General features: G+C 59.3%; 42 protein-coding genes and 2 pseudogenes (1 of these 44 running past the window's edge). 28 read left to right on the forward strand and 16 right to left on the reverse strand.

The window, feature by feature from the left end:
* Positions 1-1,064, forward strand: partial view of a glycoside hydrolase family 38 C-terminal domain-containing protein gene (locus OZX73_RS02765; RefSeq protein WP_277150453.1) — the 3' end only. 1,957 nt of this gene lie to the left of the window's left edge; only the last 1,064 of its 3,021 coding nucleotides appear in the window; its start codon lies beyond the left edge, outside the window; it ends in the stop codon at positions 1,062-1,064.
* Positions 1,065-1,257: 193 nt separating this feature from the next.
* On the opposite strand, the gene OZX73_RS02770 is transcribed toward OZX73_RS02765, so the two are convergent.
* The 6 genes from OZX73_RS02770 to OZX73_RS02795 all read right to left on the reverse strand — a co-directional run bounded on the left by OZX73_RS02770 (position 1,258) and on the right by OZX73_RS02795 (position 8,877).
* Positions 1,258-2,529: an ROK family transcriptional regulator gene (locus OZX73_RS02770; protein WP_277150455.1), complete on the reverse strand. Its 1,272-nt coding sequence runs from the start codon at positions 2,527-2,529 to the stop codon at positions 1,258-1,260.
* Between the two features lie 252 nt (positions 2,530-2,781).
* A complete protein-coding gene (locus OZX73_RS02775; protein ID WP_277150457.1) occupies positions 2,782-4,017 on the reverse strand; it encodes an AGE family epimerase/isomerase in 1,236 nt (411 codons plus the stop codon).
* A 162-nt stretch (positions 4,018-4,179) separates the two neighbouring features.
* Entirely contained in the window at positions 4,180-5,076 is an 897-nt protein-coding gene (locus OZX73_RS02780) for a carbohydrate kinase (protein WP_277150459.1), read from the reverse strand.
* 111 nt (positions 5,077-5,187) lie between these two features.
* Positions 5,188-6,531, reverse strand: a complete 1,344-nt coding sequence (locus OZX73_RS02785; protein WP_277150460.1) for an ROK family transcriptional regulator — start codon at positions 6,529-6,531, stop codon at positions 5,188-5,190.
* A gap of 216 nt (positions 6,532-6,747) precedes the next feature.
* Entirely contained in the window at positions 6,748-7,269 is a 522-nt protein-coding gene (locus OZX73_RS02790) for an NUDIX domain-containing protein (protein ID WP_277150462.1), read from the reverse strand.
* A gap of 9 nt (positions 7,270-7,278) precedes the next feature.
* Positions 7,279-8,877, reverse strand: a complete 1,599-nt coding sequence (locus OZX73_RS02795; protein WP_277150464.1) for an aminopeptidase P family protein — start codon at positions 8,875-8,877, stop codon at positions 7,279-7,281.
* A 251-nt stretch (positions 8,878-9,128) separates the two neighbouring features.
* Between OZX73_RS02795 and OZX73_RS02800 the strand changes: the two genes are divergently transcribed.
* Both OZX73_RS02800 and OZX73_RS02805 read left to right on the forward strand, forming a co-directional pair.
* On the forward strand, positions 9,129-10,763 hold the full coding sequence (locus OZX73_RS02800; protein WP_277150467.1) for a folylpolyglutamate synthase/dihydrofolate synthase family protein: 1,635 nt from the start codon (positions 9,129-9,131) through the stop codon (positions 10,761-10,763).
* A gap of 260 nt (positions 10,764-11,023) precedes the next feature.
* A complete protein-coding gene (locus OZX73_RS02805; protein ID WP_277150469.1) occupies positions 11,024-14,836 on the forward strand; it encodes an AAA family ATPase in 3,813 nt (1,270 codons plus the stop codon).
* 193 nt (positions 14,837-15,029) lie between these two features.
* Here the strand turns inward: OZX73_RS02805 and OZX73_RS02810 are convergent, their stop codons facing one another.
* From OZX73_RS02810 to OZX73_RS02820, 3 genes are all read right to left on the reverse strand, one after another.
* Positions 15,030-16,250 carry an ATP-grasp domain-containing protein gene (locus OZX73_RS02810; protein WP_277150471.1) on the reverse strand — a complete coding sequence of 407 codons (1,221 nt, stop codon included), beginning with the start codon at positions 16,248-16,250 and terminating at the stop codon, positions 15,030-15,032.
* Between the two features lie 99 nt (positions 16,251-16,349).
* Positions 16,350-18,047: a UDP-N-acetylmuramoyl-L-alanyl-D-glutamate--2,6-diaminopimelate ligase gene (locus tag OZX73_RS02815; RefSeq protein ID WP_277150473.1), complete on the reverse strand. Its 1,698-nt coding sequence runs from the start codon at positions 18,045-18,047 to the stop codon at positions 16,350-16,352.
* A gap of 286 nt (positions 18,048-18,333) precedes the next feature.
* Entirely contained in the window at positions 18,334-19,095 is a 762-nt protein-coding gene (locus OZX73_RS02820; protein ID WP_277150475.1) for an exonuclease domain-containing protein, read from the reverse strand.
* A 354-nt stretch (positions 19,096-19,449) separates the two neighbouring features.
* Here OZX73_RS02820 and OZX73_RS02825 point away from each other — a divergent pair, with 354 nt between their 5' ends.
* The 3 genes from OZX73_RS02825 (at position 19,450) to OZX73_RS02835 (ending at position 21,878) form a co-directional block, all read left to right on the forward strand.
* On the forward strand, positions 19,450-20,775 hold the full coding sequence (locus OZX73_RS02825) for a hypothetical protein (RefSeq protein WP_277150477.1): 1,326 nt from the start codon (positions 19,450-19,452) through the stop codon (positions 20,773-20,775).
* 172 nt (positions 20,776-20,947) lie between these two features.
* Positions 20,948-21,601: a sigma-70 family RNA polymerase sigma factor gene (locus tag OZX73_RS02830; RefSeq protein WP_277150902.1), complete on the forward strand. Its 654-nt coding sequence runs from the start codon at positions 20,948-20,950 to the stop codon at positions 21,599-21,601.
* Positions 21,585-21,878 (forward strand): hypothetical protein, encoded by a 294-nt coding sequence (locus OZX73_RS02835; protein WP_277150479.1) that lies wholly within the window; start codon positions 21,585-21,587, stop codon positions 21,876-21,878. The genes OZX73_RS02830 and OZX73_RS02835 overlap by 17 nt, the downstream gene beginning before the upstream one ends.
* A 355-nt stretch (positions 21,879-22,233) precedes the next feature.
* Here the strand turns inward: OZX73_RS02835 and OZX73_RS02840 are convergent, their stop codons facing one another.
* The 5 genes from OZX73_RS02840 to OZX73_RS02860 all read right to left on the reverse strand — a co-directional run bounded on the left by OZX73_RS02840 (position 22,234) and on the right by OZX73_RS02860 (position 26,290).
* Positions 22,234-23,181 (reverse strand): aldose 1-epimerase family protein, encoded by a 948-nt coding sequence (locus OZX73_RS02840; RefSeq protein ID WP_277150481.1) that lies wholly within the window; start codon positions 23,179-23,181, stop codon positions 22,234-22,236.
* Between the two features lie 59 nt (positions 23,182-23,240).
* A complete protein-coding gene (gene ybaK, locus OZX73_RS02845) occupies positions 23,241-23,750 on the reverse strand; it encodes a Cys-tRNA(Pro) deacylase (protein ID WP_277150483.1) in 510 nt (169 codons plus the stop codon).
* Between the two features lie 138 nt (positions 23,751-23,888).
* Positions 23,889-24,944, reverse strand: coding sequence for a type I glyceraldehyde-3-phosphate dehydrogenase (gene gap, locus OZX73_RS02850; protein ID WP_277150485.1), 1,056 nt, complete (start codon positions 24,942-24,944; stop codon positions 23,889-23,891).
* A 71-nt stretch (positions 24,945-25,015) separates the two neighbouring features.
* Complete coding sequence (locus tag OZX73_RS02855; RefSeq protein ID WP_348519469.1) at positions 25,016-25,387, reverse strand: arsenate reductase family protein; 372 nt, start codon at positions 25,385-25,387, stop codon at positions 25,016-25,018.
* A 159-nt stretch (positions 25,388-25,546) separates the two neighbouring features.
* Positions 25,547-26,290 (reverse strand): thiamine diphosphokinase, encoded by a 744-nt coding sequence (locus OZX73_RS02860; RefSeq protein ID WP_277150490.1) that lies wholly within the window; start codon positions 26,288-26,290, stop codon positions 25,547-25,549.
* 332 nt (positions 26,291-26,622) lie between these two features.
* Here OZX73_RS02860 and infC point away from each other — a divergent pair.
* The 17 genes and pseudogenes from infC to OZX73_RS02945 all read left to right on the forward strand — a co-directional run.
* Positions 26,623-27,282: pseudogene (gene infC, locus OZX73_RS02865) on the forward strand (translation initiation factor IF-3); the annotation flags it as partial.
* Between the two features lie 289 nt (positions 27,283-27,571).
* A complete protein-coding gene (gene rpmI / locus OZX73_RS02870; protein WP_277150492.1) occupies positions 27,572-27,766 on the forward strand; it encodes a 50S ribosomal protein L35 in 195 nt (64 codons plus the stop codon).
* Between the two features lie 54 nt (positions 27,767-27,820).
* A complete protein-coding gene (gene rplT / locus OZX73_RS02875; protein WP_277150494.1) occupies positions 27,821-28,204 on the forward strand; it encodes a 50S ribosomal protein L20 in 384 nt (127 codons plus the stop codon).
* 196 nt (positions 28,205-28,400) lie between these two features.
* Positions 28,401-29,369 carry a class C sortase gene (locus tag OZX73_RS02880; RefSeq protein WP_277150496.1) on the forward strand — a complete coding sequence of 323 codons (969 nt, stop codon included), beginning with the start codon at positions 28,401-28,403 and terminating at the stop codon, positions 29,367-29,369.
* 341 nt (positions 29,370-29,710) lie between these two features.
* Positions 29,711-32,329, forward strand: coding sequence for a hypothetical protein (locus OZX73_RS02885; protein WP_277150499.1), 2,619 nt, complete (start codon positions 29,711-29,713; stop codon positions 32,327-32,329).
* 149 nt (positions 32,330-32,478) lie between these two features.
* Complete coding sequence (locus tag OZX73_RS02890) at positions 32,479-34,368, forward strand: isopeptide-forming domain-containing fimbrial protein (RefSeq protein ID WP_277150501.1); 1,890 nt, start codon at positions 32,479-32,481, stop codon at positions 34,366-34,368.
* A gap of 231 nt (positions 34,369-34,599) precedes the next feature.
* The gene (gene xerD / locus OZX73_RS02895) at positions 34,600-35,520 is read left to right on the forward strand and encodes a site-specific tyrosine recombinase XerD (RefSeq protein WP_277150503.1); all 921 of its coding nucleotides are present in this window, start codon (positions 34,600-34,602) and stop codon (positions 35,518-35,520) included.
* A 174-nt stretch (positions 35,521-35,694) separates the two neighbouring features.
* The gene (locus OZX73_RS02900) at positions 35,695-36,534 is read left to right on the forward strand and encodes an AAA family ATPase (RefSeq protein WP_277150903.1); all 840 of its coding nucleotides are present in this window, start codon (positions 35,695-35,697) and stop codon (positions 36,532-36,534) included.
* Positions 36,535-36,597: 63 nt separating this feature from the next.
* Positions 36,598-37,485, forward strand: a complete 888-nt coding sequence (locus OZX73_RS02905) for a segregation/condensation protein A (protein WP_277150505.1) — start codon at positions 36,598-36,600, stop codon at positions 37,483-37,485.
* A gap of 287 nt (positions 37,486-37,772) precedes the next feature.
* The gene (gene scpB, locus OZX73_RS02910) at positions 37,773-38,399 is read left to right on the forward strand and encodes an SMC-Scp complex subunit ScpB (protein WP_277150904.1); all 627 of its coding nucleotides are present in this window, start codon (positions 37,773-37,775) and stop codon (positions 38,397-38,399) included.
* 284 nt (positions 38,400-38,683) lie between these two features.
* Positions 38,684-40,048, forward strand: a complete 1,365-nt coding sequence (locus OZX73_RS02915; RefSeq protein ID WP_277150507.1) for an MFS transporter — start codon at positions 38,684-38,686, stop codon at positions 40,046-40,048.
* 162 nt (positions 40,049-40,210) lie between these two features.
* Complete coding sequence (locus OZX73_RS02920; protein ID WP_277150509.1) at positions 40,211-41,026, forward strand: NUDIX domain-containing protein; 816 nt, start codon at positions 40,211-40,213, stop codon at positions 41,024-41,026.
* Positions 41,027-41,169: 143 nt separating this feature from the next.
* Positions 41,170-43,098 (forward strand): translational GTPase TypA, encoded by a 1,929-nt coding sequence (gene typA, locus OZX73_RS02925; protein WP_277150511.1) that lies wholly within the window; start codon positions 41,170-41,172, stop codon positions 43,096-43,098.
* A 179-nt stretch (positions 43,099-43,277) separates the two neighbouring features.
* Entirely contained in the window at positions 43,278-44,072 is a 795-nt protein-coding gene (locus OZX73_RS02930) for a hypothetical protein (protein WP_277150513.1), read from the forward strand.
* Between the two features lie 8 nt (positions 44,073-44,080).
* Positions 44,081-45,172 carry a prephenate dehydratase domain-containing protein gene (locus tag OZX73_RS02935; protein ID WP_277150516.1) on the forward strand — a complete coding sequence of 364 codons (1,092 nt, stop codon included), beginning with the start codon at positions 44,081-44,083 and terminating at the stop codon, positions 45,170-45,172.
* The gene (locus tag OZX73_RS02940; protein WP_277150518.1) at positions 45,166-46,245 is read left to right on the forward strand and encodes a prephenate dehydrogenase/arogenate dehydrogenase family protein; all 1,080 of its coding nucleotides are present in this window, start codon (positions 45,166-45,168) and stop codon (positions 46,243-46,245) included. Before OZX73_RS02935 ends, OZX73_RS02940 begins: the two co-directional genes overlap by 7 nt.
* Before the next feature lie 523 nt (positions 46,246-46,768).
* Positions 46,769-46,921 (forward strand): hypothetical protein, encoded by a 153-nt coding sequence (locus tag OZX73_RS02945; RefSeq protein WP_277150520.1) that lies wholly within the window; start codon positions 46,769-46,771, stop codon positions 46,919-46,921.
* A gap of 610 nt (positions 46,922-47,531) precedes the next feature.
* Here OZX73_RS02945 and OZX73_RS02950 read toward each other — a convergent pair.
* Entirely contained in the window at positions 47,532-50,504 is a 2,973-nt protein-coding gene (locus OZX73_RS02950) for a BspA family leucine-rich repeat surface protein (RefSeq protein ID WP_277150522.1), read from the reverse strand.
* A 744-nt stretch (positions 50,505-51,248) separates the two neighbouring features.
* The gene (locus OZX73_RS02955; RefSeq protein WP_277150524.1) at positions 51,249-51,521 is read right to left on the reverse strand and encodes a DUF6725 family protein; all 273 of its coding nucleotides are present in this window, start codon (positions 51,519-51,521) and stop codon (positions 51,249-51,251) included.
* A gap of 242 nt (positions 51,522-51,763) precedes the next feature.
* Between OZX73_RS02955 and OZX73_RS02960 the strand changes: the two genes are divergently transcribed.
* The 5 genes and pseudogenes from OZX73_RS02960 (at position 51,764) to OZX73_RS02980 (ending at position 57,546) form a co-directional block, all read left to right on the forward strand.
* Entirely contained in the window at positions 51,764-52,876 is a 1,113-nt protein-coding gene (locus OZX73_RS02960) for a tyrosine recombinase XerC (RefSeq protein ID WP_277150526.1), read from the forward strand.
* A gap of 103 nt (positions 52,877-52,979) precedes the next feature.
* Positions 52,980-53,846, forward strand: coding sequence for an exodeoxyribonuclease III (locus OZX73_RS02965; protein WP_277150528.1), 867 nt, complete (start codon positions 52,980-52,982; stop codon positions 53,844-53,846).
* Between the two features lie 214 nt (positions 53,847-54,060).
* A complete protein-coding gene (locus OZX73_RS02970) occupies positions 54,061-55,038 on the forward strand; it encodes a DUF3710 domain-containing protein (RefSeq protein ID WP_277150530.1) in 978 nt (325 codons plus the stop codon).
* A gap of 139 nt (positions 55,039-55,177) precedes the next feature.
* Positions 55,178-55,837: pseudogene (locus OZX73_RS02975) on the forward strand (DUF3159 domain-containing protein); the annotation flags it as partial.
* 410 nt (positions 55,838-56,247) lie between these two features.
* The gene (locus OZX73_RS02980) at positions 56,248-57,546 is read left to right on the forward strand and encodes a TRAM domain-containing protein (protein ID WP_277150532.1); all 1,299 of its coding nucleotides are present in this window, start codon (positions 56,248-56,250) and stop codon (positions 57,544-57,546) included.
* Positions 57,547-57,671: the final 125 nt, after the last annotated feature.

A 57,671-nucleotide genomic window follows, 5' to 3' on the forward strand; every position in this document is an offset into this window, starting at 1 on the left:
TTCATGGGGAGATTAATGGCATCGTTTTGGAAAATGACGCTGTTTCCTACACGCTTGACGAGCAGGGACGCATCATCTCGGCGTTCGATAAGCGTGCTGGCCGAGAAACCATAGATAGTGAGCTGCCAGGCAACGATCTGCAGCTTTTCGGCGATGCCCCATCACATTACGATGCATGGGACATCGAGAAGTCCTACCAGCGTATGCGTGTTGAGCGGGCCAGAAAGGTATCCTCCTGTCGCATTGTGGAGCAAAGCGTTGAAGTGAGCGGAACAATCGGTTCTTCCGGCTATTCGCAGAAGCTCGCATTGGACAACGACACCAATATGCTGCGTATTCACACTCATGTTGATTGGCGGGAAAGCGATAAGCTGCTCAAGCAAGCATTCCCGGTGAATCTTTATGCCAAACAGGCCTCCTGCGAGATTCAGTATGGCCATCTTGACAGGCCTATCATCAAAAACACTTCATGGGACGAAGCGAAATTCGAAAGCTCCGCGCAACGTTGGGTCCATGTGGCTGATGGTGATTTCGGTGTCAGCGTGGCCAATGCATCCAGCTATGCCTATGATTTCGAGCAGGTGCGTCTGTCTAATGGACGTCCGGGCACATTGATCAGGGCTTCATTGCTGCGCGCGACCCACTATCCGACTCCTAGGGCCGATGTGGGCGAGCACGACTTCGACATCGCTTTCGGCATCGGCACCACGCTTGGTGACGCCATTCGCGCCGGATATCGGATGAACGTGCCCGCGAGACTTGTCAAAGTGGATCACGGAGTTCCGCCGTTCCTTTCATTGGACAATTCGAATGTTCTTCTTGAAGCTGTGAAGATGGCCGAAGACCAATCTGGAGATGTGGTGGTCAGACTCTATGAAGCATCCGGCACTTCTTCGCATGCGCATCTGTCCACAGGTTTCCCTTATCAGGAAGTCCGTGAGGTCGGCCTTCTCGAAAGTGAATGCGATGCGGTGCAAAACGCTGTGACTGAGCAGGACGGTTCGGTGATTGGCCTGAGTCTGCATCCTTTCCAGATCGTAACCTTGCGTTTCTGCAGGAAGTAAGGTGATGACATGATTTGAGGGTCGGTTTCGGACGTGGAAGATGAGTTCGAAACCGACCCTCAGATTTTTAACTTTATGATGCCATCGGGATTTTGAACTTGGCGGCTTCAGTGTTTTCGGATGTTTGGTCCTTGCTCTGTGTTTGTAGAACCCATGTTTGCATTGCAAACTGTGCATTGGTCAAACGAACGGTTTATTGAATTTTAGGAATGACCAAGGAGTTGGTGTTCGGCGAAAGGTCTCGATCCAGCACCGTGCTGGCGGCCCCATACGCTGCGATGTCCTCGTCGCGTTCAGCCGATCTGACCATCGGTGTGTGTTCCTGGCGCATGACAGCTTTCTCGCGTACGGTATTGAGGATGTCATCGATGGCGAAGTCCTTGATTTTGTTCCAATACGGGCCGCCCAGCACGATGTTGTTCATGTCGAGCACGTCACAGAACGTTGTGGCGGCACGCCCGAGATGGATGCCGGCCTGGTGCATGAGTTTGAGACAGGCGTCCTCCCCGTTTCTGGCGCGTTCGCACAGCTCGTCAAAGTAATGTTCAAGTTGCACGATGTCATCGGAGGTGTTGAATTCCTGGGGTTTGTGAACGTGTGTGGGCTCTTTGAAAAGACCGAGCGCCTCGGCTTCCTTCACGATAGCGCGTGGGTCGGTGGTCACCGTCAGACAGCCTCGTTGGCCGCACCAGCATTCCGGACCATCGACCTCTACTACAAGGTGCCCAGCGTCGCCTTCATTGCCGGTGCCTCCGTGGAAGACTTCGCCGTGGTGGGTGAAGCCGAAAGCGACACCAATGCCCATGTAGATGAATAGAAAATCCTCGTTCGTCGCCGGATCGGTGTTCCAGGCCTCACCTTGGCATGCGGCGGTGACGTCCTTGCCTAGAGCCACGGGCAGACGCACGAGTTTTTTCAGTTCGTCGACGATGGGGAAATTCCACCAGCCCGAAAGGTTCGGCGGGTTGACGATGATTTGGTTCTTGGCGTCAAGAGGGCCAGGCGAGGCGATGCCGACGCCGCTGATACGTTCAATGGGTATGTGATAATTTTCGATGGCTTTGAGAATGGTGTCCGCGATGATTTTTATCGAGCTGGCCGCGTCCTTTTGCAACTGAGGATGGTAACGGGCGACAGTCTCACCGGCGAAATTCATCAGTACGATGCCGGTGTGCTCAGGCTCGAGATGCACTCCGAAAGCGTAACGGCCTTCCGGGTTGAGCGTCAGTGAAGTCGGTGGCTTGCCGCGTTCCCCGGTGACGGTGCTTCCTTCTTTGATGAGGTTTTCCTTGAGCAAGGAACGGACGATGTTGGAAACCGTCTGTGGGGTGAGCCCGGTCTGCCGGCTGATGTCGATGCGGCTGATACCCGATTCTTTTCTGATTGTCTCAAGGACCACACTGTGGTTGTAGCTGCCTAGGGCGGGCAGATTCGTGCCGCGTATTAACGGTTTGGTAGCGGTCATGCCAGCAAAGGTCCTTTCGGAAATATCATGTATTCTGTCGTACAACATCAATAATTCAAAACATTAGAAATACTACTTGATGTCGTGGATGAAGTTATCTCGTGACAGATATGAAACGTTTTGGTTTGAAGGAAAAGTGCCGGCGTCAATGCCAGGTGGGGATATGGTTAACCCGTTATCGCGAGAATATTGTGGTTGTCGGATTGTGGCGATAACGGGTTAAGTGTCACGGTTCATCTAAACTGCCTGGGGCTAGTCGATGGTGTTCCTTACGGCGGTGGCGATGCTGACGGAAGGCTCCAGATAGGGGATAAGCGTGGATTGGAAGGCGTGGTAGACATCGGACTTGCCGGGCCATACCGTGTCGAGGACATTGTTGTCTTGGTCCAACTGGTGGAACCAGCTGCCTTTTTCATGGTCGATCAGATGCGCGTCGATGTATTCGAGGAATCCGGCGTAGCGTTCCTTGTATTCAGGCTTGCCCGTCACGCGGTAAAGCGTGGAGGAGGTATTGATTGACTCGGCCAAGGTCCAATGCATGCAGTCGGTGACCACGGGATTTCCGTTCCAGTCAACGGTATAGGCCATGCCGGAGTGACCATTGCGATTCCAGCCATCGGCGACGGCTTGGTGGAACAGGTGTTCGGCCGCGTCGATGTATGGCTTGGCCAACTCCGTGTTCTTGAAGGTGCTCAGCGCCCACTGTGTGATAAGCCTCGCCCATTCGATGCCGTGGCCGGGGGTTGAACCGTATGGTTTGAATTGATCGGCCTTGTTGTCGGCGTTGTACTCGAGATTGGGTTCCCAATCGCGGCTGAAGTGCTCGGGGATTCGCCAGGAGTTCGCCTTGGCCCAGTTGACGACATGATTGACGATGCGACCGGCGCGTTGGCGGTATGTCTCGTCTCCTGTGGCATCGGCGACGGCCAGGAATGCCTCGGTGGTGTGCATGTTGGCGTTGATGCCACGGTAGTCATCCAGTTTTGTAAAGGTGGAATCCCAGGTGTCTACGGCCAGTCCGGCTTCGTCGTCCCAGAAGTACTTGTCGTAAATCCCAAGCGCTTCATCAAGAAGTTCCCGAGCGCCAGGCCGCCCAGCGAGCAACGCGCTGGACGCCGCAAGAATTACGAACGCGTGAGGATAGCAGGTTTTCCCAGATTCCGGGGTCCCGTCCTCACCGATGGAGGGATACCAGCCACCGTTCTCATTGTCGTGCAGAATGCCGGTGAACCCTTTGAGGCCTGCGTCCACAAGCGTTTCAGCGCCTTTGAGACCCAGGAGCGTAGCTATGGAGTAGACGTGAATCATTCGTCCGGTGATCCACGTCTGTATGCCATGGGAGGGGTCGATTGTTCCGTCGTTGTCCAACCAGCCGGAGCCACCTTGAGGTGCTGGGAATCCTTTACCGAAATCAAGCAAATCGTATGATTGCGAAGCCATGAACAGGCGATTGCCTTCAGTGTCTAATTGATATTTGACGAACATCATATTGTTCCTCCTTGAAACATTTTATTATTTCAAAACGTTTTCCTAATTATACATCAATAATGCCATAACTGGCAATTTAATATGTTTTCACATGGGAGCGGACTGGTGCTGCATGCAAAATCGGTGTCCTTTCGTTGGAAAGGACACCGATTTGCGTTTGCGTTATTTCTGTGCTTCGCCGAGATAGTCCGGGATGTTCTCCGGATACTCGGGCCAGGCGCCGGATTGGGTGCAGACGAAAGCGGCGGTGTTGACGGCGGCGCGATGCGCCTCCTGCAATGACGAGCCGGTGAGCACCTTGGCGGTGAACGTGCCGGAGAACGAGTCGCCGGCGCCTACGGTGTCGGCGACTTCGACGCGCGGGGTGTCCAGCGTCGAGGATTCGCCGTCCTTGGCGATGATGGTGCTGAAGGTCGAGCCGCCGGTGAGGATGACGTAGTTCAGGTCGTACTTCTCCATGAACCAGTTGCAGGCTTCCTCATCCGAGGTGCCGCGGATGTCGAACATGTCGCGCAACAGCAGCAATTCCGCGTCGTTGATCTTGAAGACGGTGGCATAGCCCAGCAGCTCGTTGATCAGGTCCTTGGAATAGTGGTCGCCGCGGATGTTGATGTCGAAGAACTTCATCGCCGTGGGCTTGGCGTGCTTCAGGAGCTCCACGATGGTGTCATGGGATTCCTGCGAACGAAGGGCGAGCGTGCCGTAGCAGATCGCGTCGGCCTTCTGCACCAAGTTGATGAGCTCGCGGGTGTAGAGGATGTGGTCCCAGGCGACGTTCTTGATGATGGTGAACTCCGGGATGCCGTTTTTGAGGGCGACTTCGGCGGTGGAGGTCGGCCATGCGTTGCGCTGCACGATCGATTCGACGCCGGACTGCTTGATGGCCTCGACGAGCTCATCGCCCAGCGGATCCTCGCCCACGGCGCTGATGGCGTGGCCTTCAGCACCGTTCATCGCGGCGTGATAGGCGAAATTGACGGGGGCGCCGCCCGCGCGCTTGCCGGTGGGGAGCATATCCCAGAGCAGTTCTCCTAGGGAGACAACGATTGGCTTGGTCATGATGTGATCCTTTCTTACAACTGTTTAAAAAATCTTAAGTTATGGGTTTACAAAAATCTTGGCTTTATTATCCGTTTGGACTAAGAGATTGGTGGGTAGTTTTGCTTCGGCTCATCCGGTATTTTCCGTAGGCCTTGCGGCGAGGAAATAGGAGGGATGATCCAAAAACTGGGTGATGGCCGTGGCGGCGGCGCCAAGCACGGCCGCGTCGGTGGGCAGCCCGGAAAGGGTGATTTCGGTGGATTGCACGATTTCGGGGATGACCCGTTCGTTGACCACGGCCTGTGCGGCTTTGAGCAGCTGCTGGCCGCCGAGCGCGCCGATGTCGCCCAAGACGATGCGACGCGGATTGAAGGCGTTGCAGATGGTGACGCATCCGTAGCCGACATAGCGGCCGATGTCGGCGACAAGCGTCCGGGCGTCGGTGATTCGCCGGGCGTCTGTCGCCTTGTCGCTTTGTCGCACGGCCAAAGCGAACAGCGCCTGGCACGCCTTGATATGCGTCATGTCAGCGGAGCCTTCGACGATGCCGAGCTGGTCGATCTGCTTATGGATCGCGCCGGCGGAACAGTAGCATTCCAGGCATCCGACATTGCCGCATTCGCACTTCCTGCCGTCGATGGCGTCGATGGAGACATGGCCGAGTTCCGTGGACGCTCCAAGGCTGCCGTAGACAAGTCTGCCGTTTTCGATGACTCCGAGGCCGACGCCTTCGCCAAGCAGGAAATAGGCCAGGCTTCCGGCGTCGGCGAGCCCGCCGAAAAGCCGTTGCGCCAACGCGCCGGCACGTGCGTCCTGTTCGATGAACAAGGGGACCGGGCAGTCCTGTCCGAATTCCTTTTGGAAGTTGATATTACGCCAGTGCGGCATGCTCGAGACGAGCGCTGTGTGGCCGGTGGAGTGCAGGTATGGGCCGGGCACGGCCATGCCGATGGCGACGATGTCGGGGTCGGTCGCGAGCAGGGAATCGATGGCCTTGTGGGTCGCGGCGATGGCCGCGTCGATGGTGTCGTCGCTGACCTTTGGCATGTCCTCAAGGCTCAGCCGCGTGCCTTTGAGGTCGAAGACGCCGATCTGCACCAGGCTGCGCGCGAATTTGACGCCGATGAAATGGAACCTTGAGGTATCGATTTTCAGTCCGATGGAACGGCGGGATTTGCTGCCTTTGATGTCACCGGTTTCGGCGGCGATGCCCGCATCGATAAGCCGTGCGGTGATTTTGGTGATGGCGGCCGGCGTGAGCCCCAAGGACTTGGCGATCTGCGCTCGCGAGGTGACGCCATGGTGGTAGAGGTGCCACAGCGTCCGTGAACGATTGCGTTCGGAGACGACGGATTGCGGTGCTGTGGCGTGCGTGGGGTCGTCGGGAAAGTCCGGTGTCGAGGGGGCCAGATGGTCGATGGAGATTGCCGGCGATGTTCGCTTCTGTGCTCGCTTTTCGTTTCGTTTTTCCATTCGACACCTCCTCGGGTCAGAGTCATATCCTCAACCGTGCTGCTGACGATTTCGTATTGATGAACTGACTTCATATATTAACGAGGTTAACGAAAAACTGCAAATCGAATCGTGAAGAAAAGCGAATTGCAATAGGTTATCGCTCGCCGAAGCTTGGATGCGGCGTTATTGACATGGTGCTTCGGGCCATTTTGGCTAAGGCACCATGGTTTCGAGTCAGTGAAGCTGATCGTCAACGACGAACAGGGCATGGCTGTCGCCGTTGGCCTTGTTGCGCCGGTACTCATCGAAAATCTTGAGGCGTTCGACGGTGCTTTTGGCCAGCGGCTGGGGTAGGGCATCGCGCGAGAACCAGCCGACCTTGAGGCTTTCGTCGTCGCCGACGAACGGGTTGGCGTTGCCGCCAGGCTTGAGCCGGCATAGGAACGAATGATCCATGTATTGCGTGCGGTCGCCGTTGGCATAGGTGATGATGTCCGACGACGAGATGACGGCCACCAAGTCGGTGACTTCGGCGTCAACGCCGGTCTCCTCTTTGATCTCGCGCACTACGGTGTCGGCCGGTTGCTCGCCGGGTTCGTTGACCCCATACACCATCGCCCATTCGCCGATGTCGGCCCGTTGCCCGAGCAGAATCCGCCCCTGCGAATCCTCCACAAGCCCGGTGACCCCATTGAGCCACAGCAAATCATGTCCGATTTTCCTGCGTAGCTCGATAATGAACGATGGTGTAGTCATGAAAACCTCTTACTCGTTGACCGCCGCGCGCTGAGCCATCCATGCTTCCACGTCGTCGATCTGCTTCGGGATGGCCTTGGAGATCCATTCCGGGCCGTTCTCGGTCATCAGGACGTCGTCTTCGATGCGCACGCCGATGCCACGCATCTCCGGCGGAATCAGTAAATCGTTCTTGGCGAAGTAGAGGCCAGGCTCGATGGTGAAGATCATGCCCGGCGTGATCTTCGCGCCCTGATAGGACTCGTAGCGGGCCTGCGCGCAGTCGTGCACGTCGAGACCGAGGTGGTGCGCCACGCCGCAGGCGATCCAACGGCGGTGCTGCTGGCCGTCGGGGGAGAGCGATTCCTCCACATCGACCTTCAGGATGCCCCATTCGTGCAGGCGCTCGGCGATGACGCGCATGCAGGCGTGGTGGATGTCGGAATAGGTGGCGCCTGGCTTGGCTGCCTCGAAACCGGCCTGCTGCGAGTCGAGTACCGCCTGGTAGATCTTCTTCTGCAACGGTGTGAACTTGCCGTCCACCGGGAAGGTGCGGGTGATGTCGGCGGTGTAGAGGCTTTCCACTTCGATGCCGGCGTCGATCAGCACGAGCTCGCCGTGGCCGACGACGCCGGTGTTGCGCATCCAGTGCAGGATCGGCGCGTGCTCGCCGGAGGCCACGATGGTGCTGTAGCCGACGCTGTTGCCTTCCTCGCGTGAGACCGAGGTGAACGCGCCTTCCAGCATGCGCTCGCTGCGCGGCTTGCCCACGGCCTGTGGGATGCGCGAGAGGATGCGGTCAAAGCCGTCCTTGGTGGCGGCCACGGCCTTGCGTACCTCGCCGATCTCGTAAGAGTCCTTGATCATTCGCGCGGTCGAGGCGAACTCCTGCAGTTCGTCATCGGCCTTTTCATTGGCGTCCGGGTCGGGGAAGCCATTGGCCTCGCGCACGCTTTCGACCTCGGCGGTCATCTGCGGGTCAGCCTGGCGCACCACGCGCATGCGAACGGCCCCGGCTTCGGCTCCGACGTCCTTGCCCAAGGCGTCGGGAAGCTGGGCGATGTCGTGTGTAGGGATGCCGGTCATCGCGGCCAGCTCCTTGACACCGGCGCGCGGCCCGACCCAATACTCGCCATATTGGGCGTTGGCGTAATAATCGACCGTGCTGTTGTCGGCGCGCGGGGTGACGAACAACTCGGGAGCGTGGGTCTTGCCGGCCTTGGCTTCGTCGGAATCAGGGTCGAGCGGGTTCAATACCAGCACCGCGCCCGCCTCGTAATCATGCCCAAGCCCGGTGTAATACGAAAACTCGGTGTTCGGACGGAAGGCGTAATCGTCGTCGTTGTTGCGGTTCTTGTAGTTGCCGGCGGGGATGACGATGCGCTCGCCGGGGAAGCGCCTGCCCAGCGCCTTAAGCCGCGCGGGCGTGAACTTGCTGGATTCCAGCGGCTCGATGTCCGGCTCCTGGTTGTCCCAGCCCGTCTTCATGAAGCTCTGGAACGCCTTGGACATGTTCGGACGCAACGTGCGGTTGTTGGTCCGGTCCTCCATGGGCTGCTCGGCTCCCGGTGCCTCGGCCAGCTCCTGGGCCTCGTACTTCTTGTCGTTGTCTGTGATGACGTCTGTCATTGCTGCTCCCATTTGACGAAATTCGTTGTCTTCCATCCTAATAATCCAGTGTGACTCTTCCGTTCGTATAAGAATTTCGTAATACAGTTAGTAGGTGATTCGTGCATTCATGAACATGGAATCGCTCCGCGGAATCTCCTTGCGGCGGTTGAGGAACATCCTGCCATTCGCCGTTCGGCTTAGCGCTTTCGAGGCCGTTTCATACAATGGTTACAGCTATTTTCAAGGGTTTCACACCAAAACGAGGTCTTATGTCATTCGAGCATCCGAAAATCAACGGGGTCACCATTCGTCAGGTCGAGCGCGAGATCATGGGCAGGCGCACCACGCACGAGGAACTGGGCCACGACCTCGAGGTGATGAACCTGATGCTTGATCTTTTGGGACATCCGGAAGACACGTTCCGCATCATCCACATCACCGGCACCAACGGCAAGGGCTCCACCGCCCGCATGGCCGAGGCCATCTGCCGCGCCTACGGCATGCGTACTGGCCTTTACACTTCGCCGCACCTCCAGAAGATTAACGAGCGCATCGCCGTGGATGGCCAGCAGCTTTCCGACGACGATTTCATCGACACGTGGATGCAGATCAAGGATTTCGTCGCGCTGGTCGACAAGAAGATGGAGGCCGACGGCAAAGCTCCGATGAGCTATTTCGAGATCCTTACGGTGATGGCCGTCTGGAAATTCGCCGACGCGCCCGTTGACGTCGCCATTTTCGAAGTCGGCATGGGCGGCAAATGGGACGCAACCAACGCGCTTAACGGCGACGCGGCAGTCATTGGACCGGTCGACATGGATCACATGCAATGGCTGGGGGACACGGTCGAAAAAATCGCCACCGAGAAGGCCGGCATCATCAAGCACGAATCCACCGCCATCATCGGCGCGCAGCCGCACGAGGCCGAAGTCATGCCCATCCTTGAGGCTGCGGCCGTTAAGGAACACGCCACGCTTATCCGCGACGGCGAGGAGATGGAAGTCGTCTCGCGCCAGCCTGCGGTCGGCGGCCAGCTGGTCACGTTCCGCACGCCGAACGGTACCTACGAGGACATTCCGGTCGCCAAGTTCGGTGAACATCAGGCGCATAATGCTTTGGCGGCGCTCGCGGCGGCCGAAACCGTGATTCCCGTGGCCGGGCAGCTTACTCAGGATGTGGTGGCTGAGGCGTTGGGTGGGGTCAAGATTCCCGGCCGCATCGAGCAGGTACGCACCTCGCCGACCATCATCGTCGACGGCGGGCACAACGTCAACGCCGCCGAGTCGCTGCGCGCGGCCATCGAGGAGAATTACAGCTTCGAGCAGCTGGTCGGCGTGGTCGCGATGATGAAAGACAAGCAGGTCGAGGAATACCTCGGCACGCTGGAGCCGATCCTGAGCCACATCATCGTTACCGAGAACTCGTGGCGCGACCGCGTGATGCCTGCCGAGGAACTTGAGAAGATCGCCGTCGGCGTGTTCGGACGCGACCGTGTCACCCGCATCGACAACCTCCCCGACGCCATTCAGGAGGCCGTCAACATGGTCGATGCCGATGACGAGCTGGGTGTCGGCTACGGTCACGGCGTGCTTATCTGTGGCAGCTTCGTCACCGCCGGCGATGCCCGCACGCTGCTCGCGGAAAAGAAGAACCCCGAACTGGCGTTGCCCAAAGCCCAGCGCGTGTCCGGCAAGCCAAAGGACGGCAAAGCCGATTCCGAAACTGCAAACACCAAAGACGAGGACGAGGACATCGTCTCGGAGGTTTTCGGTGACGCATTCGGCGATTTCGGAGTCAAGCAGGTTCCGTTCGAAGGTGAGCCCGAGCCCGGCAACACCGCCGAGCAGCTTCGTCATCATGCCAATGGCACCGGCAATGGCGGCAAAGGCGGCAGTCAAGCATAACCCCGCGGGAGAAGCGCTTTCTTCGGCTCAAGTGGCGTTTCCCGCTGATTGACGAATCAACTGCGACGAAAAGCACTAAAATCAGACCAAAATAGTGCTTTACGTCGCAGTTGCGGCATAGATCGATGTGGATGAGCCATCCGTTCCCTTGATATTGCACAATGCGGTTAGGTGTGCTGGCCGGTATGATAGCAAGTGATAACAGGACGCGCCCGATCTTGCGGGGCGGTAAGCGGGAGAACAGAGGAAGTCAATAATCCATGTATCTGAAGGAACTGACGCTCAAGGGATTCAAGTCCTTCGCTTCCGCGACCACGCTGCGCTTTGAACCGGGCATCACGGCCGTGGTGGGCCCGAACGGTTCCGGAAAATCCAATATCGTCGACGCGCTGACGTGGGTGATGGGGGAGCAGGGTGCCAAGAACCTGCGCGGCACCTCGATGGAAGACGTCATTTTCGCCGGTACCTCCTCGCGTCCGCCGCTGGGACGTGCGCAAGTCAGCCTGACGATCGATAACACCGACGGCACGCTCGACATCGACTACACGGAAGTCACCATCAGCCGCACCATCTACCGCAACGGCGGCTCCGAATACGCCATCAACGGTTCGCCCTGCCGCTTGCTCGACATTCAGGAGCTCTTGAGCGATACCGGCTTGGGCCAGCAGATGCACGTCATCGTAGGCCAGGGCAGGCTTGACGAAATTCTCAAAGCCGACCCCGCCGGTCACCGCGCCTTCATCGAAGAGGCCGCCGGCATCCTGAAGCACCGCAAGCGCAAGGAACGCGCGATACGCAAGCTCAAGAACACCGAGGCGAATCTTGCCCGCACCGATGATTTGCTACACGAGATTCGCCGGCAGCTGGGGCCACTCGGGCGACAGGCCAAGATCTCGCGGCGCGCGGCAAGCATCCAGATTTCGTTGCGTGACGCGCAGTCAAGGATTTTCGCCGAGGATGCCCAGAAATCCATGGAAAGCCGCGCCAAGCTGCGCAATGAGCTTGGTGATGTGCGTCGGGAACTGGAAATCGCGCAACGCGAACTGGCAAAGGTCAAGGTGCATATCGAGCAGGTCGAAGCGCTGAGCTCCGAGTCCAGTCCGGCCATGGCCAAGATCAACGATACCTGGCACGAGCTTTCCAGTATCGAGGAACGGTTCCGCTCGTTGGCTTCGCTTGCCGACGAACGTGCGCGTTCCCTTGCCGGCCAGATGATCACGAATTTCGGCGAGAATCCTGACATTCTCGAATCCCGAGCGAAAGAACTGGACGGACAGGCCGAGGCGCAGAAGAAGGCCGTTTCCGACAGACGTTTGGACTACGACAAAGCGACCGAAGCGCGGGCCGGCAATGAAAAGCAGCTCGCCGCGGCCCGTCAGACCCTGACGGAACTACGTAAAGCCGCGCAGGAACACACCTCAAAGGTCGCCAATCTGCGTGAGCTCAAAACCCGTGAGGAATCGGCCATTGAGCTGGCACAAAGCCGTGCTAAGGATTTCAATGTTCAACGTGAGTCCATCACCAAACAGCGTGACGATGCCACTGCCCAACGCGAGGCACTTGAAGCCGAAACGCGCAACGCCGGTGAGGAAGACAGCGCCGCCGAACTTGAAGCGGCGAAAACCGCGATGCAGCAGCGTCAGGAGGAACTTGATGCCTTGCAGGAGCAGCTGCGTGCCGCCAATGCCAAGGTGACATCGCTTAAGGCCAAGGCCGATGCTTTGAAGGAGACGTTGGAAAGCCGCAACGCTTCAGGTGAGCTGGAACAGGACGATGCCGTGGCGGCACTGGGCAGGCTTGCCGACTTCATCCATGTCGAGGACGGTTGGGAAGAGGCCATCGCCCACGCGCTCGATCAGTTTGCCAGCGCCATCGTGGTGCCCGGCAAATCCAATATGGTTCAGGCTCTGCGCCGAGCCAGCGAAGACAAGCTTGGACAGGCAGTTGTATTACATCCGCTGGAAGGTCTAACTGATGATGACCCAGATGGACAGAGCGAAAACGACGGTGCACAAGACGGCCAGTATCCCGTTCGTTGTGCTTCGACTTTGGTGAGCGTTAATAGCTTTGCAAAAGATGCGGTTTTCGCGGCCAGTGTCGTCCGTGCCGTTCGTCTGCTGCTCGATGATGTCGCGGCTGTGCCCGATATGGATACCGCACTGGAAGCCGTGGAGGGGAAGCGGTTCAGCCAGGCCGTCACCAAATCTGGCGAAGTGGTCAACGCTGTGGGCGCCATCGGTGGGTCCTCGCGCTCGCAGAGTGACCTTTCGCTGGCCGCCCGTCGTGACAAGGCAAGTGCGGAAGCCAAAAAACTTCAGCGTGAGGCCGATGCTATACAGCCAAAGATTGAAGCCGCGAAAGAGGCTCGCGACAAGGCTCGTCTGGAAGTCGACAAGCAATCGCAACAGCGTATCCAAGCCAAAGTGAGAGCCGATCAGGCGCGTAAGAACCTTAAGACTGCCGAGGAACGGGTCAGGCAACTGGAGCGACAGCTCAACGGGCTTGATGAGAAGATCAAACAGACTGACGACGACCGGCAGACCCATCAGCTCAAGCTTGAAGATTTGAGCCAGGCGCTGGAAACCGCAGAACATTCCGACACCGACAACGAGGACTTCGACGATCTGGACAAACGAGTCCATGAGTTGGAGACCACGCTCGACAAGGCGCGTGAAGAGGAAGTCTCGGCCAAAATCGTCTGGAATGACGCCAGTCATAAGGTCGATTCGCTCGTACGACAGGCCGGTCTGCTGCACGATCAGGCGAGCGAAGCCGTGGCACGGCGTGCGAAAATGAAAGCGCTCAACGAGAAGCGCGAACGCCAGCAGGCCCACGAACGGCGGATTGCCGCCGATGCGCGGGGCATGGCCGCACTGGTCGCCGCCGAACTCAAGTCCGTGGTCGCCAAACGGGATGAGCTTTCCAAGGCGGTTTCAAGCCATGATAGCGAGCTGAAGCAGTTGCGTGCGCAACGCGACGAGGCCGAGCCAAAAGTAGCCACTTTGCAGCAACACGAGCATGAGCTGGACGTGAACCGCGAGCGACTGGCCGCGCAATATGGCCAGATCGAGCAGAAGGTCTCGGACACGCTGGGCATGGATCTCGAGGCTTTGGTCAACGAATACGGCCCAGATAAGCTGGTTCCCGTCTTGGATGAGGAAGGTCGTCCGATTCCGCTTGAGCCGGAGAATGACGGCGGTGTTGGTACTGAAAATCGTCAAAGCAATACAATTGCCGATGATGGACATTCTGCTGTTTCAAATGGTGATTCCGCTATTGAAAACGCCGAATCGGTGCCGGTTGCAACTGATGGCGTCGATGACTTCAATCAGGATGTTTCCGGCTCCAATGGTCATCGAGATTCAAGCGCAAATGAGAACATGCCGATCGATGCCGACCACTACCAGATGGTGCCGTATGCTCGTGTCGAGCAGGAGAAGCGTCTGCAAAAGGCCGAACGCGATCTGAAGGCGCTGGGCAAGATCAACCCGCTGGCGGCCGAGGAGTTCGATGCGCTCGAGACGCGCAACCAATATCTGAACGACCAGCGCAATGACGTCGCCAAGAGCCGTGACGACCTCCTGAAGCTCATCAAGGACCTCGACCATACGATGATCGAGGTGTTCAAAAACGCCTTCGACGACACCGCCGCCGCGTTCGAAAAGGTCTTCGCCACGCTCTTCCCGGGCGGTACGGGACGCCTGCGCCTGGAGAATCCGGACGATTTGCTCACCACCGGAGTCATCGTCGAGGCAAGCCCGGCGGGCAAACGTGTCAAACAGTTGAGCCTGCTTTCTGGCGGCGAACGTTCGCTGACCGCGCTGGCGTTGCTCTTTGCCATCTTCACCGCGCGTCCGAGCCCGTTCTATGTGATGGACGAGGTCGAGGCCGCGCTCGACGACATCAACCTGACCCGTCTGATCAACGCGTTCAATGACCTGCGCAAGCACGCCCAGCTCATCATCATCACCCATCAGCAGCGCACGATGGCCATCGCCGATGCCCTCTACGGCGTGACGATGCGCTCCGACGGCGTCACCGCAGTCGTGAGCCAAAAGCTTGAGCATGAATGAGCTAGTAATTTTGGGTCCCGTGGGGTCTTGGGATATACAATGTTCGGGACACTCAAGGCCGTTCGGCCAAGCCTACGCCCGAACATCGCATATCCCAAGACCCCACTACCTAAGTAGATAAGGGTACGTTGGGTGAGTTAAACTTATTTGATTATTCTTTGTTATTTAATATTTGCTCGGTAATCAGTTCGGTTTATCGCTCCGACGGCTTGCCAAGAAGCTTGTGGAACTTGATGATTTGGTGGTAGTAGTTGATGACCGACCAGAACCAATGTGTAAACGTATCCTTGCGGTAGAAGAGCGGGTTGCCGGCGGCGCCGGAGCGGATGCGTTTGAGCGCGCGTGAACGCTGCGGCTCGGCGACGTAGCCTTTGATGACCGAGGTGGGCACCATCCGGAAAAGGAAGGGCTTGTTGGCGGCCACGGTGTCGAGCTTCTTGCCCAGCACGTAATAGTCGACGAACAGCTTGGCGAAGTTTTGCCCGGCAAGCGTGAGGTAGTACGTGTTGCGCCCAGGGCGGGTGTTGATTTCGAAGAACCGGTAGGTGCCGTCGCGCTCGTCGTATTTCGCGTCGAAGTTGGAATAGCCTTCGTAATGGACGTGCTTGAGGAATTTGGCGGCCTGTTCGAGCAGTTCGGGCTGCACGTCGTCGATGATGCACAGCGGGTTGCCGATGGCCGAAGGCAGGTGGTCCTGCAACAAAACCTGCCCCACGCAGGAAACTTTCACATTGCCCTCGGCGTCCGAGAAGCAGGTGATGGAGCGCAGGTGCGAATCGTCGCCGGGGATGCAATCCTGCACCAAAAGCTCTTTGTCATACACAGAGGCCTTGAGCTGTTCGAAGACCTCCTGCAGTTTCTGCGGGGTTTGGATGGTGTAGACCTTCTCCTTGCCGGGGAACTCCGCGTAATGGTAGCGCGCGGAGTTCGAGGGCTTCGCGATCACGGGATAGGTGAATTCGTCGACCGGAATCGTCGCGTTCGGGTCGGAGCAATCGTAGCTTTGCGTCTTGGGGTAGGGGATGCCGAGTTCCTCGCAGATGTTGTAGAACGTCTCTTTCTGCGTGATGCTGTCGAGCAGGTCAAAATCGATATAAGGGACGATGAAGTAACGGCTCAGCTTCTCCTTGTTTTTGGAGAAGATGCGGGCGTACCAGTCGCCGGAACCGAGCAGAATCGGAATCTTGTGGCCTTCCAATTGCTTGCCGAGCGCCATGAGGTAGTCGATTAGCACGCTTTCCTGGTCGATGTGCTTGACGATGCGGTAATCGGTGAACCGGCTGCGGGAGACGAAACGCTGGTCGGCCGCGCTGAGCACGATGCTGGTGATGCCATAGAGTTCATTGAAGCAGCGTACGTACGAGTATCCCAGCGTGTCGGCACCTAGGATGACCGGCTGAAGATATGTTTTCACATCGGCTTCACTGCGAATGAGACTATGTACGTCCAAGCGAATTCCCTCACTATCGAGCTGTTTGTCTGTTAATGCCTATCTTAGCGTGTGGCCACACAATCATCGGCCAGCGGGCGTTCCGGCCGAGTTGTCGCTGGCGGCAAACATCCGCTCGATGATGCGGTCGTCGCCTTCGAACGGGGTGTGCTTGTTGTGCTCCTTGATCCAGCGTTCGTTGCCTTTGCCGATGATGAGGATGACGTTGAACCGGTCGGCGTGCGCGCGGGCGTCGTAGACGGCGTTGGTGACCGCGGTGGTGCGGTTCGAAATGACCGTCGAGGAGCGGTCGGGTGCGGTGATGTAGCCTTGCATTTCCATGCAGATGTCGATGAACGGCTCCGTGTCCGTGTCCTCGGCGGTGAAAATGAAGTTTTCGACGCGGCTTTGCGCGGCCTCCACGATTTCCTTGCGGCGGTCGTAGGCCTTGTTGCCGGCGGAACCGGTCACGAGCGTGATGCGCGGGTGTTTCGCGCCGTAGCGTTCGTCGACAAAGTCCAGCAACGCGCGCACCGAGGCGAAATTATGGGCGTAATCGACGATGGCGACGGTATCGCTTTGCTGGTCCTTGAACTGCTCCATGCGCCCGGCCACACGGACCTTTTCCATTGCTTTGATGACCTCGGGATGATTGGAAACATCCATCCCCGCCGCAGTTGCGATGGCAAGCGCCGCGGCCGCGTTGGCGTAATTGAAATCGCCGAGCATGCTGAGGGAAATTCCGTTCGCTAGCACTTTGGAATCGGTGGCCGTCTTGACGACGGAAGGCTCGGCGACCGCAGGATTACCAAGACGTGATGAACCGTCATCCGCTTTATCCGACCACACCGCGGTGAAGGACTGGTGCCGCGGATCGTCGGGACGAATGGTGACATTGGCCGGCGCGGTTTTCGGTGCGGAGGCATCGGCGTTGTCGTTGTCAGATTCAAGCCTCAACGCGAACGTGGTGACCGGCACATCGTCTTTGGCCGCATCCTGCCGGACCAGCGAGGCGTACGCGTGGTCGGCGTTCAGCACGAGCTTGCGGCTGTTGGCCGTGATCTGGCGCTTGCAATAGAGATAATCCTCGAACGTCGGATGCTCGATCGGGCTGATATGGTCGGGGGAGATGTTCAGAAACGCGCCGACGTCGAAAGTCAGCCCGTAAACGCGGTTGACCTTGTAGGCCTGCGAGGAGACCTCCATGACAAGGTATTTCATCCCGTTTTCAACGGCCGTGTGCATCATGCGGAAGGCATCGAGCGATTCGGGGGTGGTCAGGTCGGATTCGACGTAGGTATGTCCGTCGAGGCAATTGTCGACTGAAGAGAAAAGCGCCGCCTTGCCGCCGCTCACGGCGTTCAACAGGGCCTGCGTGAAGTAGGCGGTGGTGGTCTTGCCCTTGGTGCCGGTGATGCCGATCATGGTCAGCTTGTCTTGCGGGCGGTCGTAAAACTCGGCGGAAAGCAGGGAAAGCGCCTCGCTGGCGTTGTCGACGATAAGCCCTGGGGCGCTTGTTACGTCGCTGAATTCCTCAGTAGCCACATAGCAGGCTAGTCCCTTGCCGTCGATGCCCTCGAGGAATTCCTTCTTGAAATGGCCTTTGGCCACGAGTATGCTGCCGGGCTTCACCTCACGGGTGTCGTAGGTGATGGCGTCGAAAGCCTTGTCGTGTCCGTCGATATCCGCCGGATTGAGCGTCCAGCAAGAGCCCTGCACGATCTCGCGCAGCAGATGATGTTCCTCGAGTAGGCGTGCGGCGGATGCCAGCGACAAAGCCATAGTGAACCTTTCCGTACCGTTTCGTGCGATAACTTTCTCGAAAAGCCTATATCAACCGCATCATCGCATCAAGCGTTCTTGGCGGTACCCGCACACTTGCGGCATGTCGCGCGTTCGATCCTGGATTACGCCGCCGAGAATCCGCGGACAGCCTGGATATCCCGCATTCAGAGAATCCCATCATCGTTGGTCACTTTGGTCGTGTCCATAGTGGCCGCGTGGTTTATCGTCGCGGGCCGCAGCGATATTGTAATGCGCTATGAGCGCGAAATGACCTTCGGGCTCGTTATAGCCAGGTGTCGGAAACCGGCCTGCGCCCGTGCGAGACCATCCATTTGTTGAACGACACCCGCCATTTCTCGTGCGCCTGCCGTTGCCAATCCATCAGCTCGCTCAATTTCAGCGCGCCGACCTGCGGGTAAAGCGTGGACATTGGTTTGATGAGGTCCACAGCCGCGGTCGTGTCCGCTGTGGCGTCGTGGAAATCGCCGTGCGGTTCCACGCCGTAATATTCGGTGGTGTAGGTCAGCGTGCGCTTGCCGTGTCGATGCGAAATCTCGCGGTCGATGACCAGCGGGTCGACGACCAGAAGCTCCTGTGGCAGCGCCTCAAGGTTCCAGCGCTCGAGGTCGCCGGAGAGCATGCGCACGTCGAACGGGGCGTTGTAGGCGAGCAGGGGGATGCGCTTGGCCTGCGCGGCGGTGACGATGGAGCCGATGGCGGCGATGGCTTGGGCTGGTTCGGCGCCGTTAGCCTCGAGGAATTCATCGGTGAACCCATTGACGCGGCTCGCGCCGGCGCTGATGTGCCGATGCGGATTGATGACCCATTCCGCCACGGCGTCGCCCTCATAGCCCTTTGCCGGGTTGCGCAGCACCAACGAGGCGGAGACGATGGCGTCCTTGGAGCCGGTGCCGGTAGTCTCGGTGTCGAAACCCAACAGCCAGGTCTGGCTGAGCGTCGTGTCGTCATCTTGCTGCGGGGCCTGAGCAAGCGCTTCCATCATGATGTCGGGGCCGTCTTCTTGGGTGTTTGTTGATGCTGTCATACCAGTAATTGTGCGTGTCGATTTCGACATTCTGCTTGTTGGTAAACGTTTAAATAGCTGATGTTGAAAAAACTAGATATAACTATTTATTATGTTTATTTTGCTTTGCTGCAAGTTTCTATCAAAATGGTGTGTCTGGAGTGTTCTTGATGCCCGTGCTTTCGGGTGTGCAAGGGTGTAGTCTTGCACACGGGTTTCTGTGGTTTCGTGCGGAATCTCGTTGCCGTGTCTTTGGAAACGGGAATACGGGTAGCGCGTGATTCAATGCAGACCAGTGGATTTCGGCGCGTCACGCCTTTCGAGCGTGGCTTTCCGATATCCCGGCGATACCTGCACGACTTAAAAGAGGACGGAATGTCAGACAACAAGCCAAAGGCCGCGACGACGACATCGGCGAGTGGCGCGGGCAAACCCTATGACCCGCTCAAATGGCATCGCAAGGATACGGTGTGGATGCTGAGCCTCTTCGGGACGGCCGTGGGCGCGGGGGTGCTGTTCCTGCCCATCGACGCGGGTGGCGCCGGCGGCATCGGCCTGCTCTTCATGGCGATCATCTCCTACCCGATGGCTTATTTCGCGCATTTGGCGCTGAGCCGCTTCGTCCTTTCGGCGGACAGGCTTGACGACGACATCACCGATGTGGTCGAGCAGCGTTTCGGCTTTAATTTCGGCATGGTCTTCACGATTCTGTACTTCATCGAGACGTGTATTACGTTGCTGGTCTACGCCATCTCCATCACCAACACCGTCGAAAGCTTCATCGGCAACCAGTTGCATCTGCCCACGCCGCCGCGTTGGCTGCTTTCGCTGATTCTGATCACCGCCCTGGTCGGCATCGCCAGCCTCGGCATCGACGTGATCACCAAGGTCGTGAGCGCCCTGGTCTACCCGGTCATCATCGTCCTCGTGCTCTTCTCGCTGTATCTGATCCCCAAGTGGAACATGTCGATGGTGACGAGCTACCCCAAAACCGCCAACGGCGGCTTCAATGTGGGCGCTCTTCTGGAGAACCTGTGGCTCCTGATCCCGGTGATGATCTTCGCTTTCGACCATTCCGCCATCGTCTCGTCCTTCTCGGTGGCCGAGCGCAAGGAATACGGCGACGACGAGGTGCACCTGAAGATCCGGCAGATCCTGCGCTGGGGCGAGCTCTTGATGGTGGGCGTGGTGATGTTCTTCGTCATCAGCTGCGACCTGTCGCTGACGCCGGGGGATCTGGCGCTCGCCAAGTCCCAGAACGTCTCAATCCTGACGTATATCGCCAACAAATCCGCCACCCCGTTCATCTCCTGGGTCGCGCCGATCATCTCTTTCGTGGCCATCGCCAAATCCTTCCTCGGCAACTATTCCGGAACCAAGGAAGGCCTCGGCGGCATCATTCGCAAGGCGGCCAGCAAGATGAATCGCACGGTCTCCAAGCGCGGCCTGATGATTTTCATCAGCTGCTTCGTCTTCCTGATCGACTGGCTCGTCGCCTGGGCCAACCCTTCGGTCATGGACCTTCTGGAGACCATGGTCGGCCCGATCATCGCCTTCATCCTCTTCCTCATGCCGATGTATGCGATTCACAAGGTGCCCTCGCTCAAGAAGTACGCGGGCAGGATCAGCAACGTCTTCATCGTGGTCGTCGGCCTTGTCGGCGTGAGCGCGATTTTCTACAATATCGTCAAGCTGTTCTGATTTTCATTCATGCGTAGGCGTGATGTCTCAATAAATCCGCGTGAAGACGTGTGTCGGCCGCCGGAGGGCCGATGCGTAGAATGGTAATGTGACACAAACCGATCAGGCGCAATTAGAACACCGCGAAACCGAGACGACCGCGCAGAAGCGCGCGCGTTTCGAGTCTCTTGCCATGCCTGCGGTGGATGCGCTATATCGGCAGGCCATGAAGCTGACGAACAATCCGGAGGACGCGCAGGATTTGGTGCAGGACGCCTACGAGCGCGCGTTCAAGGCATTCGACAGCTTCCGTCCCGGCAGCAATTTCGAGGCGTGGATGACCACCATCGAGCGCAACGCCTACTTCAACCAATACGCCAAGGCCAAGCGCCGTCCCCAACGCGCCAACGATTCCACGGGGGAGTACGACGACTGGGACATCTATTCCGCCTCCGACCATTCCTCCGAGGGGCTCAAGTCGGCCGAGCAGGAGTACCTGGACGGCTTCGCGCCCGCCGAGATCATGCACGCGCTCGACACGCTTTCGCCCGAGCGGCGGCAGGTTTTCATCGACACCGCCATCGATGGCAAGTCATACAAACAGGTCGCCAAGGAGCAGGGCATCAAGATTGGCACGGTAATGAGCCGGCTCAACCGCGCGCGCTCGCAGTTGAAGGACGAGCTGACCGAGTACGCCCATGCACGGGGGTATGGCAAAGACGAAAGCGCGCAAAACCAAGATGAAACGGGCTCTTCACTATCCGCGAACCCCAAAACCGCCAAAATGAGTAATAATAGTGAATTAGTCGAGCCGCGAAAGGAGATCAACGATGGACGGAAGCATTGAGCGCACCAGCCGTGTGGTGATGACCAGCCGGAGCGCCGACGGCGTTACCCGCACCGACATCGAGATTTCCCGTTACGACTCCAGCAGCCGGGTTTCCGACGACGAGCGCTTCAATCCGGAATCGTGTTGCGACGCGCGTGAAAAGGCCGTGATCGCCGAGTTGCGCGAGTTGTTGCGTCCGACCTGCGCCCCGCAATGCCTGATCGCCAAGCTCGAGGCGACGCTTGACCGTTGCTGCCTGGAGGAATCCTGCGGCGGGGAAGTCGCCTCCGCATAGCCATACGCAGAAGATGGATTTTTAGCCACGCATCCGTGCGTGGCTTTTTCATTGGTTTTGGTCGATATTCGTTGATTTGGCGCCGATTGAGCAATCTCTCCGGAATACGAAAAATGTCCCGCAATTGCTGCGAGACATTCTTTCGTTTACTGCGTACCTAACGGAACTCAGGCATTTGGCCTTTTGCCGTGGTTGGCCGCCTTTTTGCGGCGTGCCTTACGCTTACGTCCGCGCATTCCCATGATGGACTCCTTTACTTCAATGAATAAGCCTTAGGCATTATCGCACGTCGTTGCGACTTCGCGCAAGCCTCCATCAACTTTTCAGGGGAGGCTTGCGGTATGTATTACGCGGTTCAGCGCTGTTCCGCCTTGAAGCGGATGTTCGTTGTGCTGGTCTCGCCGGGCTTGATGGTGATGAGGTCGCGCCCGGTGTTGAAGGCGTTGGCGTATGCTGTCTGCGGCTCGATGGCGACGCCGGCCGGGTGGCTCTCGGGGGCGAAACCGGTGCCGGTGCACATCTGGAAGGAGGTGATGTTGTCGCCGCCGACGCTCACGGTGAGGCCGTCGGGGCGTGTCAGCGTGGCGAAGGCGTTGCCGTCGGCGTCATGTTCCAGGTCGGTCCAGGCATCGTCGAAGGGTTGCTGCGTCAAAGCCGTGGGCTGGCGCAGGTCGTATTTGCCGCTGACTGGCTCGGTGCTGGTGGGCAACAGGCGTTCGTTGGCGATGACGTGCGTGCGTGCCGGAATGGTGACCAGGCACCGCGCGTTCTGCCCGTCGATCTCGTCGCCATAGCCGTCAAACCCGTTGGCGATCCAAGGATGGATGGCCATGGCCCAGGGTGCGTCGATGGTGTCGTTGTTGCTCGCGGACAGGGTGAGTTTGAGCCCGTCGTCGTCGACATGGAACGTGGCGCGAACCAGAAGGTCGAAGGGATAGCCTTTCATCCCGCCGGTCCGCCAAGTGAGCGTCACCTGGTCCTCTTCGAGGCGTTCGAGCTTCCAGAAGGCGCGGTAGCCGTAGCCGTGGATGGCGTTGTACTTGTCATGCTCGTCGATGGGCAGCTCGTAGGTCTTGCCCTCGAAGGTGTAGGTGCCGTCCTCGATGCGGTTGGGGAAGGGGACGAGCAGCTCTCCGTTGGTGCAGGGGACCGTCTTGTCCGGATCCCACGAGGCGATCATGTCACGCCCGCGATAGGTGAGTTTGCGCAGCGTGGCGCCGAGTTCGGTGACCACAGCCGTGTAGTCGCCGTGCGAGATGGTGAATTGCTGGCCCGAGCGGGGAGGCAGAATGGATGAGGTCATGTCAACTCCTGATTGAAACGTTGTTGTTGTCATCCACCATTCTAATCGTTCATTGTGGTTTACCAAGTCCCGATTTTGGCGACGGTCGCGCCGAGTACGCGAACCAGATCCTTCGGGTTGACGCCGACGCTGAAGCCGCGTTTGCCGCCGGAGACGAGGATCTCATCGAACTGCATCGCGCTTTCGTCGAGCACCGTCTTGTGTTTGGTACGTTGCCCCAGCGGGGAGATGCCGCCGACGACATAGCCGCTTTCGCGCTGCGCCACCTTGGGGTCGGCCATCGCGGCCTTTTTGGCGCCTACGGCGGCCGCCAGGTCTTTCATGTCCAGATGCCCGCTCACCGGCACCACGCCGATGACCCGTTCCTCGCCGGTGTCGGCCATCAGCGTCTTGAACGCCTGGTGCGGGTCGATGCCCAGCTTCTCGGCGCCTTCGAGCCCATAACCCTCATCCATGTGGTCGGAGGAATGCTCATACTCGTAAATCTTGAAAGGGATGCCCGCTTCGGTAAGCTCGCGCGTCGCGGGGGTGGACGCGGTTCCGGCCTCTTTCTTATGTTTCTTGCTCATGTCCCCAAGTTTAATCGTTGTCGATTATCATTTTTCATTGCGCATACGAAAAAATCCCCAACCGTATGGCCGGGGATCTTTTCATCACGAATCACGTCTCTTTTACGAAACGTTGTTGCAGCTTAGCGCCGCATGTGCTCACTTGCTGAGTTCGGCGAAGTAGAGCAGAGTGCGAATCATGTTGCAGGTGAAGCCGTACTCGTTGTCGTAGAAGGCGACGGTGCGGGCCAGCGTGGTGCCGTCAATGGTGTTGACGTCGGTCTGCGTGGGATCGAAGACGCCGCCGTGGGTGTCATCGATGATGTCGGAGGTCACGATGCTGTCGGCGTTGTAGCCGAAAGTCTCGTTGTCCTCGAAGGCCTTCTTGGCGGCGGCGTTGATGTCGTCGGCGGAGACTTCCTTGTTGAGCACGGTGAAGAGCTCGGTGAAGGACCCGTCCGGAACCTGCACGCGCTGGGCATGGCCCTGCAGCTTGCCGTTGACCGAAGGAACGACCTTGCCGATGGCCTTGGCGGCGCCGGTGGAGTGCTCGATCGTGTTGACGGCGGCGGCGCGGTTATTGCGCGGCTTGGAGCCACGCGGGCCGTCGAGCAGCATCTGGGTGCCGGTGTAGGCGTGCACGGTGGTCATGAAGCCGACCTTGATGCCGAACTGGTCGTCAAGCAGCTTGACGAGCGCCGCGAAGGAGTTCGTGGTGCAGGAGCCGGCGGAGACGATGTCGTCGCTGGCCTTGAGGATGTCCTGGTTGACGCCGAAGACGACGGTCGGGGTGGTGTCATCTTTCGCCGGAGCGGAGATGAGGACCTTCTTGGCGCCGGCGTCCAGGTGGGCCTGGCTCTTGGCGGCGGAGGTGTAGAAGCCGGTGCACTCGAGCACGAACTCGACGCCATCGTTCTTCACCCACGGAATGTTGCGGGCGTCCTTCTCGGCATAGACCTTGTATTCCTTGCCGTCGACGACGATCGCGTCATCGGTGGACTTCACGTCGACCGGGGTGCCGTCATCGTGACGGAAGGTGCCGTGGACGCTGTCGTACTTCAAGAGGTAGGCAAGCATCGCAGGGGTCGTCAGATCGTTGATTGCTGCGACTTCGATGTCACCGGCCTCGCCACCGCGGGCCTGAAGTTCGAAAATGCGACGGAACGCAAGGCGGCCGATACGGCCAAAACCGTTAATACCAATCTTTACTGTCATGTAATTCTCCCTAAAAGGAAACAGTCGGGGAATACAGGCTCGTATTCCTCTCTGTATATTTACCAACACTTTTACTGTAACGTGTCAGCTGTACTAGAAAACGCGTTTTCCCATGCTTCTGGAGAAAAACCGACCAGAATTTTGTTAGCGTTCACAATGATCGGGCGCTTGACCAGCATCCCATTGCTGGCAAGGACTTTCAACTGTTCGTCTTCGCTCATCCCGGGCAGTTTGCTCTTGAGTTTCATCTCCCGGTACGGCATGCCCGAGGTGTTGAAGAAGCGCTTCAGCGGCAGGCCGCTGGCCTTCCACCAGCGCTTGAGTTCCGTGGCGGTGGGGTTGTCGGTCTTGATGTCGCGTTCGGTGAAATCCACACCGTTTTCGCCCAGCCACTTGCGGGCCTTGGCGCAGGTGGTGCAGTGGTTGTAGCAGACGAAGAGCACCTTGCCATCCTCTTGCGCCGGATCCGGCTTTGCGGTTGCCGTCTTTGTGTTCGCCATGATGAATCCTTTCAACGCGTATTGACTTGATTCTTGAGGTTTCTAGGAGCGCGGAGCGGGGAAACGCCTCAATATGCGCCATCAGACAAAAACCGTCACGTCTCAGCGTGACTTGTTGAGCAACGCCGAGACGTGGGAGGCCAGTGGGCCCAACGTCTCCGAGGCTTTGATACCGGTTTTGAATGCCGGCAATGTTGACTCGATGGGGAAGGTGACGATGAGGGTTCCGTCGGAGACGCTGATGGAGGCAGCACAGCCGTCGAGGCGCTCGTTGCTGACCCCGAGCACGGTGTCGCTATGCATCGTGCCGTTTTCGAGCTCGTATTTGAGGCCGGTTTCGGTGACCCCTCGCGAAATGTCAGCGTGCGAGAAAACCGAGACCATGCGGTTTGCGGCCGCGTGGGGTAAACCGTCGGCGGGGAAATGGACCGACCCGTCGCAAATGGCGGTGACCACGCTGTGTTCGCCGTAGAGCAGCCCGTGGCCGCCGTTGTGGGCCAAAAGCGCGAGCATCTGGATGTTGGCGATGGTGTGGTCGATTCGCCCACCCAGGCCGCCATAGATGTGGAAGTCCCGATAACCTCTCGACCAGCCGACCTTCAACGCCGAAAGCATATCCGGATCGTCGTGTTCCGCCGGCAGCTGTATGGTTTCGACGTCTTGCGGCGCCTGAGCGTTCACGGAATCGAAATCGCCGATGACCAGATTGGGGCGGACGCCCAAAGCGCGCACATGGTCGAGCCCGCCGTCCGCGGCGATGACGTAAGCGTCACGCGGCAGTTTTTCGGCGGATGGTTCATTGCCGTAATAGGCTCCGGCGGCGAAAACGACGCAAGTTTGGGACATACGGCAATTGTAGATGGACGGGCTACAATAAACCGCGAAAGACAAGGCCGCGCTATCACGGACATGGGGTTTGCCGCGTTGTCAGCGTATGTAGTATACTTGTCTGTTGGCTTGAGAAATCAAGAAAGTGGGTGCGCCCCACCTGGAAGCTTTTCGCAGCTTCGGGTTCAAGACATTCCTTGGATTTGCAAGGAATCGGAAATCGGCATGTGCCGTATGTTCCGTGCGTCGGTTGATGTCGGCGCTTTGTTTTGAATTCCAGTTGCGAGTGATGCCAAGACATTTTGGTGCCGCGGCTTTCCGGATGATGACGCGTCCGACGGAAGCAAGGATTGGAGTTCATCATCAGCGCAGAACCACGCATTAACGACGAGATACGCGTCTCCCAGGTACGCCTGATCGGCCCGAACAGCGAGCAGGTCGGGGTCATCGCGACCTCAGTCGCATTGAATCTGGCCAAGGAAGCGAATCTCGATTTGGTTGAGGTGGCGCCGAATGCGAAGCCTCCGGTCGCCAAGCTCATTGACTATGGCAAGTACAAGTACAACGAGAAGATCAAGCAGCGTGAGGCCCGTCGCAACCAGAGTGCGGCCGAGATCAAGGAGATTCGTTTCCGCTTGAAGATCGACGAGCATGACTTCGACGTCAAGAAAAGCCATGTGATCCGCTTCCTGCAAGGCGGCGACAAGGTCAAGGTCACCATCATGCTGCGTGGCCGCGAGCAGTCCCGTCCGATCGGCGGCGTCGAGCTTCTGCAACGCCTGGCCGATGAGGTCTCCGAGTATGGCACCATCGAGTTCTATCCGAAGCACGAGGGACGCAACATCTTCATGACGTTGGCCCCCAAGGGCAAGAAGGTGCACGCCCAGTCCGAGCAGCGCCGTCGCGGCGCCGACACCCGTGCCGACCGCCAGGCACGCCAAAAGGCGAGGCTAGCGGCCAAGGAAAAGGAAAAGGCGCAGGAAGCCGGCGAAGCCAAGGCCGCGGTCGACGAGATCAAGGCCACAGCGGCAAGCAAGCCCGCGAAGGCTCCCACGCCATCGCCCGCCAAGCCCGCTGCGAAGGCAGCGCCCAAGGACGGCAAACCCAAGGCGGCCGCCAAGCCTGTGCAAAAGGCCAAGCCGGGCACGTCGGCAAAGCCGGCGAAACCCGCGAAGCCGGCCAAGCCGGCGCCCAGGGCGAGCAAGAAATAAACAATGATTTTTGCGCGGGCCGATGAAGTCGGCCGGTGCAGGGTGCCGATGACACGATTCGACACCTGTTGAAAATAGGAGGGCAGCAATGCCGAAGATGAAAACCAATTCCGCCGCGAAAAAGCGCGTCCGCGTCACCGGTACGGGCAAGCTCATGCAGGCTGGCAGCGCGATGCGCCACAACCTTGAGCACAAGTCCGCGCGCAAGCGCCGCAACCTCTCCCGCGACCAGGTGCTGGCCACGTCGCAGAGCAAGAACATGCGCAAGCTGCTCGGCCTCTGAAATCGGCTTGGTTCATAAGGTTTAATAGGTTTATAGAAAGCTAGAGGAAACAATATGGCACGTGTCAAGCGCGCAGTGAACGCTCATAAGAAGCGTCGCGTCGTTCTCAAGAGGGCTTCGGGCTACCGCGGCCAGCGCTCTCGTTCGTATCGTCGTGCGAAAGAGCAGCTGCTCCATTCATTTAACTACAACTTCCGCGACCGCAAGGCGCGTAAGGGCGACTTCCGCAAGCTGTGGATCCAGCGCATCAACGCCGCGGTCCGTGCCCAGGGCATCACCTACAACCGCTTCATGCAGGGCCTGCGCCTTTCAGGCATCGAGCTCGACCGTCGCGCGCTCGCCGAGCTGGCCGTTTCCGATTCAGACACCTTCAAGACCATCGTCGACAAGGCGAAGGCCGCGCTGCCCAAGGACGTCAACGCCCCGGTGGCCGCCTGAGTGCCTCCCTGCAACGTTTTCCGTTGCGCACGCTTTGCGTGGTGATGGCATTGATACTGAAAAGTCCCGCTTATGCGGGGCTTTTTGTGTTTGTGCCCGCTTTTCTGCGGTCTTTGTGACGCCTTTATCCATCGGTGTTATGGGCGCCAACCATTGCGAATTTGTTGAAGTCGCTCAATGAGGCGAGAATGGGGCTATGGACACAACGGCTCAAGGTGCGACGTTCGGCGACGTCATGGCTCGTGGCAGACGCCATTATCTGCTCATTCGCCGCAAACGCCGGCTCATCACCGCATTGAAGGCGCTGATGGTCATGTTCGTCGTGGCGGCCGTCGCCTTGGCTGCGTGGTTGCCGATCAACCAATACGTGAGCGCCCGCAAGCAGGCGGCTGTAGCCGTCGCCGCGATGAACCGCGTGCGCAAATGGCCTCAGGGCCGGATCGCCGAGGAACTCAAAGAGGTCCAGCGCTACAATGCCGGCATCGCCGCCAGTGGCCAGTCCTCACTGGGCGAGTTCCCTGATCCCTTCGCCACCGGCGCCGATAAAAAGGATGCGAACAAGGTCGTGACGCGATCCGAACGGGATGGCACCTACCAAAGCCTGCTCAACGAGGGCCGTGGGGTGATGGGCGCGATTCAGATCCCCAAGATCTCGCTGAAACTGCCGATCTACCATGGAACCTCCGACGAAGTGCTCGACAAGGGCGTCGGCCACTTGTACGGCACCAGCTTGCCGGTGGGCGGGAAAAACACGAACACGGTGCTCACCGGACATCGTGGGCGGCCCAACACCCTGCTGTTCACGCGTCTGGACGAGTTGAAGGTGGGTGATGTCTTCTACCTCAACACCTTGAACCACACCTTTGGTTACCAGATCACGGCCATTCACGTCATCAGGCCGGATGACACGCACCTCTACAAGGTCAAGCCGGGCAAGGACCTGGTCACCCTGATGACCTGCACGCCTTATGGTGTCAACACCCAGCGTTTAGTGCTGACCGCCGAGCGGCGGCCGATTCCCAAGGACATCCCGTACCCTGAGGACGCGCAGGGGGATGCCTTGCTGACGGGTGGGCTGACGATTCTGGGCGTGCTTGCCCTTGGCCTCGTCACGCTGGCGATTCGGCATCGCCGTCATTGGCCGGTCCGCCATGGCGCGCGTTAGTGGAATCGCCTTTTCGCCCTATATTCCGGTCTTCATGGCTTGATGTGAGTGACTAACCCGATACGTTATCGCTTTGAGAATAATTTTCCTTAACTGTGTCATCGCGCGTGGTCTAGATGAGCGTCAAAAGATTCTAAACCTTATATACGCCTTTTTAGTAATGCGACATTCAAGTTCGTATATCGATAGATGACGATTCTCAGTTTGTGCAAAATATCATTCACATCGTGCATCCGAGCCATTCTGATACAACGGAATATCATTTTATGACCTATGATGGTTTCTAACAGCCGGTAGCAATGGAGAACCGGTCGGCACCACACTTGGACAAGGCGGTCATCATGGTCACCAGGACGAAGCTAACCAAACGGGGGAAGGCGGTGTGGTGCGCGCTGTGCGCGATCGCCATCACATTGGCCCCGCTGCTTGGCGCGATGCTCACCCCGTCCTCAGCCACCAACGAAGCCCAAGCCGACGAGCCTAGTACCCAGGCCCTTGAGCCCATCGATTACAAGCCCAGGCTCTACAAGATGCTGGCGATCAACAACCACATCGATACCGCCCATGACGAGTTGCGCATGGATTTCGTGCTGCGCGTCGCCCACGGTCAGGTCAATCCGGTGACACCCACCTCCTGCGCTCCGGGCATTTCTTCCGCTGGCAGAAGTTGCGGGCTTAAGCTGTTTTATCAGCCGGCTGCCAGCCCGACAGCCCCGTTGTGGGAGCCTGACTATATCTATGCTCTTGGCAACGGGTTGCTTGGTGCCGCAGGCGCTTTGGCGTGGGCGCAGAACATGTTGAACAGCTATACGATTCATAATATCGTCAATTCAGGCGTCTACGACTATCTGACGATTTCGCTCGAAGGCGGTATGGCTTTAAGCAATACCGTGAATCAATCGGCGATAGGAGGTGTGACGACACCGCAATATGTCTATGCGCAGATTGGTGATGTGGGTTCCGGTTGGACGGTTCCCGTCAATCGTGTCGAGGCGAACAATTGGACGAATCTGACGGCTGACTATCCGGCCCAAGTGTATGACGATATATGCGGCGGCAATGGTGTCAACGCTCAATGCAACGGTCCGCGCGCCTTTGTCGGATATGATGGCAGCCCCGGTTCATGGCTGCTTACCGGCGGCCAGCCCAACTGGGGGTTGATGACCGACGTCGGCATCGACGTCGTCAGCGGAACGCCGATCAGTGCGGGCACCGCTCCTCCGAAATCGTTCTTCGTCTATTGGTACAATCCCTGGTTTCCTGTCGAGGGCAGTTTGTTGCCTCCTTACAACACTCAGTCGTGTTCACGCAACACCTCGTTCTATTTCCAGTGGCTCGGTCTGAAGGGCGGCAAGGACTGGGTCCCGGTCAACGATCTGACACCTACGGCCCAACGTGTAGACGGCCAGGTTCCTGAGGGGATTACCCCCTTCACGGGAGCGCCAGCTGGCTCGGCCTTTAACGTACCTACCGTCAGTGGTCACGATATCCGTTCGAGAGGCAGCGGCGGCTCGATGTCTTTGGCACAGAACCTGGATGGAACCATCGATTTCGCACAGGCCAAGGCCGACCAGCCTGAGCTGGACGGTTATTTCAAATTGGTGACGTGGCCCATTACCACCAATCCTGCCGGTTCTACAGATGACTGCGTGGCGTCCAATATGGTCGATGCCTACAATCCGCTCGTAGGGCAACCGACAGGCGCAAAAGGTGTGACCGCGGGTATGCCGCAGTCCACGGTCAATACGTTGATCAACAAGGGCTGGACCATCGACACGGCCTACTACAAGTACAAGCTTCCCGTCGTTCAGCCTCCGGTGATCACCAAGCCTGACAATGACACCTACTCACCGACTATCCATCCGACCATCAGCGGCACCGGCGAGCCCGGCCATATCGTCTACCTTTATGCGGAGGATCCTGCCAACCCCATTGATCCTTCAGACCCCGACAATCCGGATACCCGTGGACGCTATATCGGTCAGGCCACCGTTGGCTCGGACAGTAAATGGTCCATCGTCGACAACGACAACACGGTGACCGACGGCTATGTCAACTATCACGCCTGGCAGGCCGAGCAGACAAGCGGTTATGGGATCACCTCCGGATTCTCCAACATCCAAAAGGTGAACTTCGGCACCGATCCCGCCCCGGTGGTCAACCCGGTGGTTACGGTGCCGCACACGAAGCGCGCCGAAAACGGGCAATTGGAAGCGAGTGCCAAAGTACACATATCCGGCACGGCCGCACCGCTGACAGACGATACGACGCTCAAGGTCTACGCCAGCCACGCCACCACGGCCAATGTCAGCACCGTGGCCGCCACGCCGCCTTCTGAGACCGACCTGATCAGCGAGTGCACGCAGACTCTGGACGACGCCGGCTCGCAGAGCTGGTCGTGCGACGTGAGTCCTTCATATTTCCTGGACCAGACATCAAGCGGCGAGACCTATCTCTTCCGCGCCAGACTTGTCAACTCCGCCAACGTGGAATCGGGCTTCTCCATTCAAACCAACGTGGTTACGGTCGACATGACCTCCACCCAGATCGCCATCTCGAACACCTCCGATTACCAGACGCTTCGAGGCACGGGCTACACGCTTCCCGCAGGCAGCACGGGCGATCTCAATGCGGTCATGATCGTGAAATGGCCGGACAACACGGAGAGCCACCCTGTGGTCGCCGCCGACGGCACCTGGTCGGTGGACGTGCCTTCCAGCATGACCACGTCGGGCACGGTCTATGTCACCGCTGACGACACCGAGACCAACGAGGCCGGATGGGTGAGCTACTACCTCAATGTCGTGCCGCCCGCGGTCGCGTTGCCGTTCGCCGGCGAGCGTAGCCGCACGGTTCCAATCGTCGCGGCATTGGTGGCGGCGATGCTTGCCATCGCGATGATTCTTTATCTGTGTATCGGACATGCGATGAAGCAAGGAAAGGCGGGCGATGATCCATAAACTGCAGGCGAGGACGTCGCCGATGGGATGGCGGGTCTTAAGACCTGTACCCGTTGGCCTTCAGGGCCGGTGACCCGGCGTCCGTCAAATCGAGCATTCGAAGATTCAATCACCAACAACATGTCAAACAAACAAGAAAAGGAACAACCATGAAAGTCCCTCAAGTATTCAAGCGCATCGCCGGTGGCGCCATAGCCGTCGCGGCCTTGCTCGCCTTGACGGTACCCGGAACGGCGAACGCCGCCAGTATCACCATCGACCCCACCAAAACCACCACGTTGACCATCAAAGGTACGAATAGGACCCTGGCGGGCCATAGGTTCAAGGCTGTGCGACTGGCAGCGTACTCGGAGGCGCAGGCCACCGGGGCCGATCTGACCTCGGTTTCCGTCACCTCGTCGTTAGGCCTGGCCACTGGTTTGGCTGCGGCCTACAACGTAGCCAACAGCGGTCCGATCGATGCCGCACATAGTGGCAACGTCATGTCGGCGGTCGCCGAAAAGTGGCTTGGCTTCGATTCGGCAGCCAGCTCCACGAACATCGATGAGACGTCGAACAGCGTCGGCGCACGGTGGACCGGTGAATTGCGTAACTTCGTGACGAGCCTCGTCAACCAGCCCGATGTTCAGGCCGCAGTGACCGCTTCCTTGCTGAGCGCCACAGGCCCGACTTTCGATTCAGCGAATCCGGATGTCGATGATACCGTTGTCTTCCCGGCCGTTCCGCAGGGAATATATCTGGTAGTCGATGTGACTGGAACACCCCCCAGTGGCCCGGTCTCCGCCAACCCTGCGCCTGCCACGATTCCGATCCTCGTAAGCTCGGCGTTGAGGACCGCCAGCACGACCTATGACCACTTCCTGAACGATGAGCTGATCAAGCTTGGTGAGGTCGACATGAAGAACAACGTGCCGACCATCAAGAAGAAGCTCACCAGCCCGACCACCGGTTCGGCGGCCGTCGGCGATACGCTGACCTATCAGATCATCGCCAGCATGCCGTTGACCACGGGATTCACCCACTACACCTACAAGATCACCGATGTCCCCGAACCCGGCCTGACATTCGTGTCATTGGATTCCGTAGTGGTCTCGCCTTCCGAGCTCGGCGGTGTCACAACGACTCTGTCTTCACCCAGCCAATATACGGTGACGACCCCCACCAATCCTGGCGACTCGTTGATCATCAACCTGTCTCCCGGTATCATCTCGCTGAGTGAGACATATCCTACCAGCGTCATCCGCATCCAGTTCAAGATGAAGATCAACAACGACGCGACCAGCAGTACCACCCAGAACGGCGTCAAGCTCGCGTATTCCAACGATACTCGCACCCCGCCTTCCAACAACGCCGGTGACGACACTGGTCTCAACGGCACCGTGAGCATCATCAACAACACCGATCCTGGCACTCAGGTCTACGCGTACTTCTATCAATTCACGCTGGATGTCCAGGCGAAGATTGACCCGTCCACCAAACTCTCCGGAGCCACGTTCTTCGTCTATGACCCTGCGGATCCCACCAACAACACCAAGCTGAAGTTCATGAAGCTTGGACCGGGCAACTACAAGAAGGTGGCGGATGATACCACCCTTGGCGGCAATATCGTCGATACGCTGGTATCCTCGGATGGTTCCAACCTGATCACCGGTGTGCCGTTGGGCCGGTTGAAGGTGGATGGCCTGAAAGCCAACGCCTATACTGTCCACGAAAATACCGTTCCTGTTGGCTACAGCAACGCGTTCGCCTCAGAGTTCACCGTGACGTTCGATATCGATGGTTCTCATTCGGCGGCGGAGCCCGAGTACTCCAACTCCGATGATGCCTGGCATCTGGTCAATGAGGCGTATTGGCCCTACACCGATGCCGCCTCCCATCTGATCCCGGTGCAGGAAGTCACGTCCTTCTCGCAGCTGCCGATGACCGGCGGCGCGGGTGCCATCGTGGTCGGCCTCGTCGTCATCGTACTGCTCGGTGTCGCGGGTGCGCTGTTCATCATCACCCGCCGCGGCGAGAAGTCCCTGAACCAGGAAGGCTGATGATCAGCTGATTTCCTGACCTCCTCATCTGAGGAAACCTGTGCGGTTCCATGTCGTGAAAACGGCATGTGAACCGCACAGGTTTTCTTTATTGCTTTTGTGCGTTTGACGGACTTGTGTAATTTCGTTAGGGTGCGATGAGACGGGAATGGAATGCTTGGATTGTGCTGTGTGCGAGCCTGGTAGCTGATGCAAAGCCACAAAGTCGCATAATGAGGCGAAAATAGAGCCATGGACGGATCGGACGCATTGCTGGAGCAGTTTCTGGCGCATATCGACGTGGAGCGCGGGCTGGCGAAATCCACGGTCAAGGCGTACGCGGCCGACATCCGCAAATATCTCGGATGGCTGGATGCACGGGGCGTCAAGGATCTGGCGAGCGTCACCAGCCATGACGTCGAGGCGTATGTCGCGGCGCTCGACAAGGCGGGGGAGAGCGGGCGCAGCAAGGCCCGCCGGCTGGCCAGCGTCCACGAGTTCCACAAATTCGCGCTGATGCAGGGCGTGGTCGCCGACGATGTCTCCGCGCGCGTCAAAGCGCCGAAGGCCAGTGGGCACTTGCCGGATGTACTGAGCATCGACGAAGTCACCCGCTTGCTTGACACCGCTGCGATGGGCGGAACCGAGGACCCGGTGGTCCTGCGCGACAAGGCGTTGCTGGAGTTCATGTACGCCACCGGTTGCCGTGTCTCCGAGGCCGTTGGCGCGGATTTGAACGACATCGACACCGACGAGCGGGTGGTGGTGCTCACCGGCAAAGGCTCGAAGCAACGGCTGGTGCCGTTGGGGGAGTACGCCATCAAGGCGCTGCAACGTTACATTTCGTTGGGGCGTCCGCAGCTTGAGGCCAAAGCGAAAGACGCGAAGGAACGCCGCGCGATATTCCTCAACAAACGCGGCCGGCGCATCTCACGGCAAACCGTCTGGGAGGTCGTCAAAACCGCGGGGGAGCGGGCCCATATCGCCAAGCCGTTGCATCCGCACACGTTGCGCCATTCCTTCGCCACCCACCTGATCCAAGGCGGCGCCGACGTGCGTACCGTGCAGGAGCTTCTGGGCCATGCCTCGGTGACCACCACGCAGATCTACACCCATGTGAGCCCCGAGACCCTCATCGAGACCTACCTGACCGCCCATCCCCGCGCAAGGTGATATGGCTGTTGCTTTCCGGTTATGATGGCAGGAATACAGGATGCATGGAGATGGAGAGGCGTGATGGCGAAAAAGAAATGCAAAGCCGTCCAGGGCCAGTTGCCGTTGCCGGGCACGGTTTCGGTCAGGCCCGCGCCGGAGCCGGTGAACAGGCCTCTTGATAGCATGAAAGACATGCCTACCGATCTTCTTGGACGTAAATATGAGACGTTTCCAGCGCCGAAGCCGCTCAGCCACCATGGCCCGGCGCGCATCATCGCGATGTGCAACCAGAAGGGCGGGGTCGGCAAGACGACCAGCTCCATCAACATCGCCGGGGCGCTGAGCCAGTACGGCCGGCGCGTGCTCATCGTCGATTTCGATCCGCAGGGCGCCGCCAGCGTCGGCCTCGGGATCAACGCGAACACGGTGGACGCCACCATCTACAACGCGTTGTTCGATTCCTCGCTGGATGTGCACGATGTGGTGCAGCATACGCAATTCGAGAACCTGGACGTCATTCCCGCCAACATCGATTTGTCCGCGGCGGAAGTGCAATTGGTCACCGAAGTGGGGCGCGAACGCATCCTCGCCAGTGTTTTGGAAGGCGTGCGTGACGAATACGACGTCATCATCATCGATTGCCAGCCCTCGTTGGGCCTGCTGACCGTCAACGCCCTGGCCGCCGCCGATGGCGTGATCATCCCCGTGGCCGCCGAGTTCTTCGCGCTGCGCGGTGTGGCGCTCTTGATGCAGTCCATCGAGAAGGTGCGCTCGCGCATCAACCCACAGCTTGAGGTCTATGGCGTTTTGGTGACGATGTACACCTCGACCCTGCACTGCGAGGAAGTGTTGCAACGCATCTACGAGGCCTTCCAGGACAAGGTCTTCCATTCAGTGATCTCCCGTTCCATCAAACTGCCTGATTCCAACGTCGCGGCCGCGCCGATCACCATCTACGCGCCGAACCACAAGACCGCCAAGGAATACCGCGAGACAGCGCGCGAGCTTATCGCCCGTGGCATCGTGGATTGAGATTTTCTGGCGTAGACGGAGTTTTGGTTTCCCAGTGGAGTCGATCGGTGTAAGTGAGGTGTCATGAACGAGGACGGGCTTGAGGCTCACGTTGATGACACGACTTTGACGTCGAATCCGGCGGACGGCGTCGAAGAATCGCAAAAGTCCGGGAACACGGGATTTTCCGTCAATCTTTCGGTCTATTCCGGGCCGTTTGACGCGTTGCTGACGATGATCGCCAACCGCAAGCTCGAGCTTACGGAAGTCTCGCTTTCGGCCATCACCGAGGAATTCATCGAATATGTGCGTGGGCTCGACATGGCCCGCGATATGGAGCAGGTCAGCGCGTTCCTCGACGTGGCCTCCGTTCTGGTCGAGGCCAAAAGCGCCACCATCCTGCCGGGGGACGAGAACGGCGAGCGCGACGAGCAGAGCATGGAGGCTTTGCGCGAGCGGGATCTGCTCTTCGCCAGGCTTGTGCAATACCGCGCGTTCAAAAGCGCCGCCAACGATTTTCGCGGGCTATTCGCCGCCAATTCCGGGCGGTACCCGCATCCCTCCTTCAGCGATCCGGCTATTGCGGCGATGCTGCCGGAACTGGCATGGACGCTGGGGCCGGAGGATCTGGCCAAGATCGCCGTTGAGGTGTTCCTCAACGCTCCCGATGACCAGGTACGGCTCGACCAGTTACACGTTTCGCAAGTCGATTTGAAACAGCAGTCGCAGATCGTTCGTGACCGTTTGCGTGGTTTGGCTTCTGGCGCGTCAATGACGTTTGGCGAGCTGACGGCCGACGCCAAGAGCACGTTGGTGGTCGTGGCGAGGTTTTTGTCTATTCTGTTGTTCTTCAAACAGGGTGTCTTGCAGTATAAGCAGTCCGGCCCCTTTGAGGATTTGCATTTACGATGGATACCAGGTGCCGATGATGGGGACGACGCCGTGGAAGTGAATGAAGGTGATTTCGCATGAGTGAGACCAATGATATGGCCGAAAACAGCATGGAGCCAGCAACTGAAAACGATCGTGACGAAAGCCAAGCCGAGGATTTTTCAATAGACTTAAAAATGTCAAATAGCGATAATTCCTCATCGGATGATGCTCAAAGCGAAACCGATGGACCGATTGCCGATGATCGCCTGAAGGGCGCTGTCGAGGTCGATGGCGATGGCAATCAATCGGCTTCGGAAGAGGGTCCGGACGGTGCGCCCACACGGCCGGAATATGTCGATTTCACCGTCGAGGATTTCCCTGGTGGCTTGGAATCCTGCCTTGAGGCGATCTTAATGGTGGCCGACCAGCCGCAACAGGCGGCGGATTTGGCCCGTGTGCTCGCCCTTGACGAGGGCGAGGTGACCAAGGCGCTTGAATCCATGCAACGCGAGTACGACGGCGATGAGTCCCGCAACCTCGCCCCACGCGGCTTCGAGCTACGCCATACCGCTCGCGGTTGGCAATACGGTAATCGGGCTGTGTTCGAACCGGTCGTTTCGGCTTTCGTCACCGATGGGCAGATGGCCCGGCTTTCGCAGGCGGCGCTCGAGGCGCTCGCCATCGTGGCCTACAAGCAACCGGTCACCCGTGCCCAGATCGCGGCCATCCGCGGAGTCAATTCCGACGGTGTGGTGCGCGCGTTGAGCGTGCGCGGCCTGATTCGCGAGGAGGGTACGGATGAGGACTCGCGCGCGGCGCTTCTGGTGACCACCGGCCTGTTCCTGGAGAAAATGGGCTTGGAGTCGCTCGACCAACTTCCGGAGCTGGCCCCGTTCATGCCGGCCGCCAGCGATGTGGTCAACCAGGCGGAATCGAGGGGCGGTGCCGCTTCCGCCGGTGCCGCTTCTGCGCTTGATGACGACATGGCCCCGGACGAAACGCCCGGACTGTAGTGTCGAATCGTTCGGCTGGATAAAGGTGTCCTGCCGGGAAAGTTTCGCGGAAGCTGAAGCGAAAGGCTTGATATTGGCGGGCTGTCGGTGATGATGGCCGCTGTTGTGATGTAATACATTCGCATGAAATGTCAAAAGCCGTTCAAATCGCGGTGTCTGAATTATAGTCATGTTGACTATAAGTGCTATCTTAAGAACGTCGATGCCGGATATGGCATCGCTTTCATATCGATGGGCCATGGTGTTTGAGCAAAGCACCGGCCCGCGAAAAGAAGAAGGACACTATGGTTACACAACTTTCGGGCGGGGCGACGGCCGGGGAACCCAAGACCCTGACCCGCAATGAACGGCTTGACAGGCTTCCGTTCAACAAGGCGCACCGCAAACTGCTGGTCGCCTCCGGCATTGGCTGGGCGTTCGATTCGATGGATGTCGGCCTTGTCTCGTTCGTCGTCACCGCCATCGCCAAGGATCCGCATTTCGCGCTGAACCCCTCGCAGAAGTCGTGGGTGCTTTCCATCGGCTTCGTCGGCATGGCCATCGGCGCGGCGCTCGGTGGCTATCTCGCCGACCGCATCGGCCGCAAGAAGGTCTTCACCTACACGCTCATTATCTACGGTCTCGCCGATGCGCTGATGGCCGTCGTTTGGTCGCTGCCGGTGTTGCTGATAGCCCGTCTGATCATCGGTCTTGGCCTCGGTGCCGAACTGCCCGTCGCCTCGACGCTCGTGAGCGAGTTCTCGCCGGTCAAGCAACGTGGACGTATGACAGTATTGCTCGAATCCTTCTGGGCCGTTGGCTGGATCATCGCCGCCCTCATCGGTTTCTTCATCATCCCGAACACCGGCGATTGGGGTTGGCGCTGGGCGCTCCTGATTGGCGCCATCCCGCTCTTCTACGCCATCGTCACCCGCAAGCAGATTCCCGAATCCGTGCGGTTCCTCGAATCCAAAGGCCGTGAGGACGAGGCCGAGCAGGCCGTCCGCTACTTCGAGAAGGCCAGTGGCGTGAAGCCCGTGCCGTCCCCGAATGGCAAGCCGTTGCCCAAGGTTCCCACCAGCGCCCTGTTCGGTCACAAGTATCTCGGCCGCACCATCGCCATCTGGCTGACCTGGTTCTTCGTCAACTTCTCGTATTATGGCGCGTTCACCTGGATGCCCTCGCTTTTGGCCGACCAGTTCGGCTCGCTCACCAAGTCGCTGGGCTACATGCTCGCGATCACCATCGCCCAGCTGCCCGGCTACTTCCTCGCCGCATGGCTCGTTGAGATCTGGGGCCGTCGCAAGACGCTGAGCATCTTCCTCGCCGTCTCCGCCGTCGCCGCCTTCCTCTTCTCGCAGGCCTCCAGCGTGGCCATGGTGCTGGTCTTCGGCATGCTGCTTTCCGCCGCGAACCTCGGTGCTTGGGGCGTGCTCTACGCCGTCACCCCAGAGATCTATCCGACCCGCCTGCGTGGCGCCGCCGCTGGTGCCTCCGCCGCCATCGGTCGTATCGCCGCCATTGTCGCCCCGCTCTTGATGCCGTGGTTCCTCACCATGTCCGGCGGCAACAAGGCCATCGCCTTTGTGGTCTTCGCCGTCGCGTTCATCCTCGCCTGCGTCTCGGCGCTCGCGCTGCCTGAGCTCACCGGCAAGGAGCTCGAGGACTGATTTGTCGCCGCACAAGTCGGCATATAGGTTTTACACAACCTTGGAATTCCGGGGATGTCAAAAACCTATATGCCGACTTGTACGGATTTATCGCCGTCTTGGTAATCTCAAGGCGGTGGTTTTTTATTACGACTGGCCATCAATGACAGGAGATACAGCGAAATGCGGCAAGGCAATGTGACGGAACGGAAGGCCGGCCCGCCCGAGGTCGGGGTCTCCGTCATCATCTTTGCGCTCGCCCCTTCGCCCAATCCCTCGCAAAACGCCAAAACGCGACGTGACGAGCTTTGGCTGCCATTGGTGCGCCGCGTTCGCGAGCCATACAAAGGCATGTGGGCCCTGCCTGGTGGCGATGTACAAGCCGGGCGTTCGCTGGAATCCTCGGCGTATGACGCCTTGGAATCGACCACGAACCTGCGTCCGGGCTATCTCGAGCAGCTTTATACGTTTGGCGACCCCGACCGCTCCGGTTCCGGCCTGCCCATGGTCTCGATCGTCTATTGGGCCCTGATCGGCAGCGCGGAGGCCGATGATCTGCGCGATGGCGACAACGTGCGCTGGTTCGCCGAATCGGCGTTGCCGGACCTCGCCTTCGACCATTCGGTCATCGTGCGTTACGCCTTGGACCGGTTGCGCTCGAAGATGTCATACCCCGATGTCGCCTCGAAGCTGGTCGGCCCGCGCTTCACGTTGCGTCGGCTGCACGATGTCTATGAGGCCATCGCCGGCCGCACGTTCGACCTGGGCAATTTCCGCCGCAAGATGCTCGCCTCGGGACAGCTCGAGGAGACCGGGGAGAAGCTGGTCGAGGGGCGTCACCGGCCGGCCGCGGTCTACCGGTACACTTCCGAGGTGATGACCGCAGGCAGCGAGGTGTGGCGGCCATGGGGCTCGCAATTCAAACCTCCAGCGGATCATGGGCGATCGGAACGCGGTGCTGCCGGTGACGACGTGCTTTCGGCGCTGACCACCGACTGAACCACGCCTACGCGTGCTTAGCAAATAGCGTATTCACTGTCGGGATACATGGATACTATTGTGAAGGTTTGTGTGTAAGCAGAAGGTTAGAGTAATTCTATTCTTATAGAGCACCAAGAAAATATGCAGTAGGAGAGGCTTTTATGGCGGTACGTGGTGATATTCGGAATGTGGCGATCGTGGCTCACGTCGATCACGGCAAGACGACGCTGGTCAATGCGATGCTTCAGCAGTCGCATGTGTTCAACGAACGCGAGGAAGTGCCGGACCGTGTGATGGATTCCAACGACCTCGAGCGCGAGAAGGGCATCACCATCCTCGCCAAGAACACCGCAGTGCAATACACCGGTCCGCTGGCCGCCAAGTACGGCGAGCCGCAAGGCATCACCATCAACGTCATCGACACCCCCGGCCACGCCGATTTCGGCGGCGAGGTCGAACGCGGCATCTCCATGGTCGACGGCGTCGTGCTGCTGGTCGACGCTTCCGAGGGCCCGCTGCCGCAGACACGTTTCGTGCTGCGCAAGGCGCTTGAGGCCAAGCTGCCCGTGATCCTGTGCATCAACAAGGTGGACCGTCCCGACGCGCGAATTTCGGAAGTCGTCAGCGAGACCACCGACCTGCTGCTCGGCCTGGCGCAGGACGTCACCGAGGAAGGCGTCGACCTTGACGTTGATTCCCTGCTCGACCTGCCAGTCATCTACTGCGCGGCGAAGGCCGGATACGCCTCCACCAACCAGCCCAAGGACGGCGGCCTGCCCGACAACGACAATCTTGAGCCGCTTTTCGACACCATCATCTCCAACATCCCCGCTCCTGAATATACGGAAGGCGCGCCGTTGCAGGCGCACGTCACCAACATCGACGCCTCCGATTACCTCGGCCGCTTGGGCTTGGTCCGCATCTACAACGGCACCCTGCAGAAGGGCAAGCAGTACGGCCTTTCCCGCGTCGACGGTTCCATCGAGAACTTCAAGCTGACCGAGATCCTGCGCACGCAGGGCCTCGACCGCACGCCCGTCGAAGAGGCCGGCCCCGGCGATATCGTCGCCGTCGCGGGCGTTGACGACATCATGATCGGCGAGACCATCGTCGACCCCAACGACCCCAAGCCATTGCCGCTGATCCACGTCGACGACCCCGCGATCTCCATGACCTTCGGCGTCAACGATTCCCCGCTGGCCGGCCGCGAGGGCAAGGACCACAAGCTCACCGCCCGCATGATCAAGGACCGCCTCGACCGCGAGCTCATCGGCAACGTCTCCATCAAGGTCTTGCCGACCGACCGCCCCGACGCCTGGGAGGTGCAGGGCCGCGGCGAACTCGCGCTCGCGATCCTCGCCGAGCAGATGCGCCGCGAAGGCTACGAGCTGACCGTCGGCCGCCCGCAGGTGGTCACCAAGACCATCGACGGCAAGCTCAACGAGCCTATGGAGAACGACACCATCGACGTGCCCGAGGAATACATGGGCGCCGTCACACAGCTCATGGCCGACCGCAAGGGCCGCATGGACTCCATGTCCAACCACGGCTCCGGCTGGGTCCGCCTGCAGTTCACGGTTCCTTCCCGTGGCCTGATCGGCTTCCGCACAGCTCTGCTGACCGCCACGCGCGGCACCGGCATCTCCAGCTCCATCTCCGCCGGATACGCCCCGTGGGCCGGCGAGATCGTGACCCGCCAGAACGGTTCGATGATCTCCGACCGCGCCGGTGTGGCCACACCTTACGCCATGCAGCGTCTGCAGGCCCGCGGCAACTTCTTCGTCGAGCCGCAGTCCAACGTCTATGAGGGCCAGGTCGTCGGCATCAACAACAAGCCCGACGAGCTGGACGTCAACATCACGCTGGCCAAGCACATGACCAACATGCGTTCCTCCACCGCCGACGTGCTCGAGACGCTCACCCCGCCGATCAAGATGAGCCTTGAGGAGGCGCTTGATTTCGCCAACGAGGATGAGTGCGTCGAGGTCACCCCCGAAGCCATCCGCGTGCGCAAGGTCATTCTCGACCGCGACGAATGGTACAAGTGGCACGCCTGCCAGCGTCGCCAGAACGCCAGCAAGGCCAAGTGATTCTCGGCCGTCTAAGGCTCGTTTGAACGTGTGGATGTGATCCACTGGAAACGTCATACTTCCGTCTTTTTAGAGACGTGGTATGGCGTTTCTTTGTTATCGTGAGATTGTGTTGTCAGAGCCGTTTGGAATATGGCGGTTTCGCGCCGATTGACCGCCCGGTGAGGCATACTGGCACTATGACTTCTCATGCCGCCTCCCATGCCGTCGCAACCTCCGCCCCCGTGGCCGTTCCAGCCCATGAGGCCCCTGCGCCTTCGCGCAAGAACCTGCCGTGGTCGTTCCGCCAGAACGCCGTGGTGCGTGCGCTCATCTGCGTGGTCTCCGGCATCGTGGTGGGCGTGTGCGGCACGCTTGTGCATCGGCTCGGCGCGCAATACAATGTGCCGATTGGCCTGCTGCTGGCGTTCCTGATCCTGGTGATCGCCACATGGAGCGCCCGCGCCCGCAGCGGCATTGTGGGCCTGGCCCTGCACCTCATGTTCTCGACCTCGGTGGCCGGGTTCTTTGCCAATTTCATGGGCGACATTCTTTTACCCATGGGCTTCTACAGCACGACACTCTCGTTCTTCAGCCAGTACGTGGGCTGGCTCTGGCTCGGTGGACTCATCGTCATTCCCGTGATTTTCGTGTTCTTCCCGGAACGATGGTTTGATATCAATGCAACGAAAAAAACGAAGGCGAAGGACAGGGGCAAGATGGCGCACGGTTCCAAAGAGACCGATGATGTCGTGAATGCTCGTGATGCTGATAATTCGGTTGATTCTGAAGTTACCGGTGATTCCAACAAGATTGACAACACGAAAGAACCAGCGGAATCCGGACAATCGGAGGCCTTGGTGGGAGCCGGTGATTCCATCAATACCATCGAGTCGAACGATTCAGACAATGCGGCTGCGGCTATTGGCGTTGACGGGTCGGCCTCCGCTGATTCCAGCGAGTCCGACGGAGACAAGCCCGTCGAGGAAGTTTGAGGACTTCGATGGACGCACGCAGCATCGCCGATGATAGGCAGGTTTCATCCGTTAAGCCAAGGACCTTGTTTTTTCTAGGGCCGCAAGGATCATTCACCCATCAGGCGGCGGCCATGGCGGCGCGTCGGCTCGGGCAACCGGGTGGCAATGGGGTTTCGCTTGAGGCGCGTGAGAACGTGCCGGCCATCATCCGCGACGTCGAGGCGGGCCTTGGCTGGGGCGTCATCGCTTGGGAGAACAGCGTCGAGGGCTACGTCGTGCCGAATCTCGATGCCGTGATCGACGCCAACGATGTGGCCGGTCTGGCCCGTCTGAGCGTCGATATCGCGTTCGACGCCTTTGTGCGTCCGCGAAGTGGCGATGCCGATGATGGCAACGAGGACTCGGAGATTCACCCTTATGGCTTGGACGGTAACGGCAAAGAATCCCCCAATCATCATGATGTATTACGTGAGGTCGTGGCGCATCCGCACGGTCTGGCGCAATGCACAAGATTCGCCCGAGAACGCCATCTGACGCCAGTGCCCGCCTCATCCAACGCGGCGGCCTGCCGGGATGTGAAACCGGGGCAGGTGGCGCTTGGACCGGCCTTATGCGGCGAACTCTATGGACTTGAGACGCTGGAACGCAATGTGCAGGACTTTGGCGGCGCCAACACGGATTTCCTTGTCGTGGCTCCGCGCGATGCGGTGCGTCGCAGGTTGCAGGACGAGCGGTGTGACAGTGTCGTCGATTACGAGACCATCATCGCCGTGGTGCCGTTGAGCACCGGCCCTGGCGTCATTGCCGAACTGCTTGACGCGGTGCGTGACGAGGGGCTCAACATGACCAGCCTCATGTCGCGGCCAATCAAAGGCCATGCGGGCACCTACAGCTTCATCATCACGCTCGACGCCGCCCCATGGCAAAACAATTTCAACCACCTGCTCTCGCAGATCGTGGCCAAAGGCGATTGGGTCAAGACCCTGGCCGTCTACCCGCGAGGTGAGCACCCGAACCCGCCGGTCGACACGTGGATGCTGCCGCAGGGCGGGGTATGCCTGAAACGCACGCAGGCTGGCAAGGTCGAGACGAAAGAGGAAAGGGAACTGCTGTGGTGAGATCAGTCGGGATTGTGGGCCTCGGGCTCATCGGCGGCTCGCTGGCCAGAAGGTTGGTCCAGCGCGAGGTCGAGGTCGTCGCGTGGAACCACACCGAACGCCCGTACGCCGCGGCTCGCGAGGACGGCATCACCTGCGTAGACTCGCTTGAGGACTTGGCCATAGCCAGGCCCGAGGTCCTTTTCCTGTGCAACCCGCTGAAGGCCATGCCCGAGATGCTTCAGCGGCTGGCTCCGATGCTCGACCGTGAGGCCACCACGTTGAGCGATGTCGGCAGCGTCAAGGGGATGGTGCGCCAGCAGGTCGAGGCCGCCGGACTTGGAGATTGCTACGTCGGCGCGCACCCGATGGCCGGCACCGAGTTCTCGGGATTCGCGGCCAGTGACCCCGCGATATACGACGACGCGCTCTGGGCCGTGACGGTTGACGAAAACACGGATTACCAGCGGTTCCTGAAGGTTGCCACGTTGATCACCGGCGTCATCGGCAACCGCGTCATCGTGCTGGACGACACCACCCACGACCGCGCCGCCGCGATGATCTCCCACGCCCCGCACGTCGTCTCCACGGCGTTCATCAACGAGCTGAGCGAGAGCCAGGACCGCAACATCGCCGCCGCGCTCGCCGCCGGCTCCTGGCGTGACATGACTCGTGTGGCCCTGACCGACCCGGCCCGCACCCGCGCGATGATCGAGGAAGACGCCGACAATGTCGAGGCGTTGCTGCGAGATCTGGCCGCCCGTTTGACGTTGTTCGCTGACGACCTGCACGCCCATGACGATGCCGCTCTGACGCAGTTCTTCGAGGCAGGCCAGCCGTTCCGTGATTACAAGGCCCATGAGCGTGAGCTTCAAAATTCCGAAGAATCCAGCGTGATTAATAGGCCAGGCGACTCTCAAGGTTCCAATGATTTCAACGAACCAGGCGGCCAAAACGATGCCGAGCGCAAAGTCGTCGCCATCCCCGAGACCGACTGGCAGCGCACGTTCCTAGATTCCGCCCGCCGCGGCGAGCACGTCGTCCGTTTCATCCAGCCATGGCAGGTAGAGGTCGAGACCCGTTCCAAGGTATGATTGTTTACGATGGATAATGTGAATTTTGGATAATGAACTTTTGCTCATGTTCTTCATCGCCAACGGCAACCTATGCAAAACGATACGGCCCTGTAGTCGCTGAATTCATGATACGCTATTGGATACCTGGGTAGGTCGTCCTACCTCGGATCTCATCGGCCTCCTGCGAGAGGCCGGTTGCTTTTCAGGTGAATAAGATTTAACCTAGTAATTGACATCGGTGTTCCGTGTGTGATGGTGGTTCTCATCGTGCCTGAGATGAGAACCAGCTGGTGTCAGGTAGAAAGAATCGACTGCCGCAGGTTCCTCTGGTCTCCGGATGGTTCCGGATTCCGGTTGCGACAAATGGGAACCTAGCCCCATGGCGGGCAATACGGAAAAGATATGGGCGATGTCTGTTCCGAGCCATATCGCTTCCGTTTAGGAAGATGTCAGACAGGAGACGTTAAAACGATTCGCCATAAGCCTCGCAGGCTGCATTTCAACAGTCTGCGAGGCTTATCCACATCATAGGGAGACGAAGATGTCCGACAGCTCGGTGGCCAAGATTGATAAGCAGCACCGCCAAACTTTGCTTAAGATGGCCGAAGAAGTCGTGAGAATATATAACGATGATCTGCTTGACCGCCATACTGTCATCACCTGCGATGATGGATTGCGCGTCAAGGTTTTATAGGAAAAGAAAAACTTCGAGCATCTCTGCGGAGCTCTCTGTAACTCGAGAAATGAGCAGGAATACTTTTACGACATGGTTCTTGCGAAACATCTTGGGTGGAGGGAATTTCGTTATCGAAATTACAAGGACTCGAAGGCCAAGCTGAGTGTGCTCCCTGACATCCTCGATTATGCGAATTATGAAGGCAATGTCGTTGTGGATACAGAGAAGGACAGGATGCTCTGGTATTACGGCAATGAAGAATGGTCGTTAGGGCTTACGAATGGGAACCGATCAAGGGACTACGAGCATAATGTTTATTTTCCCTCCAGCGTCCGCCATCAAAGTGTCCTCAAACAACTCCGCGCTGATGGGGGAGAAATTCATCAAGTCAGCAAGGTGGAAAGAATCTAAAAGTGGGTGGGTGTCGGCGCGGTGGTTGGTTTGGGTTTGGTTGCCGTGCCGGCACCCGGTTGGGTTCCCGTCGGGCCGGGGTGTTGGTTGGCCTTGGCGGGAAGTCTTTATTGTTGGGACACCGGGATGTGGTTGGTGCCCCGTGTCTTGGCTGGTTGTTTACTGGTTTTGGGTTGGGCCTGTTCATGTCGGGATGAACAGGCCCACGCATGCTGTCTTATCTGCTGTGGCGGGCTTTGGCTTGGCGTTGATGGCGTAGCCAATTCGCGGCGGCGAGCAGGAGGAGGGCCAGGCCCAGCCCGGCGGCGAGGAACGCGGCGAGCCTCTGTGGTTGTCCGCCGGTCAGTGGCAGGGAGCTTGTGTAGAGGCCGCTGATGCGGGTGTTGGGGGCGGTGGCGTCCTGGCTGTTGACGGTGGTGGTGGAGGTGCGCCAGGCGTCGTTGGTGACCAGTGTGGCCGTCAGGTCGTAGCCGCCCGCCTTGTCGAGGGTCGTGCTGCGCGGGAACGTGTAGGACCAGGTGTGGCTGTCGGTTCCGTTCCAGCCGCTGCTGCTCGGAGTCCATGTGGCGGTCTGGCAGTCGGGCGTGCCGGGGGAGCCGGTGGGTTTGATGCAGACTTTGATGGTGTCCGCGCTGGTCCATGGCAGGGCGGTGCCGGTGGCGGCGATCCGGTTGTCGCCGGCCTGCCGTCCCACGGTAGTGAACGCGGGTGTGCTGATCGTGGCCCACACCGGGTGCAGGGTGACGGAGGTGTGCCCGTTGGTGGTGGTGCCGTCGGTGGTGGGGATGCTGACGGTTCCCGGGGTATTGTATTCGGGTGTGGTCTTGCCGGTGAGGTGGTGCCAGCCGGCGAGCAGGTGTCCCGCGTAGGCGAGCCCGCCGTCGGACGTGAGGGCGAGTTTGGGCAGAGTGACGTCGGCCTGGTCGGTGTCCGAGTCGGTCAGCACGGCCGGGATGGCGGGCACGTTGCCGGTGCCGCCGTCGGTGGCGAGTGTGGTGGTCGTGTAGTCCAGCGTGCCCTGCAGGACGCTGTCGGGGCTGGTGACGGTGGTGTTGGTGGTGTCGTCGTGCGCGCTGGTGCGCGCGGTGACCCGGTAGGGGGAGCCGATGGGGTAGCGGGTGGTGAACCGGCTGGCCGTGAACCCGGCGTCCCAGGCCGCGCCGTCACGGGTGGCGTCCACACAGTCGCCAGCCGTCAGACACGCGGATACCGTGTCGCTGGTCGTGCTTGTGCCGGTGATGTCCACGCCCGTGCTCTTGTGGCATTTGGCCTGCAGTCCTGTAGGGGCGGTGAGGGTTCGCCATTGGGCGTAGATGGTGATGGTCTGCTCGGGGAAGTACTCGCGCAGACCGAGGTCCTTGATCGTCTCTCCGGGAGCGTATTGGACGCATCCTCCAGTGGTGCCGCCCTGGCGGCAGGTATTCCATCCGGCGAACACGGCGTGGGGTTTGTGACCGGTGAGCCTGTTCGCGGCGGGCGCGCTGACGGTCTGGGCGGTGTCCCAGGTGCTGTACTCCCGGCTGTAGGAGCCGGCCCCGCCGTTGGCGTCGACGACCAGGTCGGCACCGACGTACTTCTCGTCGATGTAAAAGCCGGCGGGGTTGGTGCCGGCCTTCGAGGCCAATGCCGGCGTCAGGCCCACTGTGCCCACCACCGCGGTGCCCAGATCAAAACTGACGGTCTGCATCCAGTTGATGTTCTGGTTGACGCTGTAGAAGGAGTTGGGCCAGGTGGTGCCGCTGATAGTGATGGCCTGGTCTTGGAGTCTGGTGTTGGGGCCGAGGGCGAGCATGCGTAGGCCGCTGGGAAGCAGGTTGCTGACGCCGAAGTTGGGGAGGTGGCCTGTGTCCCAGCCGCTGAGGTCCAGGCTCTTGAGGTTGGTGTCGCCTTTGAACATGGACCTCATGTAAAGTACATGGCTGATGTCGAAGCTGGAGAGGTCGAAGACAGCGAGGTTGGGACAGTTTCTGAACATGTAGTCCATGCTGGTGACGTTGGTGGTGGTCCAGGTGTCCAGGCCGGTGATGCTGGTGAGTTTGGCGCAGCCGTCGAACAGGCCGGCCAGGCTGGACAGGGTTTCTGTGTTGCGCCAGCCTGACACGTCGATGGTCCAGAGGTTGGGCGCGCTCTTGAAGGATTGGCCGCTTGCCAGGGCGCCGATGGTGGTGTTGCTGACGGTCCAGCCGTGGGTGTCGAGGGTGTCGAGGCTGGTGGCGCCGGTGAACGGGTTCTCGGCGTATCGGAGGGCGCGCATGTCCCAGCCGGACAGGTCGAGGCTGGTGAGGCTGGCGCAGCCGTTGAACATGCCGCTTATGCTGGCGAGGCTGGTGGTGTCGCGGGTGCCCAGGCCGGGGATTGTGGCCAGTCTGGCGCAGCCGTTGAACATGGCGCTCATGTTGTTGGTGTTGTGGGTGTCGAAGTGGCTGACGTCGATGCTGGTGAGTTTGGCGCAGCCGTCGAACAGGCTTTCCATGTTGGTGATGCTGGTGGTGGTCCAGGTGTCCAGGCCGGTGATGCTGGTGAGTTTGGCGCAGCCGTAGAGGAGCTTCTTCAGGCTGGTGGCGCCGGACAGGTCCCAGCCGGACACGTCGATGGCCTTCAGGTTAATGGCTGACTGGAAGGCGCCGGGCAGGCACCAAGTGGTGTGGTCGTCGATCTTCCAGCCATGGGTGCCGATGGTGGTGAGGCTGGGGTCGCTGCTGAACATGTACGACATGCCGTTGTCGCCGCGGATGCCGGTGAGGTCCCATCCGGACAGGACCAGGCTGGCCAGTTGGGTGCAGTTGCTGAACATGCCCCACGTGCTGGTGGTTTGGCTGGTGTCCCAGCCGGTGGCGTCGAGGGTGGTGAGGGCGGCGTCGTAGGCGAACATGCGGTATCCGGCCGGGCCGGTGAGTTTGAGGTGGCCGGCCGGGGCCGTGGTGAGGCGCCGCAGGGAGGTCCAGGAGTCGAACGCGCTTTGGGAGTTGATGGTAAGGTTGCCGTCGACGGCCACGCTGACCGCGGTGTTAGCGATCGTTCCTGATGTTGAGCCGGTGCCGAAGGGCGTGGAGCTTGGGGTGGAGCCGGTGTCGCCGCCGTGGATGGTCAGCGTGCAGTCCGCGCCGAAGTCCCATCCGGCCGCGCCCCACGTGCCGGCCCGCGCCGCGCAACCGGACTGCGGGCCCACGGATGGCCCGCCACGCGTCAACGGCGACGACGGCTCCGCGGAAGAGGGTCGGCCCGGGCCTTCGACGGTGTGCGATGCGGAGCGGACAGTGGTAGAAACGGAGGGTGAGGCGGGACGATTGCGAAGCGACGTTGCTTTGGGGGATGCGGAAGGCTTGGAAGCGTGCGTGGGCTGTGGTGCGTTGGGAAGACGGGTCGGACCGGAAGGTTCAGAAAAAGAAGAATGGGGAAGATGACGGGATGAGGATGGGGATGCGGGTTGAATGGTGTCCGGAAATGATGGGAAAGTTTCGTTTAGACTAGAATTGCGGGGGGGGTTAGTGTTGACATCGTTGCAATACAAACCAGCACCGAGACCAACGTGCGGATGACACCCATGGCAAACACCAACCTTTTTCTTCAAAACCGGAACCCGGCGATGTAATACATTGTCGTATGCGGTTCCGCCGTTCCGATGAATCCACACCTTAACGGCTTTCCGGTACAAAAACAACTGTCCGCGGGCGCGTGGAAACAGTGTCACACCATGTTCTGTCAAATAAGTTTGGAAGGTTTGAAGTATATTGATTTCAAGTTTTTGACGTGATTAGTAAAATCTTTGACATAGTACTGAAATGTCTTTGGAAATGTTTTCGAGACGTGGATGCTACGGCGTGTCGCATTTTATGACAAGCTAAGTCTGAATGTGATAAATAGGGCACTGAATGAAGGGAGTCACAGATTTTGGGCTGCTGAAAACTGGCCTATCTTAGCAGTGAGGTTCATGTCAGTTTCGGATAGTGTCTGATTTAGGATTGTGGGTTTTCCGCTCGGGAATCGGCTTGAGGGCGACGATTCGGTCGCGGGGGATAACCACGTTCTGTGCGGGGCGAGAGCCGTTGGCGGCTGGGTCGCGGGTCAGGGCGAGGGTTTCGCCGTCCCATGAGCGGACGTGGCCGATGTAGTCGCGGAACTGTTGGCGGCCGGTCTGCGGGTCTTTGCCGTCGAGCGTGCGCACCGTCAGCCGCGCGCCGGTAGGAATGGATTGTGGCAGTGGCATATTTCCGCTTTCGTAAGGTTATCAATAGCTTTGCGGTCTCCATAGTAGGTCTAGATATGGTGAGGCATAGTGGGTCTGCGATTGGTTTGTCGTTGCCAAGTAAAAATGACATGAGGGTGACGGAAAGCTTAAGCAGAAAACTGTTAGACTGGCAAACTGGTAAGTCGTCAACCGCCAAGTCGGTGATTCATCAAAGACAAGATGTGCCAAGCCATTGAGGCCGAGAATGAAAGGGAAGAGACATGGAATATCAGCAGCAGATAGACCGGTTTCTTGACTTCCTTAAGGCCAACCGCGGGCTGGCGGACAACACGCTCAAGGCGTATCGCTCCGATTTGGAGGAATGTCTGGGATTTCTTGATGGACGTGGCGTAAAGGGCCTGGGCGACGTGACGTTGGAGGATTTGCGCGAGTGGATGGCCAATGCATCGCGGGAGCACGCACGCAGTTCCATGGCGCGCAAGACGGTGGCGGTGCGCAATTTTTTCGCTTGGGCCGACGAGCACGATGTCATCGCCACCAATCCTGCGGCGACGCTGATGACGCCGAAGATTCCCCAGACCTTGCCGACCGTGCTCAACGAATCTCAGGCCGAACGGCTGATGGATACCGTCGATGCGGATTGTAAGGATCCACAGGTTTCTGAAAGTAAAGCCAAAAGTCAGATTAACGGCGATGTAGCAAGTGACATTGGCCAAGAAAAATCTTCGGATGATTCACCAAAACGTACTGTCAAAGACGAGGCGTTGGCGTTGCGGGACGCGGCGATGGTGGAGCTACTCTATGCCACGGGCATCCGTGTGGCGGAGCTGACCGGGCTTGATATCGGTGATGTCGCATTTGACACGCACACCGTAAGAGTGACCGGCAAAGGCGACAAACAGCGCGTGGTGCCGTTTGGCGCTCCCGCTGCGCATGCGCTTGAGGCGTGGTTGGGTAGTAACGGCCGGCCTGTGCTTGTCGCCAAAGTGGGGAAACGGTCTGCTGGGCTTGCAGGAAGCGTTTCGGAGAAAAGAGCATCGGCTGGATTCGTGGGAGACAGCAGGAAAAAGCGAAAGTCGGACAAGTCAAGCGGTGCCGAGAATGCGCTCTTTCTCGGCGCTCGTGGCAAACGTATCGACCAGCGCATCGTGCGTGAGGTGGTGCATGAGAAGGCCGAGGAGGCGGGCGTGCCCGATATTGGCCCGCACGCTTTGCGGCACAGCGCGGCGACGCACCTGCTCGACGGCGGCGCGGACCTGCGCGAGGTGCAGGAGATGCTGGGCCATTCCTCGCTGAAAACCACCCAGCGCTATACGCATGTCTCCATCGAGCAACTCAAATCGCGTTATAAGCAGGCGTTCCCGCGGGCGTAGGCAGCAAAAAGGTCGGTCGATGCAAAATACAGAACCTTGATTTCCGCCGTTTCTGTTTCGCTATCTGCCGACCTTTGTGCTCGTGTGACGATAGACTGGCGGCATGAGCATAACTGTGACTACTTCGAATCTGAATGGCATCCGTGCGGCCAAACGCAAGGGTGTGCTTGGCTGGGCCGAGGCCAACACCCCCGACATCTGGTGCATGCAGGAGGTGCGCGCCCCGCAGGAGGAGATCGACCCGATTTTCACCGCGATGGCCGAAGGCTATGAAAAGGCCGGTAAGGTTTCCGGAGCCAGCGATCTTGGGCGGATGGACGAGGTCTGCCGCATCAAAGGGCGTGCCGGCGTCGGCTTGTTGAGCGACCTTAAGATCGAGGAACAGCGTTACGGATTGATGGATCTGAGCGATGACGTGGATTCTGGCCGCTGGATCGAAGCCGATGTCACCACGCCGAGCGGTATGAAGCTGACCGTCGCCAGCGTCTATGTACACGCCGGCAACACCGACGACCCGAACAAAATGGAGCAGAAATACCGCTTCCTCGACCGCATGCTTCAGCGCATGGGGCAACTGCGCGACGAAGCCGAAAAAGGTGGCCGGCAGGCGCTGCTGTGCGGCGACATGAACATCGCGCATACCCCGCTCGACATCAAGAACGCCAAGGCCAACGAGAAACATTCAGGCTTCCTGCCCGAGGAGCGCGCCTACGTCGACAAGTGGCTCGACCCGGAACAATACGATTTCGTCGATGTGATGCGTCATCTGGCCGGCGATGTGCAGGGGCCCTACACCTGGTGGAGCCAGCGCGGGCGGGCGTTCGACAACAACGTCGGCTGGAGAATCGACTATCAGCTGGCCACGCCTGGATTGGCGCAGAAGGCGGTGTCCTTCGACATCGACCGCGCACCCTCCTACGACACCCGTTGGTCCGACCACGCGCCGCTGAGCGTGGTGTATGACGTCTGATTGACGCGTATGAAACTGTGGGTTGATTGGCGGGGTTTCGGACAATCAAGGACGAATCGCGGTAATCGTTGATATCGCAATGTTTTGAGAGCGATTACCTATCCCGGAACCGATAACCGAGCCCACGCCGGTCCCGGCCTGGTTTTCCGGAGCTGGGAGACGTTGCCCGGTGATACGCTTGTTCCAAGATATTGATCGTTTTGAATGGAGAACCATGGGATTGTTCGGATTCGGCAAAAAGAAGCGCCGCGACGACGATGATGAGACCGAAGCCAAGGCCAATGAGGCCGAGGCGAAGGATGAGGATGCGGTTGCGCAGGCTGAGGACGACAAGGCCACCGAGACCAGTGCGGATGCGGATAAGGACGCCGGAAACGACGCGGTGAAGGATTCCGGGGACGAGGGATCTGAAGCGGAATCGGACGCGGAGTCTGATGCTGACGCCGACGATGACGAGGCGGACGAACGCAAGGTTCCCGATGAGCCGAGCGAGGCTTACCCGGATCGCGGCGAACTTTACGGGCCGTGGGACATCGATGAGGAGGACGCGCCCGACTACGACGAGTACCTCGACATGGGTGCCTACTATCTGCCGTTCATGCCGGGCATCGAGCTTCGTGTGAAAGCCAACCGTGCTAGTGGCCAGGTGCTTGGTTGCACCGTGTCCTACAAGGCTTCCAGTCTGGAGATCGAAGCGCTCGCGGCGCCCAAGACCTTGAGCCTCTGGGACGGGGTGAGCGAGGATCTGCTCGCGGCCAATCCCAAGGCCAGCCAGCAGCCGGGTATTTTCGGCACGGAGATCAAGCTGCCGGTTACCGTCAAGGGCAGTAAGACGCTGGTCACCCGCATCGTCGGCGTTGACGGCCCGCGCTGGATGCTTCGCGGCATTTTCTCCGGCCGCGCCGCCACGCATCCGGAAAGCCCGGAGACCAAGGCGCTGAACCAGTTCTTCTCCGACATCGTGGTCGATCGCGGTGAGGAGCCGCTGGCGCCGCGCGATTTGATCCCGATGCACGCGCCGGTCTCGCCGGAAGAGCGTCGCAAGGCCGATGAGGCCGCCGCGGCCGCCGCCGAAAAGGACGGCAAGGGCCACAAGATTCCCAAGCGCATCAAGGGCCCGTTCGTCGCCGACCAGCAGACCGAGGTGCAGACCACGATCTCGCGTGGCCCGATGTTCTCGGAACTGCGCTGATTGATTCCACGGATTTCGCCGGTTTGCTTTGCACAGACCGGCGAATTGTGTAACCGCTTAAGGTGACATGGAATGACGGAACTTATCGGAAATTGATTTGCCGCAACCTTTTTAAACCATTGCAACGGAATAGGAAAACATGGCCGACACGAAAAAACGTCAAGGACTGGCGGCGCTGGCCGCGGCTGGCAACGGCGAGGACTTCTCCGTCATCGACGCCATTGGCGGGGTGCGTGGTGTCATCGAATCGATGCTGCCAGGCTTCGTCTTCGTGGTCATGTTCGTGGTGACGTCCGATCTCAAACTCACCATCATCGTTTCGGCGGTTCTTGCGGTGCTTTTGGTCTTGGTGCGTCTCGTCCAACGTCAGACCGTGCTGGGCGCGTTGGCCGGACTCATCTCCATCGCCATCTGCCTGATTTGGGCGTGGAACACCCACGAGGCCCGCAATTACTACATGTACGGGTTCATCACCAACAGCGTCTACATCGTCGTGCTGGCCATCACACTGGCCATCCGTGTGCCGGGGGTCGGTTTTCTGGTCGAGTTCATCCGTTCCCTGCCCACGGAGCATTACCGCGCTTGGCTGGCCGATTGGCGCGGCGACAAAGACCTTATGCGTGCCTACGACATCGTCACGGCCATGTGGATCGGCGTCTTCGCGTTGCGGCTGATCGTGCAGGTGCCGCTCTACCTCACCAACCACGTCACTTGGCTGGGCACGACGCGCCTATTGATGGGCTTGCCGTTCTGGGCATTGGCCATCTGGATCTCATACTTGCTGATCGCCGATCCGATGAGGCACCATCCCAAGTTCAAGCCGGAAGACCAGGATAATGGCGATAGTAACACGGTTACAGACAATGCAAGTACAGATGCTGATGATAGTAAAACAGGTAACGATGCCGGAACAGATGCCAAAAATGAAGGCGCTGTCGGCAATATGAAAGCGGCAACTGTTGCGGCCGCGGTGAACTAAAGATATCGTGAAAGCCGCAGCATCACGGACGGGACAAATCGAAGAATATGTTGAAAAGTCTATGAAGTGCGGACGAGGGGCAACGATAGACTGAGTTTTCAGTCATGAGGATATGCCGGTTCCGCAAATAATGGATATCGTCTGCAATATGCCATACAAAAATGAATGATTGAACGCGAAATCGTTGGTATGCGACCGCGTCGAAATGAATCTTAGAAGCAGGGGTAAAAATGCAAGCCACAGTACGTATCGAACGTTACGCCGACCAAGGGCGTTGCGTCGCCCATATCGACGGACGGGTGGTGTTCGTGCGTTTCGCACTGCCCGGCGAACTGGACACCATCGAGCTGGACGAGCCGCACGAGCGCGACGACCGTTTCTGGACCGGCGAAGTCGTCAACGTGGTCGAGCCCTCCGAGGACCGCGTCGAGCCGCTTTGGCCGTTGGCGGGACCTCTCGCGCAGGGCGGGGGAGTCGGCGGCGCCGATCTGATCCATGTCTCGCTTGCGGGCCAGCTCAAATGGAAGTCAGCGGTCATCACCGACCAGATGCGGCGTATGGGTCATCTTGACATCGACGCCGTGCCGGTGGCGCGTATGGATGGTGACGTCGAGGAGAAGGGCCTGCACTGGCGCACTCGCATCGAATTGATCGCCGACGAGGAAGGCCGCGTCTCCATGCGCCGCCGCGCCTCGCATACCCGCGTGCGCATCGACACCATGCCGTTGGCCACCCGCGCGCTCCTTGCCGTCGCCCGGGACCAGAAGCTTTGGGACGAAGAGTTCGAACCGGGTGCCAAGATCCGCGTCGCGGTGCCGGAGCCGCGCGATATCCATACCTCCAGGGTCCCCAACAAGGCTTTGCTTGAGGCCATCGGCGACAACTTCGCCATCACCGTTGACGGCCACTTGCGCCGCGGAACGAAGCGGCTCAAGGAAGTCGTGGACGTGGACGGCAAACGCTACAAATATGGCGTGGAGGCCGACGGGTTCTGGCAGGTGCACCGCATGGCCCCGCCGACACTTGTCAAGTACGTGATGCGCCTGGTCAGCCAGGAGCTTTCCGGTGTGCAATCCGCCACGCTCTGGGACCTCTTCTCCGGTTCCGGCCTCTTCACCGTGCCGCTGGCCAAGACCTTCGCCCATACGAAGATGCTGTCCGTCGAAGGCGGGCGCATGGCCGTGCGCAATGCCGAACGCAACCTGCATATAGCCAAGGACGCCAACGTCACCGTGATGCAGGGCGACGTCTCGCACTGCCTGCGCAACGTGCCCGAGGAACTGGCCAACCCCAACGTCGTCGTGCTCGACCCGCCGCGCGCCGGAGCCAAGGCACAGGTCTGCCGCCAGCTCGCCGACGCGGGTACACGCTCCATCATTTACATCGCCTGCGACCCGACCAGCCTCGCCCGCGACACGGCCACGCTCACCAAGCTGGGCTATGGCCTCAAATCGATTCAGGCGTTCGATATCTATCCGATGACCCACCACGTCGAGACCGTGGCGCTGTTCGCGCGCGAAGGCCAGTAAGTAGGTCGGCTCGATGCGATGGTCTTGGCAATCAGGCAATCAAAGGCGTGAAAGGCATGACGACCTTTCTCGTCGTGGCCTTGCGTGGCATGGACATGCCATCAGCGGATTTCATGGGCTAAGAC

The sequence above is a fragment of the Bifidobacterium sp. ESL0775 genome (assembly GCF_029395475.1).
Lineage (GTDB): Bacteria > Actinomycetota > Actinomycetes > Actinomycetales > Bifidobacteriaceae > Bifidobacterium.

What these genes read in the sequence shown, in the direction of transcription:
- OZX73_RS02770 (WP_277150455.1), bottom strand. Translation starts at nt 2,529, where the DNA reads ATGACCGCTACCAAACCGTTAATACGCGGCACGAATCTGCCCGCCCTA.
- OZX73_RS02775 (WP_277150457.1), bottom strand. Translation starts at nt 4,017, where the DNA reads ATGATGTTCGTCAAATATCAATTAGACACTGAAGGCAATCGCCTGTTC.
- OZX73_RS02780 (WP_277150459.1), bottom strand. Translation starts at nt 5,076, where the DNA reads ATGACCAAGCCAATCGTTGTCTCCCTAGGAGAACTGCTCTGGGATATG.
- OZX73_RS02785 (WP_277150460.1), bottom strand. Translation starts at nt 6,531, where the DNA reads ATGGAAAAACGAAACGAAAAGCGAGCACAGAAGCGAACATCGCCGGCA.
- OZX73_RS02790 (WP_277150462.1), bottom strand. Translation starts at nt 7,269, where the DNA reads ATGACTACACCATCGTTCATTATCGAGCTACGCAGGAAAATCGGACAT.
- OZX73_RS02795 (WP_277150464.1), bottom strand. Translation starts at nt 8,877, where the DNA reads ATGACAGACGTCATCACAGACAACGACAAGAAGTACGAGGCCCAGGAG.
- OZX73_RS02800 (WP_277150467.1), top strand. Translation starts at nt 9,129, where the DNA reads ATGTCATTCGAGCATCCGAAAATCAACGGGGTCACCATTCGTCAGGTC.
- OZX73_RS02805 (WP_277150469.1), top strand. Translation starts at nt 11,024, where the DNA reads ATGTATCTGAAGGAACTGACGCTCAAGGGATTCAAGTCCTTCGCTTCC.
- OZX73_RS02815 (WP_277150473.1), bottom strand. Translation starts at nt 18,047, where the DNA reads ATGGCTTTGTCGCTGGCATCCGCCGCACGCCTACTCGAGGAACATCAT.
- OZX73_RS02820 (WP_277150475.1), bottom strand. Translation starts at nt 19,095, where the DNA reads ATGACAGCATCAACAAACACCCAAGAAGACGGCCCCGACATCATGATG.
- OZX73_RS02825 (WP_277150477.1), top strand. Translation starts at nt 19,450, where the DNA reads ATGTCAGACAACAAGCCAAAGGCCGCGACGACGACATCGGCGAGTGGC.
- OZX73_RS02830 (WP_277150902.1), top strand. Translation starts at nt 20,948, where the DNA reads ATGCCTGCGGTGGATGCGCTATATCGGCAGGCCATGAAGCTGACGAAC.
- OZX73_RS02835 (WP_277150479.1), top strand. Translation starts at nt 21,585, where the DNA reads ATGGACGGAAGCATTGAGCGCACCAGCCGTGTGGTGATGACCAGCCGG.
- OZX73_RS02840 (WP_277150481.1), bottom strand. Translation starts at nt 23,181, where the DNA reads ATGACCTCATCCATTCTGCCTCCCCGCTCGGGCCAGCAATTCACCATC.
- ybaK (WP_277150483.1), bottom strand. Translation starts at nt 23,750, where the DNA reads ATGAGCAAGAAACATAAGAAAGAGGCCGGAACCGCGTCCACCCCCGCG.
- gap (WP_277150485.1), bottom strand. Translation starts at nt 24,944, where the DNA reads ATGACAGTAAAGATTGGTATTAACGGTTTTGGCCGTATCGGCCGCCTT.
- OZX73_RS02860 (WP_277150490.1), bottom strand. Translation starts at nt 26,290, where the DNA reads ATGTCCCAAACTTGCGTCGTTTTCGCCGCCGGAGCCTATTACGGCAAT.
- rpmI (WP_277150492.1), top strand. Translation starts at nt 27,572, where the DNA reads ATGCCGAAGATGAAAACCAATTCCGCCGCGAAAAAGCGCGTCCGCGTC.
- rplT (WP_277150494.1), top strand. Translation starts at nt 27,821, where the DNA reads ATGGCACGTGTCAAGCGCGCAGTGAACGCTCATAAGAAGCGTCGCGTC.
- OZX73_RS02880 (WP_277150496.1), top strand. Translation starts at nt 28,401, where the DNA reads ATGGACACAACGGCTCAAGGTGCGACGTTCGGCGACGTCATGGCTCGT.
- OZX73_RS02885 (WP_277150499.1), top strand. Translation starts at nt 29,711, where the DNA reads ATGGTCACCAGGACGAAGCTAACCAAACGGGGGAAGGCGGTGTGGTGC.
- OZX73_RS02890 (WP_277150501.1), top strand. Translation starts at nt 32,479, where the DNA reads ATGAAAGTCCCTCAAGTATTCAAGCGCATCGCCGGTGGCGCCATAGCC.
- xerD (WP_277150503.1), top strand. Translation starts at nt 34,600, where the DNA reads ATGGACGGATCGGACGCATTGCTGGAGCAGTTTCTGGCGCATATCGAC.
- OZX73_RS02900 (WP_277150903.1), top strand. Translation starts at nt 35,695, where the DNA reads ATGCCTACCGATCTTCTTGGACGTAAATATGAGACGTTTCCAGCGCCG.
- OZX73_RS02905 (WP_277150505.1), top strand. Translation starts at nt 36,598, where the DNA reads ATGAACGAGGACGGGCTTGAGGCTCACGTTGATGACACGACTTTGACG.
- OZX73_RS02915 (WP_277150507.1), top strand. Translation starts at nt 38,684, where the DNA reads ATGGTTACACAACTTTCGGGCGGGGCGACGGCCGGGGAACCCAAGACC.
- OZX73_RS02920 (WP_277150509.1), top strand. Translation starts at nt 40,211, where the DNA reads ATGCGGCAAGGCAATGTGACGGAACGGAAGGCCGGCCCGCCCGAGGTC.
- typA (WP_277150511.1), top strand. Translation starts at nt 41,170, where the DNA reads ATGGCGGTACGTGGTGATATTCGGAATGTGGCGATCGTGGCTCACGTC.
- OZX73_RS02930 (WP_277150513.1), top strand. Translation starts at nt 43,278, where the DNA reads ATGACTTCTCATGCCGCCTCCCATGCCGTCGCAACCTCCGCCCCCGTG.
- OZX73_RS02935 (WP_277150516.1), top strand. Translation starts at nt 44,081, where the DNA reads ATGGACGCACGCAGCATCGCCGATGATAGGCAGGTTTCATCCGTTAAG.
- OZX73_RS02945 (WP_277150520.1), top strand. Translation starts at nt 46,769, where the DNA reads ATGTCCGACAGCTCGGTGGCCAAGATTGATAAGCAGCACCGCCAAACT.
- OZX73_RS02955 (WP_277150524.1), bottom strand. Translation starts at nt 51,521, where the DNA reads ATGCCACTGCCACAATCCATTCCTACCGGCGCGCGGCTGACGGTGCGC.
- OZX73_RS02960 (WP_277150526.1), top strand. Translation starts at nt 51,764, where the DNA reads ATGGAATATCAGCAGCAGATAGACCGGTTTCTTGACTTCCTTAAGGCC.
- OZX73_RS02965 (WP_277150528.1), top strand. Translation starts at nt 52,980, where the DNA reads ATGAGCATAACTGTGACTACTTCGAATCTGAATGGCATCCGTGCGGCC.
- OZX73_RS02970 (WP_277150530.1), top strand. Translation starts at nt 54,061, where the DNA reads ATGGGATTGTTCGGATTCGGCAAAAAGAAGCGCCGCGACGACGATGAT.
- OZX73_RS02980 (WP_277150532.1), top strand. Translation starts at nt 56,248, where the DNA reads ATGCAAGCCACAGTACGTATCGAACGTTACGCCGACCAAGGGCGTTGC.